Origin of the sequence: Streptomyces mesophilus (assembly GCF_011044995.1) — a bacterium.
GTDB lineage: Bacteria > Actinomycetota > Actinomycetes > Streptomycetales > Streptomycetaceae > Streptomyces > Streptomyces mesophilus.
Window position 1 is genome coordinate 1 of the sequence record NZ_JAAKZW010000019.1, and the last position, 55,694, is coordinate 55,694.

Annotated in this window: 53 protein-coding genes, 1 tRNA gene and 6 pseudogenes; 31 read left to right on the forward strand and 29 right to left on the reverse strand. The window is 67.9% G+C overall.

The features are described from left to right. A pseudogene (locus G6045_RS40840) lies at positions 1-127 on the forward strand (IS5/IS1182 family transposase); the annotation flags it as partial. Here G6045_RS40840 and G6045_RS08420 read toward each other — a convergent pair. The 3 genes from G6045_RS08420 to G6045_RS08430 form a co-directional block, all read right to left on the reverse strand. Next, a complete protein-coding gene (locus G6045_RS08420; protein WP_165331219.1) occupies positions 124-429 on the reverse strand; it encodes a hypothetical protein in 306 nt (101 codons plus the stop codon). The pseudogene G6045_RS40840 and the gene G6045_RS08420 overlap by 4 nt on opposite strands. Positions 430-510: 81 nt before the next feature. Further along, the gene (gene lepB, locus G6045_RS08425) at positions 511-1,173 is read right to left on the reverse strand and encodes a signal peptidase I (protein WP_165331220.1); all 663 of its coding nucleotides are present in this window, start codon (positions 1,171-1,173) and stop codon (positions 511-513) included. Between the two features lie 180 nt (positions 1,174-1,353). After that, positions 1,354-2,922 (reverse strand): pectate lyase family protein, encoded by a 1,569-nt coding sequence (locus G6045_RS08430; RefSeq protein WP_165331221.1) that lies wholly within the window; start codon positions 2,920-2,922, stop codon positions 1,354-1,356. An 815-nt stretch (positions 2,923-3,737) separates the two neighbouring features. On the opposite strand from G6045_RS08430, the pseudogene G6045_RS08435 reads away from it, so the two are divergent. From G6045_RS08435 to G6045_RS08445, 3 genes and pseudogenes are all read left to right on the forward strand, one after another. Further along, positions 3,738-4,281: pseudogene (locus tag G6045_RS08435) on the forward strand (IS607 family transposase). Then, positions 4,278-5,729, forward strand: a complete 1,452-nt coding sequence (gene tnpB / locus G6045_RS08440) for an IS607 family element RNA-guided endonuclease TnpB (protein WP_165331222.1) — start codon at positions 4,278-4,280, stop codon at positions 5,727-5,729. The pseudogene G6045_RS08435 and the gene tnpB overlap by 4 nt, the downstream one beginning before the upstream one ends. Beyond that, positions 5,653-6,063 (forward strand): LysE family translocator, encoded by a 411-nt coding sequence (locus G6045_RS08445; protein WP_328707703.1) that lies wholly within the window; start codon positions 5,653-5,655, stop codon positions 6,061-6,063. Before tnpB ends, G6045_RS08445 begins: the two co-directional genes overlap by 77 nt. A gap of 132 nt (positions 6,064-6,195) precedes the next feature. Here G6045_RS08445 and G6045_RS08450 read toward each other — a convergent pair whose 3' ends face one another. The 4 genes from G6045_RS08450 to G6045_RS08465 all read right to left on the reverse strand — a co-directional run bounded on the left by G6045_RS08450 (position 6,196) and on the right by G6045_RS08465 (position 12,090). Next, a complete protein-coding gene (locus G6045_RS08450; protein WP_206343446.1) occupies positions 6,196-6,777 on the reverse strand; it encodes a hypothetical protein in 582 nt (193 codons plus the stop codon). 176 nt (positions 6,778-6,953) lie between these two features. Next, complete coding sequence (arr, locus tag G6045_RS08455; protein ID WP_165331223.1) at positions 6,954-7,364, reverse strand: NAD(+)--rifampin ADP-ribosyltransferase; 411 nt, start codon at positions 7,362-7,364, stop codon at positions 6,954-6,956. Between the two features lie 87 nt (positions 7,365-7,451). After that, a complete protein-coding gene (locus tag G6045_RS08460; RefSeq protein ID WP_165331224.1) occupies positions 7,452-9,224 on the reverse strand; it encodes a ThuA domain-containing protein in 1,773 nt (590 codons plus the stop codon). A 22-nt stretch (positions 9,225-9,246) separates the two neighbouring features. Further along, positions 9,247-12,090 (reverse strand): PQQ-dependent sugar dehydrogenase, encoded by a 2,844-nt coding sequence (locus tag G6045_RS08465; protein WP_165331265.1) that lies wholly within the window; start codon positions 12,088-12,090, stop codon positions 9,247-9,249. A gap of 370 nt (positions 12,091-12,460) precedes the next feature. Between G6045_RS08465 and G6045_RS08470 the strand changes: the two genes are divergently transcribed. Next, positions 12,461-13,489: a PHP domain-containing protein gene (locus tag G6045_RS08470; RefSeq protein ID WP_165331225.1), complete on the forward strand. Its 1,029-nt coding sequence runs from the start codon at positions 12,461-12,463 to the stop codon at positions 13,487-13,489. Positions 13,490-13,524: 35 nt separating this feature from the next. Here G6045_RS08470 and G6045_RS08475 read toward each other — a convergent pair whose 3' ends face one another. From G6045_RS08475 to G6045_RS08485, 3 genes are all read right to left on the reverse strand, one after another. Next, complete coding sequence (locus tag G6045_RS08475; protein WP_165331226.1) at positions 13,525-15,630, reverse strand: xanthine dehydrogenase family protein molybdopterin-binding subunit; 2,106 nt, start codon at positions 15,628-15,630, stop codon at positions 13,525-13,527. Positions 15,631-15,712: 82 nt separating this feature from the next. Next, positions 15,713-16,714 (reverse strand): FAD binding domain-containing protein, encoded by a 1,002-nt coding sequence (locus tag G6045_RS08480; protein WP_165331227.1) that lies wholly within the window; start codon positions 16,712-16,714, stop codon positions 15,713-15,715. Then, a complete protein-coding gene (locus G6045_RS08485; protein ID WP_165331228.1) occupies positions 16,714-17,322 on the reverse strand; it encodes a 2Fe-2S iron-sulfur cluster-binding protein in 609 nt (202 codons plus the stop codon). Before G6045_RS08485 ends, G6045_RS08480 begins: the two co-directional genes overlap by 1 nt. Before the next feature lie 442 nt (positions 17,323-17,764). On the opposite strand from G6045_RS08485, the gene G6045_RS08490 reads away from it, so the two are divergent. The 4 genes from G6045_RS08490 to G6045_RS08505 all read left to right on the forward strand — a co-directional run bounded on the left by G6045_RS08490 (position 17,765) and on the right by G6045_RS08505 (position 24,527). After that, entirely contained in the window at positions 17,765-18,298 is a 534-nt protein-coding gene (locus G6045_RS08490) for a hypothetical protein (protein ID WP_165331229.1), read from the forward strand. A 101-nt stretch (positions 18,299-18,399) separates the two neighbouring features. After that, entirely contained in the window at positions 18,400-18,855 is a 456-nt protein-coding gene (locus tag G6045_RS08495; protein WP_165331230.1) for a DUF2690 domain-containing protein, read from the forward strand. 204 nt (positions 18,856-19,059) lie between these two features. Beyond that, positions 19,060-20,004, forward strand: coding sequence for a hypothetical protein (locus G6045_RS08500; RefSeq protein ID WP_235967709.1), 945 nt, complete (start codon positions 19,060-19,062; stop codon positions 20,002-20,004). Between the two features lie 17 nt (positions 20,005-20,021). Beyond that, entirely contained in the window at positions 20,022-24,527 is a 4,506-nt protein-coding gene (locus tag G6045_RS08505) for a hypothetical protein (RefSeq protein ID WP_235967710.1), read from the forward strand. A gap of 49 nt (positions 24,528-24,576) precedes the next feature. Here the strand turns inward: G6045_RS08505 and G6045_RS08510 are convergent, their stop codons facing one another. Then, the gene (locus G6045_RS08510) at positions 24,577-25,116 is read right to left on the reverse strand and encodes an SMI1/KNR4 family protein (protein WP_235967713.1); all 540 of its coding nucleotides are present in this window, start codon (positions 25,114-25,116) and stop codon (positions 24,577-24,579) included. Positions 25,117-25,263: 147 nt separating this feature from the next. Then, on the reverse strand, positions 25,264-25,698 hold the full coding sequence (locus G6045_RS08515) for a MarR family winged helix-turn-helix transcriptional regulator (RefSeq protein ID WP_206343458.1): 435 nt from the start codon (positions 25,696-25,698) through the stop codon (positions 25,264-25,266). Between the two features lie 158 nt (positions 25,699-25,856). On the opposite strand from G6045_RS08515, the gene G6045_RS08520 reads away from it, so the two are divergent. The 3 genes and pseudogenes from G6045_RS08520 to G6045_RS08530 all read left to right on the forward strand — a co-directional run bounded on the left by G6045_RS08520 (position 25,857) and on the right by G6045_RS08530 (position 28,993). Further along, positions 25,857-27,374, forward strand: coding sequence for an MFS transporter (locus G6045_RS08520; protein WP_206343448.1), 1,518 nt, complete (start codon positions 25,857-25,859; stop codon positions 27,372-27,374). Between the two features lie 159 nt (positions 27,375-27,533). Then, a pseudogene (locus G6045_RS08525) lies at positions 27,534-28,465 on the forward strand (IS5 family transposase). Between the two features lie 60 nt (positions 28,466-28,525). Beyond that, positions 28,526-28,993: a hypothetical protein gene (locus G6045_RS08530; RefSeq protein ID WP_165331233.1), complete on the forward strand. Its 468-nt coding sequence runs from the start codon at positions 28,526-28,528 to the stop codon at positions 28,991-28,993. Here G6045_RS08530 and G6045_RS08535 read toward each other — a convergent pair. Further along, on the reverse strand, positions 28,990-29,526 hold the full coding sequence (locus tag G6045_RS08535; protein WP_165331234.1) for a hypothetical protein: 537 nt from the start codon (positions 29,524-29,526) through the stop codon (positions 28,990-28,992). The two genes, G6045_RS08530 and G6045_RS08535, sit on opposite strands and share 4 nt — an antisense overlap. 218 nt (positions 29,527-29,744) lie before the next feature. Here G6045_RS08535 and G6045_RS08540 point away from each other — a divergent pair, with 218 nt between their 5' ends. Further along, a complete protein-coding gene (locus G6045_RS08540) occupies positions 29,745-30,125 on the forward strand; it encodes a VOC family protein (protein WP_165331235.1) in 381 nt (126 codons plus the stop codon). A gap of 284 nt (positions 30,126-30,409) precedes the next feature. Here the strand turns inward: G6045_RS08540 and G6045_RS08545 are convergent. From G6045_RS08545 to G6045_RS41305, 6 genes and pseudogenes are all read right to left on the reverse strand, one after another. Next, positions 30,410-30,878 (reverse strand): annotated as a pseudogene (locus G6045_RS08545) (transposase); the annotation flags it as partial. 24 nt (positions 30,879-30,902) lie between these two features. After that, a complete protein-coding gene (locus tag G6045_RS08550; RefSeq protein ID WP_165331236.1) occupies positions 30,903-31,196 on the reverse strand; it encodes a DUF5133 domain-containing protein in 294 nt (97 codons plus the stop codon). A 108-nt stretch (positions 31,197-31,304) separates the two neighbouring features. Next, complete coding sequence (locus G6045_RS08555; RefSeq protein ID WP_408056318.1) at positions 31,305-31,874, reverse strand: DUF6328 family protein; 570 nt, start codon at positions 31,872-31,874, stop codon at positions 31,305-31,307. 188 nt (positions 31,875-32,062) lie between these two features. After that, positions 32,063-34,045: a SpoIIE family protein phosphatase gene (locus G6045_RS08560; protein WP_165331237.1), complete on the reverse strand. Its 1,983-nt coding sequence runs from the start codon at positions 34,043-34,045 to the stop codon at positions 32,063-32,065. A gap of 223 nt (positions 34,046-34,268) precedes the next feature. Then, positions 34,269-35,606 (reverse strand): APC family permease, encoded by a 1,338-nt coding sequence (locus tag G6045_RS08565; protein WP_165331238.1) that lies wholly within the window; start codon positions 35,604-35,606, stop codon positions 34,269-34,271. 30 nt (positions 35,607-35,636) lie between these two features. Next, positions 35,637-35,807 carry a hydrophobic protein gene (locus G6045_RS41305; protein WP_165331239.1) on the reverse strand — a complete coding sequence of 57 codons (171 nt, stop codon included), beginning with the start codon at positions 35,805-35,807 and terminating at the stop codon, positions 35,637-35,639. Positions 35,808-36,057: 250 nt separating this feature from the next. On the opposite strand from G6045_RS41305, the gene G6045_RS08575 reads away from it, so the two are divergent. From G6045_RS08575 to G6045_RS08590, 4 genes are all read left to right on the forward strand, one after another. After that, positions 36,058-36,231, forward strand: coding sequence for a CsbD family protein (locus G6045_RS08575; protein ID WP_165331240.1), 174 nt, complete (start codon positions 36,058-36,060; stop codon positions 36,229-36,231). A gap of 89 nt (positions 36,232-36,320) precedes the next feature. Next, on the forward strand, positions 36,321-36,578 hold the full coding sequence (locus G6045_RS08580; RefSeq protein WP_165331241.1) for a DUF6479 family protein: 258 nt from the start codon (positions 36,321-36,323) through the stop codon (positions 36,576-36,578). A 115-nt stretch (positions 36,579-36,693) separates the two neighbouring features. After that, positions 36,694-36,897 carry a hypothetical protein gene (locus G6045_RS08585; protein ID WP_165331242.1) on the forward strand — a complete coding sequence of 68 codons (204 nt, stop codon included), beginning with the start codon at positions 36,694-36,696 and terminating at the stop codon, positions 36,895-36,897. A gap of 67 nt (positions 36,898-36,964) precedes the next feature. Continuing rightward, on the forward strand, positions 36,965-38,446 hold the full coding sequence (locus G6045_RS08590) for an aminotransferase class I/II-fold pyridoxal phosphate-dependent enzyme (protein WP_165331243.1): 1,482 nt from the start codon (positions 36,965-36,967) through the stop codon (positions 38,444-38,446). A gap of 39 nt (positions 38,447-38,485) precedes the next feature. On the opposite strand, the gene G6045_RS08595 is transcribed toward G6045_RS08590, so the two are convergent. Further along, the gene (locus tag G6045_RS08595; RefSeq protein ID WP_328707705.1) at positions 38,486-39,355 is read right to left on the reverse strand and encodes an alpha/beta fold hydrolase; all 870 of its coding nucleotides are present in this window, start codon (positions 39,353-39,355) and stop codon (positions 38,486-38,488) included. Positions 39,356-39,685: 330 nt separating this feature from the next. Here G6045_RS08595 and G6045_RS08600 point away from each other — a divergent pair, with 330 nt between their 5' ends. The 4 genes from G6045_RS08600 to G6045_RS08615 all read left to right on the forward strand — a co-directional run bounded on the left by G6045_RS08600 (position 39,686) and on the right by G6045_RS08615 (position 41,227). Then, positions 39,686-39,841: a DUF6131 family protein gene (locus G6045_RS08600; protein ID WP_165331245.1), complete on the forward strand. Its 156-nt coding sequence runs from the start codon at positions 39,686-39,688 to the stop codon at positions 39,839-39,841. A 193-nt stretch (positions 39,842-40,034) separates the two neighbouring features. Continuing rightward, entirely contained in the window at positions 40,035-40,187 is a 153-nt protein-coding gene (locus tag G6045_RS08605) for a hypothetical protein (RefSeq protein ID WP_165331246.1), read from the forward strand. Between the two features lie 17 nt (positions 40,188-40,204). Next, positions 40,205-40,573, forward strand: coding sequence for a low affinity iron permease family protein (locus G6045_RS08610; RefSeq protein WP_165331247.1), 369 nt, complete (start codon positions 40,205-40,207; stop codon positions 40,571-40,573). A gap of 216 nt (positions 40,574-40,789) precedes the next feature. Continuing rightward, positions 40,790-41,227, forward strand: coding sequence for a VOC family protein (locus tag G6045_RS08615; protein WP_165331248.1), 438 nt, complete (start codon positions 40,790-40,792; stop codon positions 41,225-41,227). A gap of 9 nt (positions 41,228-41,236) precedes the next feature. Here G6045_RS08615 and G6045_RS08620 read toward each other — a convergent pair. Next, positions 41,237-41,608, reverse strand: a pseudogene (locus tag G6045_RS08620) (transposase); the annotation flags it as partial. 335 nt (positions 41,609-41,943) lie between these two features. On the opposite strand from G6045_RS08620, the pseudogene gvpJ reads away from it, so the two are divergent. The 7 genes and pseudogenes from gvpJ to G6045_RS08655 all read left to right on the forward strand — a co-directional run. Further along, a pseudogene (gene gvpJ, locus G6045_RS08625) lies at positions 41,944-42,234 on the forward strand (gas vesicle protein GvpJ); the annotation flags it as partial. A gap of 205 nt (positions 42,235-42,439) precedes the next feature. Then, positions 42,440-42,964, forward strand: a complete 525-nt coding sequence (locus tag G6045_RS08630; protein ID WP_165331249.1) for a hypothetical protein — start codon at positions 42,440-42,442, stop codon at positions 42,962-42,964. A gap of 102 nt (positions 42,965-43,066) precedes the next feature. Then, positions 43,067-43,906 (forward strand): alpha/beta fold hydrolase, encoded by an 840-nt coding sequence (locus G6045_RS08635; protein WP_165331250.1) that lies wholly within the window; start codon positions 43,067-43,069, stop codon positions 43,904-43,906. A gap of 132 nt (positions 43,907-44,038) precedes the next feature. Further along, entirely contained in the window at positions 44,039-44,434 is a 396-nt protein-coding gene (locus G6045_RS08640; protein WP_165331251.1) for a hypothetical protein, read from the forward strand. A gap of 79 nt (positions 44,435-44,513) precedes the next feature. Next, positions 44,514-44,593, forward strand: a tRNA-Tyr gene (locus G6045_RS08645). 158 nt (positions 44,594-44,751) lie between these two features. Continuing rightward, entirely contained in the window at positions 44,752-45,288 is a 537-nt protein-coding gene (locus G6045_RS08650) for a GNAT family N-acetyltransferase (protein ID WP_165331252.1), read from the forward strand. A 299-nt stretch (positions 45,289-45,587) separates the two neighbouring features. Continuing rightward, positions 45,588-46,802, forward strand: a complete 1,215-nt coding sequence (locus G6045_RS08655; protein ID WP_165331253.1) for a M48 family metalloprotease — start codon at positions 45,588-45,590, stop codon at positions 46,800-46,802. On the opposite strand, the gene G6045_RS08660 is transcribed toward G6045_RS08655, so the two are convergent. After that, entirely contained in the window at positions 46,782-47,048 is a 267-nt protein-coding gene (locus G6045_RS08660) for a hypothetical protein (RefSeq protein WP_165331254.1), read from the reverse strand. The two genes, G6045_RS08655 and G6045_RS08660, sit on opposite strands and share 21 nt — an antisense overlap. A 227-nt stretch (positions 47,049-47,275) precedes the next feature. On the opposite strand from G6045_RS08660, the gene G6045_RS08665 reads away from it, so the two are divergent. Next, entirely contained in the window at positions 47,276-47,578 is a 303-nt protein-coding gene (locus G6045_RS08665; RefSeq protein ID WP_165331255.1) for a hypothetical protein, read from the forward strand. Between the two features lie 435 nt (positions 47,579-48,013). On the opposite strand, the gene G6045_RS08670 is transcribed toward G6045_RS08665, so the two are convergent. Continuing rightward, positions 48,014-48,295, reverse strand: coding sequence for a hypothetical protein (locus G6045_RS08670; RefSeq protein ID WP_165331256.1), 282 nt, complete (start codon positions 48,293-48,295; stop codon positions 48,014-48,016). Between the two features lie 313 nt (positions 48,296-48,608). Between G6045_RS08670 and G6045_RS08680 the strand changes: the two genes are divergently transcribed. Next, positions 48,609-49,304 (forward strand): hypothetical protein, encoded by a 696-nt coding sequence (locus G6045_RS08680; protein ID WP_328707704.1) that lies wholly within the window; start codon positions 48,609-48,611, stop codon positions 49,302-49,304. Between the two features lie 246 nt (positions 49,305-49,550). Here the strand turns inward: G6045_RS08680 and G6045_RS08685 are convergent, their stop codons facing one another. From G6045_RS08685 to G6045_RS08710, 6 genes are all read right to left on the reverse strand, one after another. Continuing rightward, complete coding sequence (locus G6045_RS08685; RefSeq protein WP_165331257.1) at positions 49,551-49,994, reverse strand: DUF4279 domain-containing protein; 444 nt, start codon at positions 49,992-49,994, stop codon at positions 49,551-49,553. Positions 49,995-50,133: 139 nt separating this feature from the next. Next, positions 50,134-50,685 (reverse strand): SMI1/KNR4 family protein, encoded by a 552-nt coding sequence (locus G6045_RS08690; RefSeq protein ID WP_165331258.1) that lies wholly within the window; start codon positions 50,683-50,685, stop codon positions 50,134-50,136. Between the two features lie 231 nt (positions 50,686-50,916). Beyond that, positions 50,917-51,438 carry a hypothetical protein gene (locus tag G6045_RS08695; protein WP_165331259.1) on the reverse strand — a complete coding sequence of 174 codons (522 nt, stop codon included), beginning with the start codon at positions 51,436-51,438 and terminating at the stop codon, positions 50,917-50,919. A gap of 83 nt (positions 51,439-51,521) precedes the next feature. Next, a complete protein-coding gene (locus tag G6045_RS08700; RefSeq protein ID WP_165331260.1) occupies positions 51,522-51,863 on the reverse strand; it encodes a hypothetical protein in 342 nt (113 codons plus the stop codon). Between the two features lie 1,676 nt (positions 51,864-53,539). Then, positions 53,540-53,998, reverse strand: coding sequence for a DUF4267 domain-containing protein (locus G6045_RS08705; protein WP_165331261.1), 459 nt, complete (start codon positions 53,996-53,998; stop codon positions 53,540-53,542). Between the two features lie 72 nt (positions 53,999-54,070). Next, entirely contained in the window at positions 54,071-54,712 is a 642-nt protein-coding gene (locus G6045_RS08710) for a hemerythrin domain-containing protein (protein WP_165331262.1), read from the reverse strand. Positions 54,713-54,890: 178 nt separating this feature from the next. On the opposite strand from G6045_RS08710, the gene G6045_RS08715 reads away from it, so the two are divergent. Continuing rightward, a partial coding sequence (locus G6045_RS08715; protein ID WP_165331263.1) for an AfsR/SARP family transcriptional regulator occupies positions 54,891-55,694 on the forward strand: 804 nt, incomplete at its 3' end.

The following is a 55,694-nucleotide window of genomic DNA, read 5'->3' on the forward strand; positions in this document are numbered from 1 at the left end:
CAGTTCCGTGCGATCGCAACCAGGTTCGACAAGCTCGCAGACCGCTACCGCGCGGGAGTTGTCCTGGCCTCCCTGATCCTCTGGCTCCGTGAAGCGGCCAGGTGATCATTTGTCAGACAGGCTCTAGTACTCCTCGTCGTCGTCCTCGAAGCTCCATCGCAGAGCGAACTGGGCGTCGGGCGCGATCGCGTGCAGCGTCTCCCGCCAGGACTCCTCGAGCTTGTCGGACCAGGCACCGAAGCGCGTCACGATGATGGGGAATTCGGTCCACGCGAAGACGCAGCCCGGATCCGGCTTCGTGTCCACCGACACGTCCCTGTCCAGGTCGTACTTGATGAGGAACTCGGTCAACGCCTGTGTGACACGGGCGGTCTGCTCACCGGGCTGCAGGCCGGAAACATCGAGAGAGAGGCCAACGGATATCGACATGCGGCCACGGTACGTTCCCCGTTCACGCCTCAACCGGCGCCCCCATCACCATGGTCAGCGCGTCCCTCACACGTGCCCGGCTCAGTACATGTGCCACGGAGGCACGGGCACCGCGGGCGCCTGGGCACGTCGGCCCGTCACGTATCCGCCGATCCCCAGCCCGATCCCGACCAGCAGGGCCACCAGCCCGCCGATGCCCGCCGCGACCAACCCGGCGGGCAGGGCGAGACCGTCGGTCACCCGCCCGCGCACGGTGCTGACGGCGACGCTGCCGGACTGCTCGTCGAGGAACTCGCGCGAGTCCCGCGCGTTGCCCCGGTCGTCCCCGAGCAGGAACAGCCGGCCTTGCGGGACCGTGGCCTCGTAGGGCAGCCCCATGCAGGGTTCGCCGAAGTTCACGTACGGCTCGTCGACGGGCTTCCCGTTCCGGACGAGCTGCCCGCCCTCGCGACAGCTCACGTGATCGCCGCCGACGCCGGCCACCCGCTGCAGCGTCAACCCTTGGTATCCGCGCCCGGGAACGTCGATCAGCAGGACATCGCCTCTGCGGATGTCGCCTGGGTCGACCTCCTCGACGACGAGGGTGTCGCCCTGACGGTACGTCGGGTTCATCGCATCGCTGTTGACGGTCACGCCTTCGAACTGCATCCGCGCGTACGCGAGTCCCGCGATCAGCACCAAGCCGACCGGCACCAGCACCCAGGCCGCGACCCGCAGCCCCCGGCCCGCCCTGTGCCCGTACATGACCGCCCCTTGCTGCATCGCTCGTTTCCTTCCTGCGCCGCCCGGCGTCCGGACGGACGGGGCGGCGCAGGATAAGAGATCGAGGGGTGTCGGCGCACGGGCGCGGACATCTCCGGCGAATCACCGGAGAGGTCCGTGCGCGCGTCTCGCTGGTGCTCCCCCGCGCACTTCGGGTCGGAGCTACCCGGCGTACGTCTCGTACTCGGCGATCCGGGGTGTGGCGCTGGAGCCTGTGATCTCGAAGGTGATTTTGCTGAGGGTGGTCTTGGGGACGGTGATGACGCCCGCACCGGTACCGGTGGCCAGCACGGCGCCGGTGTCGGCGTTGAGGACCCGCCAGGAGCCGATGCGTCCGGTCGCTCCGGTGGCCTCGCGGATGTTGAGCTTGGCGACGGCGGTGGGCGAGCCCCACTTGATGGAGATGGAGCCGGTGGCGCCGGCCGGCGACCAGTACGTGCTCACGTTGCCGTCACGGACGTTGCCGTAGCTGGTCCCGTCGGCCTTGCTGGTTCCGTCGGAGCCGGCGCCGATGCTGAGGTTGGTTCCGCTCGGCGGGGTCGTCGGGTCCGGGCTCGGCGGCGGGGTCGTCGGGTCCGGACTGGTCGGCGGCGTCGTCGGGTCCGGGGACGGGGTGGTCGGCGTGCAGCTGCCGTCCGAAACCTGCAGGCCCTTGCCGGCGCCCGCGGTGCGGCTGACGACATCGGGGACGCAGCTCGCGTTGTCGAGGGTGTAGGCGTACGGGATGCTGATGCTGGTGTTGGACTGCGGGTTCGGTCCGGCCGGCTTGTAGTCCGAACTCGCCGGCGACCACGTCACGTTGTCGAAGATGTTGCCGCTGACCTGCCAGTAGCCGGTCGTGGTGGTGTAGAAGGTGCCGAGGACGTCCTTGGAGTCCTCGAAGTAGTTGTTGTCCACCTTGGCCTTGCCGCCGGCCCGGGAGTTGATGCCCGAGTCGTTCACGCCCGCGTAGTGGTTGTTGTAGATGTGCGCGGTGCCGCCGCGGAGCAGGGGGACGCGGGAGTCCAGGTTCTCGTACCGGTTGTGGTGGTACGTGATGTAGCTGTTGGAGACTTCGGTCTCGCTGGACCCGATGAGGCCGCCGCGACCCGAGTTGCGCAGGATGCTGTACGACAGGGTCACGTACTGGGTGTTGTCCTTCATGTCGAACAGGCCGTCGTAGCCCTCGGATTCGCCGCCCGAGGCCTCCAGGGTCGTGTGGTCGACCCAGACGTTGCGTACGTTGGACTCCATGCCGATGGCGTCGCCGCCGTTGGAGGTGGGCGAGCCGGACTTCTTGACGTTCTTGACCGTCACGTTCTGGATGATGATGTTGCTGGACTCGCGGATGTGAATGCCCAGTTGGTCGAAGACGGCTCCGCTGCCGACCCCGACGATCGTGACGTTGCTGATCTGCTTGAGCTCGATCACGCCGTCGGCGGTGTTGCAGCTCGTGCCGGACACCTTGGCGGTGTTGGCGTGGTTGATGGTGCCTTCGACCTGGATCGTGATCGGCGTGCTGCTGCTCGCCCGACCGCACAGCGCCGCGTGGATCTGGGTCCCGGTGGTCGCCCGTACGGTCTGGCCGCCGGCGCCGCCCGTGGTGCCGCCGTTCTGGGTGGCGTATCCGGTGACTCCGCCGGTGGCCGCGGCGGATGCCTGCGGCATCACCGCCAGCGCACCGGCGGCGACGGCCGCGACCGCCGTCGTCGCCCATACCGCTCTGATGCCCCGCGTTCTTGCTCGTGCCATGTCTCTCCCCAATTCGCCGTCGAATGCCGGATGTTGCGGGTCCTGGCTGCGAGGGTCGCCGTTCGGGCACGTGAACACGCAGGAACGCACCGACGGGTCGACCGTGCCCCGCAGCAGCAGGGGAAAGCGCTTACCGTTCGGGAAGCTAAGGGCCTGTCGCGAACGCGTCAAGTGCCGTGACATAAACGCCACTCACATCCTTGAACGCCAACTCGGAAGGGTCAGGGTGAAATCGCGCCACGCAGCGGGGCACCGTGCTGTCGCGCGGTTTGCCGCACTGATCCCACTGATCCCACTGATCCCATGCGCACTCGCGCATGACGCGCTTCACGCAGCGGGCGCCGCGAACTCGCTGACCGCCCTCTCGCGGACCGTTCGCGCCAGTTTCCGCCCGCCCAGGCGACCGGGCCCAGCGGGGTGCAGCCGAAGAAGTGGCTGACGCCGGAGGGTCCGTGTCCTGCACCGGCCCAGTGATCCGACGCGACCGCGTGCAACCCTCGACGAAGTGCTCTGCTCTGGTGAGGAGTTGGCCGGCTGAGGGCTCGCGGAACCCGTTGAGGCCCCCGGGTCACGGAAGGAGCCGGGGGTGCTGGCAAGGCAGCTCGATGCCGATGTGGCGTCGGCGATACTGTGCGCGTGGAGTACGTGTCCAGAGTGCCGCGACCGCCGCTGGACGGGCTGATCGACGACCTCTACTACCTGGAGGGTGGAAAGCCGCTAGAGATTTTCTAGTCATTCATAGTCATCCCTAGTCGTGTGTCTCACTTAACTTGGTCTCGTGAGGCTTTCGGAGTGGGCCGGCCCGTCAGCAGGGCGTGAGCTACCAGACCGCCTGGCGGTGGTTGAAGGACGGGAAGATGCCCGTCCCCGTTCGCCAGGCGCCGTCCGGGACGTGGTTGGTCGACGAGGTCGCCGTCCAGCCGTCCGGGCGTGTAGTGGCGTACTGCCGAGTGTCGTCCGTTGACCAGAAAGCCGATCTTGAGCGGCAGGCCGCCCGGGTCGTGTCCGGCGCGAACGGGCTGGACCTGGCCGTCGCTGAGGTCGTCACCGAGGTGGGATCCGGGTTGAACGGGCGGCGCCGCAAGCTGCACCCGGCTGCTGTCCGACCCGCAGACGGCGGTGATCGTGGTCGAGCACCGCGACCGGCTGGCCCGGTTCGGCGTCGAGCACCTAGAGGCCGCGCTGTCGGCGTCCGGGCGGCGCCTGGTCGTCCTCGACCCCACCAAAACCACCGATGACCTGGTACGCGACATCACCGAGGTACTCACCTCCATGTGCGCCCGCCTGTACGGGCGGCGGGCAGCGAAGAACCGGGCCGCCCGCGCGGTGGCCGTAGCGACCGGCGAGGCCACCGAGTGAAGAAGTTCCAGCCACAGCCCGGGTTCGTGGTGCAGGCCTACCGCTTCGCACTGGACCCGAACGCCACCCAGGAGCATGCCCTGCGCTCGCACTGCGGCGCGGCGCGTGCCGCCTACAACTGGGCCGTCGGCTGGGTGACCGCCTCCTGGTGGCAGCGCCGCGCGGAGGAATCCTACGGCATCGGCGAGGCCGGGCTGACACAGTGGCGGCCGTGGTCGCTGCCCGCGCTACGGAAGGCGTTCAACGAGGCCAAGCACACCGATCCGAGGTTCGCCGCCTGGTGGGAGGAGAACTCCAAGGAGGCGTACTCCACCGGCCTGGCGAACGCGTCGGCCGCGTTCGGCAACTACGCGAAGTCCAAGAACGGCAAGCGTCGCGGCAAGCGGATGGGTGCGCCGCGGTTCAAGTCGAAGCGCAAGGCGCGCCTTGCCTGCCGGTTCACCACCGGCGTGATCCGCGTGGACGCTGACGGCCGTCACGTCACCCTGCCCCGGCTGGGCACGATCCGCACCCACGAGCCCACGGTGAAGCTCCTCGCCCGCGTCCGGGCCGGGACGGCCCGGATCCTGTCCGCGACCGTGCGGCACGAGCGCGGACGCTGGTTCGTCTCGTTCCAGGCCGAGGTCAAGCGCGACCTCAAACGCGTGACGCGGCCGGACGTGGCGGTCGGGATCGGCCTGGGGGTGAAGAACCTCGCGGTCATGGCCGACAGCACCGGCGAGATCCGCACTATCGCGAATCCCGGGCACTACGACCGGGCACGCAAGCAGCTGCGCCGCGCCTCCCGCGTCGTCTCCCGACGACGCGGCCCCGACCGGCGGACCGGTCAGAAGCCGTCGAAGCGGTGGGAGAAGGCCAACGCAGCCCGCAACAAAGTGCATCACCGGGTGGCCGACCTCCGCGCGGACACCCTGCATAAGCTCACCACAGCTGTGGCGGCCGAGTACGGCACGGTCGTGGTCGAAGACCTCAACGTCGCCGGGATGCTCCGCAACCGGCGTCTCGCGCGAAGGATCACCGACGCCGGGTTCGGGGAGATCCGCCGCCAGCTCACCTACAAGACCCGCCAGCGCCACGCCACCCGCACCATCTCGGCGGACCGCTGGTACCCCTCCTCAAAGACCTGTTCCAGGTGCGGCGCGGTGAAAGCCAAACTGCCGCTGCACATGAGGACCTACCAGTGCGACGCCTGCGGTCTGGTCATCGACCGGGACGACAACGCCGCACTCAACCTCGCCGCGCTCGCGGCAGCCGCAACTGGTACCGGAGTGGCCGGAGACCAGGACGCCCCAGCGGTGTCGAAGCCTCGTAGAGCCGACCAGAAGACCCGCACCACCCACCCCCGCCACAAGGCGGAGGCGGGGCGGGCAGGTGGCGCAACCCTGCCGCACCAGCGGCAGACGGAAGCGAGAGACCGTACTCAAGCCGAAGCCCTCACGCCCTGGTAACGAGACGGACCTTCCGGGCCGAAACGTCCGGAATACTGAGACCTCACTACGGTCTCGGCAACAGCTGTGGTCCAACGTCCTCAATCCGAAGGCGGCGTCGGTCTATCTCACCCTCGTGCCACAGTTCCTCACGTCCAGCCGCCCTATCGCGCCGCAGATCGCGACGCTTGCGGTCGTACATGTGGCCATCGTCGTTGTGTGGCTGCTGTTCTGGACGTCTGTGGTCGCCGCAGCGCGCACGATGATCGACACGCCTCGATTCCGGCGCGGGATGAGTCGGCTGGCGGGAGCTGTGCTGATCGGTCTCGGAGTTCGAACCGCAACGGCGAGGTAGCGCACATCTCTTGGGCAGTCCCCGGATCTCCAGTTGGGCAGTCCCCGGATCTCCAGTGGAAGGCTTCCCGGCCGAACTGTCCCAACTGAGCCCGGTGAACGGGGCCATCCAGGACGGCTCGAGTCGTCGGCGTCAGGTGTTGGCGGGCCCATAGTGCAGGATCCCGTCACGTGGCAGCAGGTATCCCATGCCGCGCTCCTTGGGCAACTCGCCTGCCAACGTTGAGGCTTCGGCGAGTCCGGAGACCATCCAGCCGACGACACCCAGGCTGAATGGCGCCTGCCTGAAGGTCTCAGTCGCAATACCGGCGAGCCAGTCGTCGATGACCGCGGACCTGAAGAACGGCCGGCCATCCCAGTACTCGATGCCGGCCTTGTCCAGTGCTCCTGTGGGGACGTAGAAGTCCAGCCAGTCGCTGCTGTCGTCGCCACCGCGTACGGCCATGCACCCGCATACCACCGACTGCCCCGTCGGCAAGCGCACCTGGCCGAGCACCTGGCCGTACTCGGTCAGCGAGGCCACCGTGCACGGCACCTCATCCTGCTCGTCGGGCTCACGGTCGCGCCGTCCGAAGCACCCCCGCACGCCTGCCGCCGACCACAGAGCACTCAGGAGACTCTGCAGCTCGGCGTCACCAGTCGAGCCGGCCTCGATGGCCAGCTCGTAGCCGTCGCCCCAGTTGGACTGGTCACGGAAGGAAGCAGGATTCGACATGTCTCGATCATGCAGCGCGAGGCAGCCCCGAGACACCTCAATATTGTTGGACTGCTGGCCCATCCTCGTCGACCTTGAACGCAGAGGCGTGCGATTCGGGACACTGGACGAGCGACATCTATGGACGAACCCGAGCGTCTGAGCGCCGTCCCTCGACCACAGTTACGGGGCAGCCTTCAGTTGATGATTTCAGCACGGTCATCGACACGAATTGCGGCCAGGCGGTCTCGCCACACCTGAAGAGCTTCGGGTGTCTGTCGCGTCCAGTCCGTGATTTCGCCAAGGATCCGGAGCGGATCCCTGCTGCGGTAGGACCGGGTGGGATTTCCGGGGAACTTCTTGTCGGTGACGTTGGGGTCGTTTTCGAAGTCGCCGGTCGGTTCGACCACATACACGCGCGGAGGCGCATCACCTGCGGCAAGTTCGGCCGCGAGTCCCGCGCCGTCGCGCAGCGCCGTGAAGTAGATGTGGTTCATGACGATCTCGGGCCGGTAGTTGGAACGGAAACCAGCGGTGAGGTGATCTCCGACCCGCAGGTCGGCCTTTGTACCGTGGAAGAAAGGCCCCTCGTCCAGCGCTGCATTCATCACCGCAGGCTATCAAGCGACGCTCAGGCGTAGCGCGCCACAGAGTCCACGACCCTGTGGCGCGCTGGTCACGTTTCATTCCCTTCGTCAGGGCAGGGTCCATTTCTGGTTGGGGCCGGTGTGGCAGGTCCACAGGTGGACCGGTGTGCTGTCGTTCCACGTACCGCCCGACGCGTCCAGGCACTTGGCCGACTGCGGGTTGCGGATCGTGCCGTCGGACTGCGGCGCCCACTTCTGCGCGCCCGAGCCGTTGCACGTCCACAGCTGGATCTTCGTGCCGTCCGCGCTGCCGCCACCCGACACATCAAGGCACTTGCCCAACGCCCGCAGGGTCTGGTCCGCAGCTACGGTCCACTGCTGCGCCGCGGACGTGTTGCAGGTGTAGATCTGGATCTGCGTTCCGTCCGCGCTCGCCGCGCCCCGGACATCCAGGCACTTGCCGTTCACCCCCTTCACCACACCCGTACGCGGCGTCGGATCAGGGGTGCCTGTCTGCTTGATGCGGATGTTGCGGAACGCGACGTCGTCTCCGCTGCCGTGGTTCTGGAGGCCGATGTGGCCTTGCTTGAGGCTGCGGGCGGGATCCGTGTTGGTGAAGTCGTTGATCTTCCGGCCGTTGAGGAAGATCTCCAGACGCTCACCGGTGACGCGGAGTTCGTAGGTGTTCCACTCCCCCGGCGGGTTCAACGCCGCGTCGCGTACCGCGAGGTCGGCCGACTTGAAGCCGTACACCGAACCCGTGGTGCGGTCCGCGGTGTCCGTCGCGTCGATCTGGATCTCGTAGCCGTTGTTCACCGCCGACCAGGGGTCGTCGGAGGCCGGGAAGCCCATGAAGACACCGGAGTTGTCGTCGCCGGCCATGCGCCAGTCGAGCTTGAGCGAGTAGTCGCCGGTGAATTCCTTCGCGTTGTACCAGAGCATGCCGAGGCCGTCGTACGAGGTGAGTGTCCCGTCGGCCAGGGTGAAGCCGCCGGGGCCCGCCTGCTTCCAGCCGGTGGTGGAGGAGCCGTTGAACAGTGAGGTGTACCCGGTCTCCGGCCGGCAGTCCGCCTCGGTCATCCCGGCCGCCCACCGAATGCCGCCAAGGAGGTGCCGGGTGAACGCCGCCTCGGTGAAGGACGCCTCGGTGTGGCCGCCTCCGGTGTAGAAGGCCCGGCCGCCCTGGTAGTCCTTGCACCAGGCGATCGGATGGTCGCCGGACATGCTGCCGCCCGAGTAGCTGGACTCGTCGAGCGAGGCCAGGACGCGGGCCGATGTCCGGGGATTGGAGCGGTAGTTGTACCACTCGTCGGTGCGCTGCCAGGTCGCCGGCAGATGGGCCATGGCGTCGTGCCCACGGTCCTCCACTTTGACCGTCGCCGACTGGATGGCCGGATGCGACTGGAACAGCGCCCCGGCAAGGCCGGCGTAGAAGGGCCAGTCGTACTCGGTGTCGGCGGCCGCGTGGATGCCGACGTATCCGCCGCCGCCCTTGATGTAGCCCTCGAACGCGGTCTGTTGCGCGCCGTCGAGGACGTCGCCCGTCGTGGAGAGGAACACGACGGCCTTGTACTGGCCGAGGTTGGCCGTGGTGAAGGCCGCGGCGTTCTCCGTGGCATCCACGGTGAAGTTGTTCGCCGCGCCGAGTGAGCGCAGCGCCGTGAGGCCCTCATCGATGGAGGAGTGCCTGAAGCCCGCCGTCTTGGAGAAGACGAGCACCTTGTACGCAGGGTCGGCGGCGCTGCGTGCCTGCTGCGCGGCGGCCGGAGCCGTGCGTTCGGCGGTCTGCGCCACGGCCTGTGGGCTCAGCAGCAGGGCCGCGCCCGCGAGGAGGCCGAGCAGTGTTCTGGGGCCTGAGCGTGTGAAGAGTCTTGTACGCATGGTGTGTTGCACCTCCGTCCCTTTACGGCAGGGTCCATTTCTGGTTGGCGCCGGTGTGGCAGGTCCACAGATGGACCACTGTGCTGTCGTTCCACGTACTGCCCGACGCATCGAGGCACTTGGCCGACTGCGGGTTGCGGAGCGTGCCGTCGGACTGCGGAGCCCACTTCTGCGCCCCGGAGGCGTTGCACGTATACAGCTGGATCTTCGTTCCGTCCGCGCTGCCACCGCCGGAGACGTCGAGGCACTTGCCCAGGGCTCGCAGGGTCTGGTCCGCAGCAACGGTCCACTGCTGCGCGGCGGAGGTATTGCAGGTGTAGATCTGGATCTGCGTCCCGTCCGCGCTCGCGCCGCCCCGCACGTCCAGGCACTTGCTGTTCACGCCCTTGACGAGGCCGGTGCGCGCGGTGGGTGTGCCGGTGGTGAAGGAGAACTCGTCCACGTCGAACAGCGAGCCAGTGGCGCCCTTGAAGACGAGGTACAGACTCGTGGATGCGGCCGGCTGGTTGCTCAGATTGGCCGTGACGTCCTGGAAGGTCTCCCAGCCGCCGGTCACCGGCACGGTCGCCGTGCCGAGCAGCGTGCCCGTGGCCGATCCCGCCCGGATCTCGATGGTGCCGCCGGCGCCGCCCGAGGACACTCGCGCCGTGAACTTGGTGGCATTGGCCAGCGCGTACGGCGTGAAGGAGATCCAGTCGCCGTTCTCGATGTAACCGACGGTCTTGCCGCCGTGCGCCGGGGTGTGGCTGACGACCTGGACGCCCGAGGACGACGAGTAGTGCTCGCCCTGGCGGTGGCTGGGCTGGACGACCTGCTGGTCGTGGGTGGTCAGCGCGGGCTGGCCGGCTGCTCCCTTGTCGGTGTACTCGGCGTCGATGACCCCGAAGATGTTGGCGTTCGGGTCGTGCTCACCGTCGGCCAGGGTCTGCAGGGTGCCCGTGCAGCCGGTGGCCGAGGTCTGCGGGTGGCCGTGGCTGTCGTGGCCGACGATGAAGTTGACCTTGACCTTCGAGCAGTCGATCATGCCGTCCTCCGGATCGGTCACCGTCACCTTGAACGGGATCGCCGCGCCAAAGTCGTAGATCGCCCCGTCCAGGGGCAGGTCGACCCGGACCGTGGGCGCCGTGTTGCCGACGGTGATCTGCACCGACGCGGTCGCCGACTTTCCGGTCGTGTCCGTCGCCTTGAGCGTGGCCGTGTACTGGCCGTTGGCGGTGTACGTGTGCGAGGGGTTGGCGGCCGTGGAGGTCGCGCCGTCGCCGAACGTCCATGCGTACGTCAGCGCGTCACCGTCGGCGTCGGACGTACCCGCGGAGGAGAACGCCACCGCGAGCGGCGCCTTGCCCGAAGTCACGTTCGCCTTGGCCTGCGCCACCGGGGCGTGGCCGCCGGTGACGTGCTCGATGCGGTACAGGGCCGAGTTGGCGTCGCCGTTGAAGTAGCCGGTGCCGTAGTCGAGGACGTACAGCGCGCCGTCAGGGCCGAAGGCCATGTCCATCACCTGGGTGCCGGTCCAGGGGAAGGCGTTGATGGACTGCACCGTTCCGTCGGCCGCCTGCTCGATCCGCTTGATCCAGCGGCGGCCGAACTCTCCGGCGAAGAAGTCCCCGTCGTAGCTCTCGGGGAACTTCACGTCCGAGGTCGAGGCGGCGTCGTAGCGGTAGACGGGCCCGCCCATCGGCGACTCGGATCCGGAACCGAACTCGGGTACCGAGCCTCCGTCGTACGGGATCCAGGCGGCCTGCGCCGGCGGCAGGTCGCTCAGGCCGGTGTTGCGCGGTGAGGTGTTCTTCGGCGCGGCGCAGTCGAACTTCGCGCCTGAGGTGCCGGTGGCGAAGTTGTAGTCCACGTAGGCGTCGTTCTTGCCGGTGCAGTACGGCCAGCCGAAGTTGCCGGCCTTGGTGACGCGCGCGAACTCCACCTGGCCGGCGGGGCCGCGGGTCGCCGACGCGGTTCCGGAGTCGGGGCCGTAGTCGCCCACGTAGACGATGCCGGTGGTCTTGTCGACGCTCATCCGGAACGGGTTGCGAAAGCCCATCGCATAGATCTCGGGCCGCGTCTTCGCGGTGCCCGGTGCGAACAGGTTGCCGGCCGGCGCGGCGTACGTACCGTCCGCGTTGACCTTGATACGCAGGATCTTGCCGCGCAGGTCGTTGGTGTTGCCGGCGCTGCGCTGGGCGTCGTAGGCGGGGTTGCGCGAGGCGCGCTCGTCGATCGGCGTGTAGCCGTCGGACGCGAACGGGTTGGTGTCGTCGCCCGTCGACAGGTAGAGGTTGCCGGCCTTGTCGAAGTCGATGTCGCCGCCGACGTGACAGCAGATGCCGCGCGAGGCGGGCACGTCGAGGATTTTCTTCTCGCTGGCCAGGTCGAGCGTGCCGTCCTGCTTGAGGACGAAGCGCGACAGCCGGTTCACGCCGTCGAACGGTGCGAAGTCCGCCGCCGATCCTTCGGCCGGGGCGTCGCCGGCCGGGGTGGTCAACTTCGGGGCGTAGTACAGGAAGACGAACCGGTTCGAGGCGAAGGCGGGGTCGATGCCGACGCCTTGCAGGCCCTCTTCGTCGTGGCTGTACACGTCGAGCTTGCCGGCCACCTTGGTGGTTCCCGCGGCGTCCGTCAGCCGCAGCGTGCCGTCGCGTGAGGTGTGCAGTACCGAGCGGTCCGGCAGTACGGCCATGGTCATGGGTTCGCCGGTTTCGGCGACTCCCTTGGCCAACGTGACCTGCTGGAACTCCTCGGCCGCCGCGGACGGCTCATCCTCTGCGGCTGCCGCGACCGGGCTCAGGGCGCCGGCGGCAAGCAGCGCCGACACGATCAGTGCCGGCAGGCGGCGTCTGCGATGTCTTGGTGCTCTCGTGGATCCAGGCATGCGTGTGCGCACGGGTGCCTCCCGTTGGGGGGTCAAGGCCTGAACAGGACGGGCAAGGGAGAGCTCGGCGCGCGCCGTCGCGCCATGGTCGGCCGGCCCACCAGAGAGTTGACCGGTCCATTTCAGGAAGTTAGCGGCGTTGGTCCGATCCCGGAAGCCCTTCAGCACGCACGCCCGCTACTTTCCCCACGACCAGGACAAAGGAAGGGATCCCATCGGCGTCCCACCCGGGCACGCGGGTCGTGGGCATGACTCTCTGCGGGGCAGTTGCGGTGTCACCGTTCGCCGTGCCGCGAGCCCGCATCTGCGCGACGCTGGAAAGTGCCGGAGCGGCCGTACGCAGTCGCAGTCCCGCAGGCCGGAGGTGCCGATGGAGCCCGTGGAGGCACTGGAGCGGATCGCCTTTCTGCTGGAACGCGGCCGCGCACCCACCTACCGGGTGCGGGCCTTTCGTACCGCGGCCGCCGTCGTCCAGGGCCTCGCCGAGGGCGAGGCCGCGAGCCGTGCCGCCGACGGATCGCTTGAGTCGCTCAAGGGGATCGGGCCCAAGACCGCCGGTGTCATCCGTGAGGCCCTGGCCGGCGACGTACCCGCTTATCTGGAGCGACTGGAGGAGGAGGCGCGCGAACCGATCACCGGGGGTGGCGCCGCACTACGGGCGCTGCTGCGTGGCGACTGTCACCTGCACTCCGACTGGTCCGACGGCGGCAGCCCCATCGAGGAAATGGGCCGGGCCGCACGGGACATCGGGCACGAGTGGGCGGTGCTCACCGACCACTCGCCGCGGCTGACCATCGCCCGCGGCCTGTCCCCGCAACGGCTGCGCGAGCAACTGGACGTCGTCGCCCGGCTCAACGAGAGCTGGGCGCCGTTTCGGCTGCTCACCGGCATCGAGTGCGACATCCTGGACGACGGCTCCCTGGACCAGGAGCCCGAACTGCTCGACCGGCTCGACGTGGTGGTCGTCTCCGTCCACTCCAAGCTGCGCATGGACGCGGCGTCGATGACACGCCGCATGATCCGCGCGGTCAGCGACCCCCGCGCCGACATCCTCGGGCACTGCACCGGCCGGCTCGTCACCGGACGTGGCCGCCCCGAGTCCGAGTTCGACGCGGACCAGGTGTTCGCCGCATGCGCGGAAGCGGGCACGGCGGTGGAGATCAACAGTCGTCCGGAACGGCTCGACCCGCCACGGCGCCTGCTGCGCAAGGCGGTCGAGGCCGGGGTGCTGTTCTCCGTCGACACCGACGCCCACGCGCCCGGTCAGCTGGACTGGCAGATCATCGGCTGCGCGCGGGCCGAGGAGTGCGGCGTGCCCGCCGAGCGTGTCGTGACCACGTGGACGGCCGACGAGCTGCTGGCCTGGACGCGCAAGAGCCGGGCCCGGTCGGCCAGTTGACCTCGGGCGGACCGGCGATCCGGCCGCGCGGGTGGTCAGGCTCCGGCGTCCAGTGCTGTCAGCACCCGGTCCGGTGTGAGGGGCAGTTCCCGCAGCCGCACGCCTGTCGCGTGATAGACCGCGTTGCCGATGGCGGCAGCCGTTCCGACGATGCCGATCTCGCCGATCCCCTTGCTCCCCATGGGATTGAGGTGCGGGTCCTCCTCGTCGATCCAGTGCGCCTCGATCACCGGTACGTCGGCATGCGCGGGCACGTGGTAGCCGGCGAGGTCGGACTCCGTGAAGTCGCCGAAGGCCGGGTCCATCGTGCTGCCCTCCGTCAACGCCATCCCCAGTCCCATGACGATCCCGCCGACGAACTGCGAGCGGGCCGTGCGGGCGTTGAGGATGCGTCCGGCGGCGTAGACCCCCAGGAGGCGGCGCACCCGGACTTCGCCGGTCACCGTATCGACGCCGACCTCGGCGAAGTGGGCGCCGAACGCGTGCCGCGCGTAGTCGCTGTCGGCGTCGGCGGTACCGGCCGTGTCGGCCCTGGCGCTGATCCCCTCCGGCGGCAACTCCTTGCCGCCGGACCTCGTCAGCCGCTCGGCAAGGCGCGCACAGGCCTCGTGCACGGCCCAGCCCCAGGACGCCGTTCCCGAGGATCCGCCGGCCAGCGGCGCGGCCGGCAGGTCGCTGCTGCCGATCTCGGTGCGCACCCGTTCCACCGGCACGCCCAGCGCGTCGGCCGCGACCTGCGCCAGCACCGTACGCGCGCCCGTACCGATGTCGGTGGCGTTGACCCGCACCACGTAACTGCCGTCCGGGAAGGCGTGGGCGACGGCCTGCGACGGTGAGGCGTTCACCGGGTAGGTGGCTGCGGCCACTCCGCTCCCCACCAGGACACTTCCGTGCACGCGGGAGCGGGGGCGCGCATCGCGCTCGGCCCAGCCGAAGCGGCGGGCGCCCTCCTCGAGGCATTCGGCGAGATGACGGCTGCTGAACGGTTTCGCGCTGTCGGGCTCGGTGTCGGTGTCGTTGCGCAGCCGCAGATGCACCGGGTCGACGCCGAGCTCGACGGCCAGTTCGTCCATCGCCGACTCCAGCGCGTACATGCCGGGCGCCTCCCCCGGCGCCCGCATCCAGGAAGGGCTCGGCACATCGAGGGGCACCACGCGGTGGGTGGTGCGCGCGTGCGGCGACGGATACATGACGCGGGTGGCGGCCGCTCCCGTCTCCACGAACTCCTTGATACGGGAGGTGTAACCGGTCACCTCGTGGATCACCGAGAGCAGCGTGGCGTCGTCCTGTGCCGCGAGCCGCAGCCGGTGCACGGTCGGCGAGCGGTGTCCGACGACAGCGGGCAACTGCCGCCGGGGCAGGGCGAGTTTCACGGGCCTGCCGGTGACGTGGGCGGCCATGGCGGCGAGCACCACATGCGGCCGGGGTGTGCCCTTGGAGCCGAAGCCGCCGCCGACGTGCTCGGAGACCACCGTGACCCGGTCCGCGGGCAGGTCGAACAGGGCGGCCAGCACGTCGCGGACGGTGGTCGCCCCCTGGCTGGAGTCGTGCACGGTCAGCTGCCCGTCCTGCCATTGCGCGGTGGCCGCGTGCGGCTCCATCGGGTGGTTGTGCAGGGGCGGCACGTGGTATTCGACGTCGACGTGTACCGGCGCGGACTCGAACGCCGCCTCCGCGTCACCGCGCACATGCTCCCCCGACGTGCCGTCCTTGTCCTCGGGGACGTACGCGTCGGGATGGTCGGTGCGCAGGGTGACGTCGTGGTCTTCCTCTGCGTAGTCGATGCGGACGGCGCCGGCGCCTTCGCGCGCCGCCTCCAGGGTGTCGGCGACGACGAGCGCGACGTACCAGCCTCGGTGCGGGACGCGCTCGTCCTGCAGCACCGCGAGGGTCGCGTCGTCCGGTTCGGCGAGGCGCGGCGCATTCAGGTGGCTGAGGACCTTGATGACGCCGGGCACGGAGAGGGCCGCCGTGTCGTCGACGGCCGTGACCTTGCCGCGCGCAATGCCGGCCGGCACGGGCCAGGCGTAGGCGCAGCCGTCGGGCCGATACTCGGCGGCGTAGCGGGCGGTCCCGGTCACCTTGTCGGGCCCCTCTCGGCGCTCGGTGGGCGCCCCGAGAGCTTTGACGGTGTCCGGCATGAGGTTCTCCCTGGAAGCGGATTCGGACGGTTCAGTTCGTCGTGGCGGAGGGGGCCGCTCAGTACGTCGTGGCGGGGGCCGCTCAGGACGTCGGAGCAGCAGGGGCCGCGGCCAGGTGGCGCAGCAGGTCGCAGGCGATGTTGCGGGCGAGCGGCACCTTGAACGCGTTGTCGCGCAGCGGCTCGGCCTCGGACAGCTCGGTGTCGATGGCTCGCAGGAACGCCTCGTCGGTCGGCTCCTGCCCCACGAGTGCCTCTTCGGCACGCAGGGCGCGCCAGGGCCGGTGCGCCAGCCCGCCGAAGGCGATCCGCACGGTGCGCACGCGAGTGTCCTCGACGCCGAGTACGACGGCGACGGACGCCAGCGCGAAGGCGTACGACGCGCGGTCGCGCACCTTGCGGTAGGCGGAGGGCAGGCCGGCGGCCGAGGACGGCAGCACCACGCCGGTGATGAGTTCGCCATGGTCGAGTTCGGTGTCCCGGTCCGGGCGGTCGCCCGGCAGCCGGTGGAACTCGGCGGCGGGCAGCGTCCGCGGACCCTGCGGCCCGCGCAGCTCGACCTGGGCGTCCAGAGCCGCGAGCGCGACCGCCATGTCGGACGGATGCGTCGCCACGCACTGCGCCGAGTGACCGAGAACGGCATGGTCCCGGCTCACGCCGTCGCGCGCGCCGCAGCCGCTGCCGGGCTCGCGCTTGTTGCAGGGCTTGCCGAGGTCCTGAAAGTAGGGACAGCGCGTGCGCTGGAGCAGGTTGCCGCCCGTGGTGGCGGCGTTGCGCAGCTGGCCCGAGGCCCCGGAGAGCAGGGCCTGGGACAGTACGGGGTAACGGCCGCGGATCAGCGGATGGGCGGCGAGGTCGCTGTTGCGCACGGTGGCGCCGAGGCGCACCGACCCGTCACTGAACTCCTCGACACCGTCCAGGTCGAGCCGGCTCACATCGATCAGGGTCTCGGGCCGTTCGACGCCCAGTTTCATCAGATCGACGAGATTGGTCCCGCCGCCCAGATAGCGGGAGGCGGCCCGGCCTGCGTGGGCGGCGGTCGCCTCCTCGACGCTATGGGCGCGCACGTAGCGGAAAGGTTTCATCAAGCATCGACCTCGTCTTGCGTGCCGTGCGTGCCGTCTGCGTCCTGACCGCTCCGATCCTGGCCGACGGGCTCTGCCCTGGTGACGTCCTCGACCGCTTCGACAATGTGCGGGTACGCGCCGCAGCGGCACAGGTTCCCACTGAGCCGCTCCCGGATCTCTTCCTTGGTCAGCCGTACGGGGGCGTCGGCGGCGGTGTCCGGGCCGGTCACGTGCGAGGGATGGCCCGCCTCGGCCTCCGCCAGCGCACCGACGGCGGAACACAGCTGTCCCGGGGTGCAGTAACCGCACTGGAAGGCGTCCCGCTCGATGAAGGCACGCTGCAGAGGGTGCAAGCCCTCGCCATCTGCATCCCGCAGCCCTTCGACGGTGGTGATGGCGCACCCCTCGAGGGAGACGGCCAGCACCAGGCAGCTGTTGACGCGGCGACCGTCGACGAGGACGGTGCAGGCCCCGCACTGGCCGTGATCGCAGCCCTTCTTGGCGCCCGTCAGGTCCATCTGCTCGCGCAACACGTCCAGCAGGGTCGAGCGGTGATCGACGACGGGACTGTGTCCCGAGCCGTTCACCGTCATGGGCACTTCCGAATGGAACACATCGGTTCCCATGGTGCGCTGCTCCCTCATCCCTGACGTGGTCTGTGCGGTCCTCCTGTAACCAGCCTGAGCCAGCACACACATTCCGGCATGCCGGAATGCGGGCAGGGAGCAGTAGCGGAAGGCCCTGCGACAACCGAGAGGGCGCCAAGGTTGTACGGCTCGCCGCTTCGGAATGCTTTCAACATTTTGTTGATGCTCACTTGTGATGACCCGCCCCGGGCAATGTCCGCTTCCTGCCGATGTCGTGATGATCTAATTCACGAGCCGTCCAGGCGGGGAAGGGTTGCGACTCCAACACCCCTGCCGCTTACGGCCGTTGCGTGGGCAAATCGCCCCGCATCACATCAACTCCGCATGGATGAACGTCCGCTGGGCGTGAGGTTCCCTGATGCAGTCAGGGGCGCCCTCGCGCGCGGACCGTCGGCCACGCGGCACCTGAGGGGGAACGGCAATGTTTGCCATCACCAAGAAGAACTCCGTCCGCGCCGCAGCCGCCGTGGTGGCTCTCGCAGCCTTCGGCATGAGTGCGCCGCAGGCCTCGGCCGGGGAAGTTCCCGCGAAGACGGAGCTGAAGATCTCCGCGAAGGCGGATGACACCACGCGGGCCATCGCCGAGGAGGAGACCGCGGCGGTCCTGGCGACGGGCAACCTCTGCGGCAGCAGCTACCAGCTCTACTACGCCGAGCGCCTGCCCGACGCGACACGCCTGGGCACCCTGTTCGTCTACAACCAGACCTCGGGTGACGGCGTCTGCGCCATCTTCGACAACAACACGGGCACCGCCAAGTACATGAAGGTGAAGGTCTGCGACTACAAGACGACCCCCACCTGTGTGACGGACGAGGGAACCTTCAGCCAGTACGCCGGCCCCGTCCGTATGAACGTGACCACGTACTGCGCCACGGTCATCGCGGTCATGAAGACGTCGAAGTCCGCCACCACGGCGCTCATCGACCGCAAGGCGAACGCCCGCCCCTGCAACTAGAAGCAGCGCATCGCCCGCGGTCAGCCATGTCCGATCGGGCGCTGCTCATCGATGTCCGTTCATCGGTGTCCGTCATCACGCGATCTCACCTCGGAGTATTCATGAAGAAAGCACTGGCCCGCACGGCGACCGTCTCGGCGGCCATCGTCGGGATGAGCCTGGTGCCCCTGGCCGGCACCTCCTACGCCGCGAGCTGCAGCGGCGCGGGCTGCGACAACCAGGGCCCGCGGGCCACGGGCTGCGAGACCGCGAGCGTCACCACCCAGAAAACCATCGACAACAACAGCCGCAAGGCCGAACTGCGTTGGTCGGCGGGGTGCAGCGCGGCCTGGGTCCGGGTCACGAACAATTCCTCGAACTCGCTCTACAACTCGTACGGCTACATCGAGAAGTACGACTCGGCCGGCAAGCTGATCCGCTCGCTCAGCATCCGGGTCCCCGACAACACGGGCGGCTCGGACTGGTCGAACATGCTGGGCGGCGCCAGCTACTACTACCGCGTCTGCATCGCCTTTGTCGGCAACGAATACCCGATGAAGTGCAGCACGAAGTTCTGAGCCATCGACCGAGGATGACGCGGAAGTAACCCCCGCAAGAAGCCAGACCGGCCCCGCCTGCCGCCGTGCGAACTCGTGAGAGATCCAGGCGCGGGCCGGCCGGCACACCGCAAGCCGGCGATGCCGCGTGGTGGTGTTGCTCCACGTAGACAAGGAAAGTTTGTGCACATCCCCCAGCGAACGACGAGCGTCGCGATATCTGTCATGTTCGCGACAATCCTTCTCGGTGCGTGCTCGTCGTCCGGATCGCCGTCCGACCCGGCGAAGGGCCAGGCACCTGTCGACCGCAGCAACTGGCCGGCAAAAACGCCTACGTCCGGACTGGCCAAGGGCTTGGCACTGCCGCTCGAGGCCTACATGTCCACGTATGCGGATCAGGTCACGGTCGACACGGCCCTGCGCACCCTGCAGACGCGCTGCATGTCCGAGTACGGCTTCGCCGTCGACCTGCCACGCCCCGGAGTGAACCCGCCGGCCGGCAACAACTCAGCCCATATCGAGCGTCGTTACGGCATCACCGACCGCGCCCAGGCGAAGAAGTACGGCTACCTGCTGCCGCCCGAACAGCGCAAGCACACCGAGCCGGAGCTGCCCGACCTGCCTGATGTCCAGGTCGAGGTCCTCACCGGTCACACCAAGCCGGAGCCGGTCGCCGCGCCCACGGGCGGTGACGGTTCCTACTTCGGCTCATCCGAGAAGACCGAGCCCGCTCGGGCCGAGCACAACGGCAAGAAGCTGCACAAGGGCGGCTGCATCGGCTGGTCGCAACAGCAGCTCCAGCTCAACGAGTTGGATGCGGGCTTCGTCTCCCAGCTCGCCTCCAGGAGCCTGTCCGAGTCCCGGCCGGGCAAGCCGGTCGGCAAGGCCATCACGGACTGGGCGGCCTGCATGAAGACCAAGGGCCACAAGTCCGCCGACCCGTTCCGGGCCATGGAGCAGGGTCTCGCCGACGGTGACGGCGCCACCAAGAACGCGATCGCACTCGCCCTGGACGACCTCGACTGCAAGAAGCAGACCCGTCTGATCGAGGTCTGGTTCAAGGAGGAGTCGGCCATCCAGAAGCGGCTGATCAACGACAACAAGGACCAGCTCGCCACCGTCAAAGCGCGCATGAGCGAAGTCCTCGCAGCCGCCAAGGCTGTCAAGTAACCAGAGAAGGAAGAACGTTGAGACACAGACGTATCCGTCTGCGCGTCCCGGTCACCCTCGCGGTGGCCACCGCGCTGGCGATACCCCTGGGCCTGCCCGCGCAGGCCGAGGAATCAAAGCCGCCCCAGGGCGCGGCTCAGGGGTGGAGCAACTCCCCCCAGCAGCAGGGCAAGGTCACCTTGAAGCCCTCCGCCATCCCTGCGAAGGATCGCGCCGGCCTGCTCGGCAAGGACTACCAGGACTCCGCCGACACCGCGGTCACCGCGACCGGCGACGGCACCGGCTTCCACCTCCTTGCGGGCAAGGAGAGGGACGGCTACCAACTGCGCACGATAGCCAGCCTGTTCGAGGACGGGTTCGCCTCGGACACCTGGATCGGCAACCACTGCGTCACCGGTTCCGGCAAGTTCGCAGCCGTCTCCTACGCGCCGCGTATGTTCACCAACAAACCCCAGCTGATGGTGCGCGGTGCCTTCACCGCGGTCGTCGACCTGACCTCGGGCAAGGTCACCAAGCTGCCGTTCCAGTCGTCGCTCGCCTACTTCTCGCCCGGCTGCGGCCAAGGCGACCAGGCGGTGTTCACCCAGCTCACGCACGACGGTGACAAGAAGCAGCAGACCCGCCTGCTCACCATCGACGCGGCGAGTGGCAAGGAGTCCGAACCCGTCACGCTCGGCGGGCAGATCACCTCCGCCATCCCCACGGCCGAGGGCATCGTCGCCGCGCACGGCAACAAGCTGGTACGGATCAACGGCACGGCCGAGAAGACCCTGGCCGCCACGACGACGGTGCCGTTCCAGATCACCGCCGACGCCGACGGCAGCATCACCTTCATCGACCGCGAGCTCGACACGACCACGTCCAAGACACCGGCCAGCTGGGCCAAGCACCTGGACCACACCAAGGTCGCGCAGGGCAAGAAGACCACGCCCGTCACCGTCGCCTCCGGCACGCTGCACGCATGGGACCTGGCCCGCTCTGCACGCGGCGACGTGTTCGTCACCGGTGACGCCACGTCGAAGACGCTCCCCCAGCGGGTGCACAACCCCGGCAGGCTCCCCAAGGGCGCGGCGATCTCCAGCCACGCCCGGGCGGCTCTGACCACCACCTGGTCCGACGGCAAGACCACCCTGGTCAACCCGGAGGACGCCGCGGCCCCCCGCCCCGCGCGTACCGCGCTGCGCCTGCTGGAGTCCGGCAAGTCCGTGACGCTTGACCTGCGTCCCGGCGCCCACCGCATGGGCAACGCGGCACAGGGGCACGCCCTGTCCCCCGCCCTGCCCACCGGCGGCCCCGTCGACTCCGGCCCCGACAAGGCGAGCAAGGCCGACAAGACCGGTGACGGCCTGTCCACGCAGACCGTCAGCACCCAGGCCCTCGGCGCACAGGCCGACGACCCCAGCGAAGGCAGCGGGGAACGGTACTGCTCGGTGGCCCGCAACGACGTGAAGAAGCAGGCGTTCCAGCCCACACCGCGCCAAGTCGAGTGGGCCGTGGACCAAGCCGTCGTCGGCGAGCTGAACTTCTACCGCGACAGCAACTGGAAGAACACCGGCATCGCCGGCGGCTACCAGCCCCAGGGTCTGTTCCCGCCGATCGTCCTGGCAGGTGACCCCAACGGCACCCTCGACAACGAGGACCCCGACGTCACCGACAAGTGGCACATTCCCGCGCAGGTGATGCTCGGCATCACCGCGCAGGAATCCAACATGTGGCAGGCCACCCGCTTCGCCGTCCCCGGTGTCACCTCCAACTCGCTGATCGGCAACTACTACGGCGTCGACTACGCCGCCTCCGGCGAACAGGTCGACCCGTGGCGTATCAACTGGGCCGACGCCGACTGCGGTTACGGCATCACGCAGGCCACCGACGGCATGCGCCTGGCGGGCAAGACCAAGCCGGGCGAGACCGCCCTGTCCACGGTGGCGCAGGAAGCGGTCGCGCTGGACTACACCGCCAACGTCGCGGCCGGCGTGCGGATCCTGTCGGACAAGTGGAACCAGACCTACAACGCCGGCATGAAGATCAACGGCGGTCACCCCAAGTGGATCGAGAACTGGTTCTTCGCCCTGTGGGCGTACAACTCCGGCTTCTACGACACCGCCGACTCCCAGGGCCACTCGGGCGTGGGCTGGACGAACAACCCGGCCAACCCGCTGTGGAAGGCCAACCGGGTGCCGTTCCTGCAGCACGCCACGGACTCCTCCAAGGACGACTACAGCCACGCCGCGCACCCGCAGGACTGGCCGTATCAGGAGAAGGTGATCGGCTGGGCGGCCCGCCCGATCTCGGCGATGTTCGCTCCGGGTGACTTCCAGGCGGGCTACCGCCCCGCATGGTGGACCACCAACGCGGACCGCGCGAGCGCCAAGCCTCCGGTCGACCTGTTCTGCAACGCGACGAACAACTGCAACCCGACCAAGATCGGCGACAACGACTCCAACGACCCGGGCCTGGGCGCCTGCACCCTCGACGCGGGCAACAGCGACACCAACGCACACTGGCTGCACTGCTGGTGGAACCAGGAGGTCACCGCGGCGCAGTGGAAGAACTGTGACACGGGGGCCAAGTGCGGCAACGGCGTGCACCGCTTCACCACGTCCTACGGCGAGCAGCCGGATGCCGGCTCATACCCGCCGAACTGCTCCACCACGCCGCTGCCCGCCAACGCCCTGGTGGTCGACGACTTGGCGAACGGCACCACACCCGCAGGCGTTGACTCCAAGCGCGGATGCGGGGCGGTGCAATCCAGCGGCACGTTCAACTTCACGTACGTGCCGTGGGACACCCCGATGGATCTCACCCACGACGGGACGGACAACCCGACCACCGTCACCACGTATCCCGGCAAGATCGACACGCACCAGATCGGCGCGGGCTACGGCAACCACTTCTGGTTCACGCACACCCGCACCCTGGATCCCCACCCGGCCAACGCCAACCGGATGAAGGTCACCGGCACCTGGAAGCTCAACAGCGCACTGACCAACACCAGCCGCCAGGCCAAGGTCTTCGCGCACATCCCCGACCACGGGGCGCAGACCTCCAACGCCGTCTACCGGATCCAGACCCCGGAAGGGGAAGAGGAAGCGTCCATCTCGCAGACGGCGAACGAGTCCAACAAGTGGGTCGACCTGGGCGCCTACTACTTCGGTGACCAGATCCCCGAGGTGCAGCTCGACAACTTCAACGGCGGCAACGGTTCCGCCGACATCGCCTTCGACGCGCTGGCCTTCGTACCCGGCACGTACGACGGTCAGAAGATCACCGGCAATATGACGGCCAACCCGACCGCGCCGGAACCGGCCCCGGTCGAGCCCGGCGAGGACATCACCGAAGAGCTCTTCCCGAAGGTCGCCGGTACCTCGAAGGCTGATACCTCGGCCGGCCGCACCGCGACGGCTCCGATCACGACCAGAGGCACCTCGTCGTGCTCGACCGCGTCGGTGTCCATCACCCGCCAGCGCACCAATAGCTGCCTCCACGACGAGCTGTCCGTGACGCACTTCGAGAACAACGCACCGGACGGGGGCGCGACGTTCGACTACTACAACACGGTCTACCTCGACCCCAAGAGTGCGGAGTTCTCCCAGGTCACCAATATCCGGTTGAAGTCGATGAGCGGTGCGATGCACACCGTCGACTTGAACTACGAGGCCAAGTGCCGCGGGTACTGCGAAATCACCAGCGTCAACTGGGACGGATCCAAGGTCTTCAAGAAGGGCGACACCCTGGAGAGGACCATCACCACACGGATGAAGTGGACGCCCAGCGGTGCGTCCATGAACTCGATCACGCCGTACTGGTCCTTCGGCGGGGCGACCAACGGGGACGCGATCCGCAACCCGCTCGAAGTCGAGAAGTCCAAGCTGGACATCCGCTGCGACACGGCCGTCTCCGGAGCCGGTACCGGCTGTGTGTTCTCCGGCTACGACCCGACGTACGTCATGAACTCCAAGAAGTTCCCCGGGGCCGCCGCGCATATCGACATGATGTGGCGCAAGACCACGCTCGACTGGGGCAACCGCAACGGCGGCAAGCCGCTCACCTATCTGGGCAACAAGATGGCCGTCGACGAACCGACCAAGACCCAGCAGGACCGCAACCGTCAGCTCATTTGCGGCAGGCAGTGGAAGACCTACAGGGACACCGGTCTGTTCAGTGACCTGTGGACCCTGGAGGCCGGGGAACCGCGTACCGACGCGAAGAGCTGCGACGAGTTCGCCTTCGCCAATGCCTTCCAGAGCGCCGGAAACTCCAGGGGCCCCAACCCTGTCGGCTACAGCGGCAAGGAATGCGTGCAGACCTACGTCAAGCGCAACCCCGACGACACCATGACGCTCCACCTGCGTCCGGATGCCCCGGCACCGACCTGGAACGAGCCCTGCGGCCGGTCCTCGATGTCGAACTGGCAGAACACCCAGTCGATGCGCCCGTTCGGCGACTTCATCAAGGAACAACGTCTGATGGAGGACGACGACTACTGGCTCGACCTCGACGGATTCACCCCGCCCACCCCGTAACCGCACCATGAAAAATGCCCCCCGATTTTCGTCGGGGGGCATTCGTGCTTCACAACCACACGAGTCGTCCGTCGACGGCTGAACAGACGGGATGGTTTCCCTCGCCGATCCTCGTCAGCGTCTCTGCCACCGAGTCGAAATAGTCGGCCAATGAGGCGTACTCCCCCGTGGTCGTGATCTCACCCACGAACCACCTGCCGATACGTCCGTCCCGCACGTCGATGAACTTTCCCGTCCAGCCGTCCTGATCCGACAGGAACGGGATCCACTCGTTGCGCCAGAACGGGTTGTCCGGCTGATCGGGAGGGTTGACCCCGCCGGAAACCCGGTGGTTCGCATAGAGCTTTTCCATCGCCCAGATCCCGAGAAAGAAGCTGGTCTCGTCCGGGAACCCGGCGAAACCGCAACAGGCCACATCGTCGTCCACCTCTTCCTCAGGAAGATCCAGATTGTTCTGCAGCAGCCATGCCCGCAGATCCGGAGGAAGAGAGATACCCATCCGCCCCTCAGCGGCCGTGAGCATCTGCTCCGTGGCCGGCCCGGGCAATTCCGCGTGATCGGCCGGAGCCTGCTCCCGCAGAAGCTCCATCACCCGAGACCAACTCTCCACCGCACTCATCCCCACTGCACTCATCCCCACTGCCCTTCTGCACCGACGGAACCGACTCGAGCTCGCGCCTTGTCCAACCTCCTGTGGAGGCTTGCGAGTTGCCTGCTCAGCAGGCCGGTCACGGTGTCATCGGGTCCGCTCGGCGAGGTGGGCGCCCATGGTGGTGTTCAGATCTGTCATGAATTGCTCGAACTGTTCCAGGAGTTGCGGCGGGTAGGGGGACATCGCGGCATCGAGGCGGCCGGCGAGCGGCCCGAAGAATTCGTCCGCCCGCTGTTGTACGTGCGGGCCGCCGCGCAGGGTGACGATGCGACGGTCGGAGTGCTCGCGGGTGCGGGTGATGTGCCCGGCCGCTTCGAGGCGGTTCAGGAGTGCGGTGGTGGCGCCCGTGGACAGGGAGATGCGCTCACTCAACCGGGCCGGGGACAGCGGGGTCCCGCGTTCTTCGGCGGCGGCGATCTCCAGCATCGCGGTCGCGTCGGTGGAGTGCAGGCCCAGCCATGCCGCGAAACGCCGACTGAGCTCGGCGTAGTGACCGCCGTAGATCCTCAGCACCTCCATCAGCCGCTCACGCTGCTCCGCGACACCGTCCCGCACGGCTTCCTCCACGCCTGACCCTCCGCCCTTCTCCCGCCGCACAGTCCGCGACAGTCCGCACGGTCACTCCGCTTTGACAACCTACCGTCACCACTTTACCTTCATGATGGAATTACTTCACCATGGAGGTATCTGTAGTGCGTGACCCGTCCCCCACCCCCGACAAGACGACCGGGCCCTACCGATGGCGATGGCTGATCCTGGCCGTGATGATCGTCGCCGAGATCATGGATCTCCTGGACGCCTCGATCGTCAATGTCGCCGGACCGGACCTCGAGACATCGCTCGGCGCCGGTTCCGTCGGACTGCAATGGGTGATCGGCGGGTACGCGCTCACCCTGGGCGCCGGGCTCGTGCTCGGCGGCCGGCTCGGCGACCGCTACGGCCGGCGCAGCATGTTCCTGATCGGCCTGGCCGCCTTCACCGCGACCTCCCTGCTGTGCGCGATCGCACCGAACATCGAGTCACTGATCACCTTCCGACTGCTGCAGGGCACCGCCGGAGCGATGCTGCTGCCCCAAGGCCTGGGCCTGCTGCGCGAGAACTTCTCCGGCCCCGAACTCACCAAGGTCTTCGCCATCTTCGGACCCGTTCTCGGCTTGGGCGGCATCATCGGCCCGGTCCTGGGCGGCTTCCTCATCGAGGGCGACTTCTTCGGCCTGGGCTGGCGGTCGGTCTTCCTGATCAACCTGCCCATCGGCATCGCCGCATTCCTCGTCGCCGCGAAGTTCGTACCCAAGAAGCCGGGCGATCGCACGGTACGGGTCGACATGACCGGCGCCACACTGATCGTGATCTCCTGCGCCCTGCTTGTACTGCCGCTCAACCAGGGACAGGAGGAGGGCTGGCCACTGTGGACATGGCTGTCCATGGCCGCCTCGGCGACCGGGTTCGCTCTCTTCGCCCTTCAGCAACGCCGCATGGCCGCCACGGGCCGCGCACCGCTGGTGACCCCGGGCCTGCTGCGCAAGCCGGCCTTCACCGTCGGCCTCGGCGGCATCGCCCTGTTCTTCGCCGGACTGATCGGCACCCAGCTCGTCCTGACCCTGTTCCTCCAGATCGGCCGGCACTTCAGCGCCGGTGACGCGGGCCTGGGCAACCTGCCCCTCGCCGTGGGAACCGCGATCGGCGGCGCCATCAGCGGCGCGTTCCTCGCCGACAGGATCGGCCGCAAGGTGCTCCAGATCGGACCGCTGATCCAGCTGGCCGGTGCGGCCGTGCTGTGGTTCGAGCTCGACGGCCTCGACACCGCCTCGTTCTCGATCTGGGACATCGTGCCCGGCGTGACAGTGGCGGGCATCGGCGCCGGCATGGTGATCGCCGCCCTGTTCAGCTTCATCCTGGCCGCAGTTGACGACAACGAGATCGGATCCGCCTCCGGAGTCCTGTCCGCGGTCCAGGCGATCGGCGGCTCCATCGGCGTCGCGGTCTTCGGCTCGGTGTTCTTCGCCCAGGCCAAAACGGGTGACTTCACCGGCGGCTTCCACCGCGCGCTGATCGTCCAGGCATGTCTGCTGCTGGTCTTCCTCACGATCACCTTCTTGCTGCCCAAGAAGGGCCGCCCCGAAGAGGAGCAGCACGGCATCACCCCCGAGGCGGCTGCCGACGACTCCGACACCAGGCAACACCTCACCGTGTGAGCGCCGGCCTCAACGGGCGCCGCAGCGCCAGTAGTTGGCTTCTCTGAGCGGTCAGAACCGCCATCCGGGAAGGTGCGGCGCACACTCGCCGCAAGCGTGCACCTAGGACCTGTCCGGCCGATCATGTGACTGCACCGCATCTGGGTCGTTGATGTGGGCATGGGGCGGGGTGATCTGAGTGATGTTGAGTGGGAACGGCTGCGGCCGTTCCTGCCGGTCAGCAACAGGCGTTGTGGCAGGTGGCGGGACCACCGGCAGGTGATCGACGGGATTCTGCACCGAGTGCGGACCGGCGTGCAGTGGCGTGACCTGCCCGAACGGTTCGGGCCGTGGAAGACCGTCTATGAACGCCACCGGCTGTGGTAGGCCGACGGGACGTGGGAGCGTCTGCTCCAGCAGGTCCAGGCCGCAGCCGACGCGGCAGGTGAGATCGACTGGGACATCTCGGTCGACTCAACCATCGTTCGCGCGCATCAGCATGCGGCGGGCGCCCGCACCGCCCCACCGCCGGCGCCCGGCTCAAAGGGGGCCGAAAGGCCAGAACGCCAGGACGAAACACCGTGGCAGAGCCTGCACGCCCGCCTGGTGGAGGTGGTGCTGGAGGTGAGGGCCTGGGCCGTTCGCGCGGCGGGTTCACCACCAAGCTCCACCTGAGCGCGGACGGCCGCTGCCGACCGCTGTCCCTGATCGTCACACCAGGTCAGCGGGCGGACTGCACCCAGTTCAAGCCGGTCCTGGAGAAGATCCGCGTCCCGAAGCTCGGGCCGGGCAGGCCCCGCAAGAAGCCCGACAGCGTCGCCGCCGACAAGGCGTACAGCAACGGGCCCGTCCGGAACTACCTGCGACTCCGGGGCATCCGGCACGCGATCGCGGAGAAGTCCGACAGTCAGGCCGCCCGCCAGCGCAGAGGCTCACGCGGCGGGCGGCCACCAGGCTTCAACGAAGAGCGGTACAAGAAGCGCAACACCGTTGAACGGGCAATCAACAAGCTCAAGCACGCCAGAGCCGTCGCCACCAGATATGACAAACGTCGCTACATCTACCTCGGCACAGCAACCGCGGCGGTGCTGGCCATCTGGCTCAGGGCGTGAACCACCGCAAGGCCAGACAGTAGAGTGACCTGCCGAGATCACCACTTCGAAAGAAGAGTCATGCCCCGCAAGACGGCGGCTGCTCTACGTCTGGACGCTGTCTGCCGGTCCCATCTTCAGGACTACCGGCGCCGGTCCTCACAGTTCTCACCCCATACGCGTCGCCAGGCGGCCCGGTTCGAGGCCGAACGCGGCCTTCCTGCCCAAGCGCTCGAACACGCCGTCCAATGCTGGCGGGGCTTCGTGCACCGTCCAGGATGGCCGCTCTACCTGCCCAAACCGCATCTGCCCGGCTACGACATCTGGGACGACCGCCTCCTGATAGAGCAAGCCATCGGCGCTCTCGACAGACGAGCAGCCCGGGAAATCGCGTCGGCCGTCAAAGAAACCGACGCCGACTTCCTGGCACGTACTCTGCCCGACCCTCACGCTCCAAATGCCTGGCCGTGGTGGCGTCGCAGATGCCAGGACCTGGGCGACATCATGCACGTTCCATCACAGGCGCATGATCGGCCGGACAGCTCCTAGTCGATACGCCGAGTCCCCATCAGCTGCCGGGTGAAGTCGCCTTGGTCGTCGCGGTCGACGTTGTACACCACCTTGCCGTCAGTGCTCCACGTGCCTGTCCGGCTGTGCCCGAGAGCAACCGCACACGAGTACCACTGTGTACCCGTGCCCGGCCACTCCTGGGTGTTGATCAGACCGCGGTAGTCGCAGGTCTCGGACGCCCGAGTGACGTCGGAGTCGCCGGTGTATTGCTCCAGGCGCACCTGCAACTTGAATCCGTCGAAGACGCGGGAACCGTCACGGTCGCCGCCCCCGCCCCCGGTCCACGTGATCCATGCGCCGGCGTAATAGGTGCCGTCGTCGTACGTGATGCACGTGTACATGGAGACTTGCGTATACCTGGAGTTGCCGTCCGGCCTGACCGTGATGTCGGACTGAGTCTTGCAGTCGCTGTCCACTGCATGCGCGGGTGCTGCGGCTAGCGCGGTGATGGCGAACATGGCGGTGAACAGCGCGAACAGCGCTCTTACGGCGTGTCGCAGTTGGCGTACCACAGGATCCCCCTCTGTCCTCAGGCTTGAACTGCAGAATTGCAGTCGTGTGCTGGGGCGACAGCTGTTTGCGCTACAACGCAAAGCCGGGTGTTTGACGTCGGGTACCGAAGGAGTGCGGCGCACTACGGGTTCCGACTTCAACAACATGTTTACGTTGTGCTGTTGGGGCATCCGAGAGAACGTACACACGTTGAGATCGAAGAGCAGCGAGGGGAAAGATGGCTGTCGCCGAGTTCTACTCCACAGTTCTGGACACCACCGACCCGAAAGGTCTCGCAGCGTTCTACGCGGACCTGCTCGGCGGCACGGTCGACGACTCGGGCGAGTGGGTGGCTGTGCAGCTTCCCGGGGGACAACGTCTGGGATTCCAGCACGTAGAGGCACACGAGCCGCCCGTGTGGCCGCACTGGCCGGGCGCCGAAGGCGACCCGCAACAGTCCCATCTGGACCTGAAGCTGACCGGCACACACGAAGAGGCCGAGCAGCGGGTGCGATCCTTGGGCGGACGCGTACTGGACGCGGACGACGACGGCGGTAAGCGCCCCTTCCGCGTCTACGCGGACCCGGCCGGGCACCCGTTCTGCCTGGGTCGGTTCTGACCTCACCCAGCACACCAACGGCCACCGTCCCTGCCATCCCCATGCGCCGGAGGACGGCCCCTCCTAGTCGGTGGACATGGACAGAACGCCACGCGCCTCCGAGTCCCCCAGCAGCGGGCGGAGCATGTCCACTTGGACTACCCACTGCTCGTCCGCTAGTTCGCTCGGATACGGCTCTCGTCCCATGCCGCGCATCTCTGCATAGACATGCTGAGAGGGTGGCCGGTGCGGCGATCAGTACCACGATCGAGCGATCACGAACCGAGGAAGATCGGACTTAACGCCCTCTCAAAGCCGGTGGGTCGGCCGTCTTTGCTGCCTCGGGCTTGGCGGTTGGCCCGCTGGTTCTGCGGTTCGGGGATGGTGTGCTTGATCTGGCGTCGTCGCAGGTAGCGGCGGTTGCGGCAGGAGGAAAGGGCCCTGTCGCCACCAATATGGTCGGGTCGAGTCCGGGGCCGCCCACCGTCCAGGCGGGCGACACGGACGCGCTCCATGACCGGGATGAACTGCGGGGCGTCGCCCCACTGGACCGGGGTGGTCACCAGGGCCAGCGGGCGACGTCCGCCCTCACCAGCGAGGTGATATTGCAGTTCAGGCGACCGGCGGATCCCGCCACGGCACGCCGGTCCGGTCCCGGTACATCCCGTTGATGATCCGGCGGTGACTGCCCCAACGGCCGCCACGCTGCCCCGACTTCGGCAGGTGCGGCTTCAGCCGGGCCCATTCTTCACTGGTGAGATCTCCCCGCCCCATGAACAAGCCTGCGGGTCAATACGCCTAGGCCGCCGGCGCGACCGCACCCGGGTCGTCGGACACCGCCTGGCCAATCAGTGCGATGTCCGCAGTGGTGGCTGCGTATCCGCCGACGGAGACGTCCTTGCCCGCGAGCCACGCGTCTGTCCTTGCGACGGCTTCACGAGGGTCGCGGGTGCCCGTCATCACGCACAGCGTGAACGTGGCGTCCTCGCGTGCCCGAGCGCTGGCCGGCGTGGGGCAGCGCTCGTCCCTGATCACCGCGTCCGCGTACGCAGCAAGAGCAATCCGTAGATCCCTGGCAGCAGGTACGAGCACCGCAACACTCCTCACACGTCATGGCCCCGGACATGTCCTCCGGAGCGCTTTCCACGCTCTCGCTTGCCCCGGTCCTCCCCTGTCACACCAAGTCGGCAGAAAACGCATCTACGCTCCGGGCGCTTCGCCTCGTCGGGCGGCGCGGCGTCGCAGGCGCACTGGCAGTGCGTACCAGCAGAAGCCGAACCACAGCATGACGCCGCCGACCAGCGCTTCGGCGAGCACGCCGGGGACCACGAGGCGAAGGATGAGCAGGAGGGTGCACGCGATGGTCAAGGCCAAGAGCACCATGCCGCAGATCATCAACCGGCTTGCCGCTTCGACCACTTCGTCCTTCATACGTTGGCCGGACAGGAAGCGGTGGATGGAGACGGGCGCTATGAGCGAGCCGGTGGCCGACGCGCCGAGGACGACCGTGACGACGTAGACGACCCGGTCGAACGTGGCCAGCTCCCGGAACAGCGGGGTGAAGGCCACGCTGAGCAGGAAGCCGAAGAGGATCTGCACACCGGTCTGGGCGACTCGGGTCTCCTGGAGTATCTCGTTCCAGCGGCGATTGACCCGCTCGCGTGCCGACTCCGGTACCTCGACGTCCGGTTCCGCACTCGCCCGGTCCTGGCAGTCACGGCACGACAGATCCTCTGTCGTGGCCGCAACGGACTCCTGTGTCATGGCCATTGTTTTCCTCCCGCGTCAGAGAAACCGAATTCCCCATCCCGGCTTCTCCATGCAGGTCAGCGATGCGTGTCAAGTCACGTGCACAGGTGCGCATGATGTGCGGCGAACGTCGGCCGCATGATGAACCTCCGCACAACGCAGCGCAGTTCACCGGCCTGGAACCGGCTGATCGGCGTGGCTGCGGGACCCTATGACCTGCGGATCACCAGCGCCGCGCAGTCGTCCGTGTGGCCCGTCGCGTCGGCCAGGGCCATGATCTCGTCCGCCAGAGTGCTCAACGGCCGGGTGTGGTCCGTCGCCGCCCGCGCCACCAGGCGAAGGCCCTCGTCCAGCGGCCGGGAGGGTCCTTCGACGAGTCCGTCGGTGACCAGGGCCAGGGTGCCGCCCGTCGGCAGGGTGAACTCCGTGATCGGGTACGAGGCATCGTCGAAGATCCCCAGCGGCAGACCGCCCGGGATCTCCCTGATCTCTGACCGCATCCGCCCCGCCTGGACGAAGGGCACGTGGCCCGCACGCGAGGCAACGATCCGGCCGTCGGGTTCGATCAGCAGATACAGGCAGGTGGCGAAGCCCCGCGCGCCCATCTGCTGCATCAGCGCATTGGTCCGCTCGAGAACCCGCTGCGGCGCCGGATCCTCCCAGGCGTACGCGTGCATGGCGGTGCGGACCTGACCCATCAGCGCCGCGGCCTTGATGCTGTGGCCCTGCACATCGCCGATGATGCAGGCGGCGCCGCCGTGCGGCAGGGCGATCACGTCGAACCAGTCGCCGCCGACGTCGAGTTCGGTGTGGGCGGAGGCGTAGCGGGCCTCGATCTCGTAGCCTGCCACCTCGGGCAGGCTGCGCGGGAGCATGTCCCGTTGGAGGGCGCCGGCGAGTTCCAGGCGGGCCGCCTGCAGCCGGATGCGCTCCCACGCCTGGCCCGCGAGGGTCGCGATCACTCGTACGAGGGTGCGTTCCTGCTCGGACGGGTGGTGCGGTTCGGCGAACGTGATGACCCAGCCGCCGAGCAGCTGATGGCTCGCCGCGAGCAGCGGCACCATCACAAACGACTCGGCACGGGTGGCCGACAGGAAGTCATGTGCGTGCGGCCACTGTTGCCGGTAGTGCGCGCGGTCGACGATGAACTCCGGGCGGCCCGAGACGATGGCCTGCGTCAAAGGCTTGGGAGCGTTCAGCGGCACACCGTGCAGATTGCGGGCGAGGGCCGGGGCGATGCCCGCGCCGAAGGTCACCCGTAGCCGTCCTTCCTCCACGAAGGCCACGAGCGTTCCCTCCCCACCGAAGGCAGGGGCCACATGGTCGAGGATCGCCGCGGTGAGCTCGTGCTCGGTGGTGGCCGAGACGAACTCCGCCGCAAGGTGCTCCACCAGTTCGCCGCGCCTGCGCGCCAGGGCGTGCGCCTCGGTCAGCGCCTGATGGCGTTCGACGGTGGCCGTGGTGTCGTTGGTCGAGCCGATGATCCAACGCCGCTGTCCGAAGCCGAAGCGCATGACGCGCGACCGCGTGCGCAGCCAGTGGTAGTGGCCGTCACGCCCGGTCATCCGGTAGTCGACCGTCACCTGCTTACACCTGTCTTCGCGCAGGTCCCAGAACGCCTTCTCGACCCGTGGGCGGTCCTCGGGGTGCAACTGGTCCAAGAGCTGTACGAGGGGGATGGATTCGTCGGTGCTGACGTTGCCGTGGAAGTGCTCGCCGTCCAGCCAACCGAAGAGGTCGGCCTCCTCGTCGTACGCCCACAGCGCGTCCTCCGACAGGACCGCCAAGGCCCGCAGTACCGCCCAGTGCCGGAGGCGGGCTCCGTCCTCGATCTCGACGAGCAGCGCGTCGCGGGCCTGCGGGGCCCTGTGCACCGACAGCATGCACACGACCGGCTCGGCGGGCTCGAGTTCGAGTTCCACCGGCTGACGATTGGCCGGTACGCCCACGCCGTCGCCGGTGCCGCGCCAGGCTTCCTCGAGCATGCGCTCGGTCATGAGCCTGCTGGCGTCGCCGACGAACGCCATGAAGTCCGCGCCGCGCAGCACACTGCGCGGGCGGCCGAGCCAGGCGCAGGCCGTGGCACACGCGTCGGCGACGACGAACGTGCCGTCGCCGCCGTCCTGACGTGTCAAAAGCAGTCGCGCGCGGCCCGGCGCCACCTGCGCGACGTTATGTGTCGAAGAGTTCATGCCCACCCGGTCCAGCGCAGTCCCCGTACCGGCACCCCATGGCCCGCTGCCCGCTGCCTGCTGCAGCAGCTGCGTCCGGGGTGACGGCTCGCCAGGCTATTCGCCATGCGCGTACGCGGGGCCGGGACGAAAGGGCCGTCATGACCAGCCGAAAGTCCCTCGCCCCGCGCCCCTTTCGTTCTGCGCTCATCACCAGCCCTCAAGACCGTATGAAGGCATCCCCCTAGGAAACGGCCGGTGCCTGCGGGTGCGTGGCGCTGCGCCGGCGGTGCCATGCTGCGAAGGCTCCCAGCAGCACGCCGCCTGCGAGCACGATGAGCCCGCGCCACCACACGGCTGCCTCGACCTGGGTGGCCAGCACGACGCACGAGACTGCGCCCAAGACGGGAATGATGGTGGGGGCACGGAAGTGCTTTCTGTCCGTGCCGTCCCGGCGCAGCACGAGAACGGCGGTGTTGACCAGGAAAAAGACCACAAGGAGCAGAAGAACGAGAGTGGAGGCAAGACTCTCCACGTCTCCGGTCAGCGCCAGCAGGAAGGCCAGCACGGTGGTGGCCGCGATGGCCACCCAGGGCGTGCGGCGACCGGGCAGAATGCGGGTCAGCCCGCTCGGGAGCAAACCCTCGCGAGCCATGCCGTAGGCCAGGCGCGAACTCATGATGCCCGTCAGCAGCGCCCCATTGGCGACCGCGACCAACGCGATGACGCTGAACAGTTCCGGCGGTACCCCGCCGGCTGCTTCGACCACTTCGAGCAGAGGTCCGCTGGAACGTGCCAGGGTCTGCGTGGGCACCGCGGCCGAAGCCACCACGCCGACCAGCGCGTACACGGCTCCGGCAGTGAGCAGGGCACCGAACAGGGCCCGCGGGTAGGAGCGACGCGGGTCGTGGGTTTCCTCGGCGACGTTGACGGAGGTCTCGAAGCCGACGAAGGAGTAGTACGCGAGCACAGTGGCGCTCAGGACGCCGGCGGTCGCCCCCTGGTGCGCGGTGCCGAACTGCACGAGGCGCCCGGCATCCCCGTCTCCGCGCACCAGCAACCACACCCCGAGTCCGGCCACCAGCAGGAGGCCGCCCACCTCGATGACGGTGGCGGCCACGTTGGCGCGGGTGGACTCGCTGATACCGCGCGCGTTCAACAAGGCCAACGCACCCAGGAACACCGCCGCGACCAGGACGACGGGAAGGGTCACGAACTCCGCCAGATATTCGCCGGCAAACCCTCGGGCCAGCGCGGCCACCGAGACGATGCCCGCCGCGAGCATGCAAAACCCGGCGAGGAACCCGGCGAACGGCCCATAGGCGCGCCTCGCGTAGTGGGAGGCTCCGCCGGCTCGCGGGTATTTCGTGGCGAGTTCCGCGTAGGAGGCGGCGGTCAGCAGCGACAGAAGCAGAGCCAGCACCAAGGGCAGCCACACCGCACCGCCCGACTTCGCCGCGACCTCACCGACGAGGACATAGACGCCGGCTCCCAGCACGTCACCGAGGATGAAGAAGTACAGCAGCCGTGTCGTCAGCGTCTTCTTCAGCCCTGACGTGGCGGGCCCACCGGGCTGGGTCATCGTGGATTCCTCTCGCGATACGACGCCGGATCACCAGCGATACCAGCGGCCCCTACGGCCGCCGCTCGCGGTGGGACGTATCACGAAGCCGAGCAGCCACACCACCAGCAGGATGATCGCGACCCACCAGAGGGCCTTCAAGGCGAAACCCGCGCCGAAAAGGATAAGAGCCAGAAGAAGAACGAGAAGCAGGGGACCCATTGTTATTACCTCCTGTTGTTATTGCCTCCTGGCGATCATGTGCTCTGAACTCACATCGACAAACACAAGAAGAGGCCGTTTCCGTCCCAGGTTTCGGGGCATCCGAGCACGCTCGCGCAATGCCCCGCCTTAACGAGTTCATGCAGATGAGCTGGATGAAATCACTGCGCATCGATCATGTTTGGCGTGCGCGACGGAGGCCAGACGGAGGGAAGTACCTGTTGTCGACGCCAAGAAAGTGTGAGTGAACATGAGCGCCAATGAGAAGGCCAAGGCGAAGACCGACCAGGCCGTCGGTGCCGCGAAGAAGAACGCCGGCCGCGTGGTGGGAAATGACCGTCTCGCCGATGAAGGCCGCGCCCAGCAGGTGAAGGGTGACGCGCGCGAGGCCAAGGAGAAGACCAAGGACGTCGGCAAGCACTGACCCGCACCCGTCGTCCCATGTGTGTGGCCGGCCTCCTCAGCGGAGGCCGGCCACACACATGGGCAGGTCAGAAGGGATACACGACGATCATGCAGACACACAGCACCACCACCGTCCTGGCCGCATCCAGCACCGCTCCGCTGACACTGATCATCGTGGGCGTCGTCCTGGTCCTGAGCCTGATCGCCCTGTTCATCGTCGGCCAACGCCGTTCCGTCCGGCGCACCGCCAGCCAGCCGCCCACCACGCCGGGCCACAGCCCTGGCCCCAGCGGTGACCAGGCGCGACGCGGTACCGGATGGCAGACGCCGGACGACGACCCGGAACAAGGCAACCCGCACCGCTGACCCGCGGCCCGCCCCGCATGCAGCGCCGTTTCGTGCGGGCCACCATGAAAGTGCACCTGCGCCACGCATCGGATTCACCCGTATCGACTGAACCCGCTTCTCAGGAGTGATCACCGTGACCAGCCCTCAGCACCAGTCCGACCAGGACGCCTCGGCCGCCGTCGATCCGGACACGGCCCTTGGTGAGGTCCTCAAGGAAGTCGAGGAGGCCGAGACCCGCGACCCCGGCCGCGACGGCCTGAGCGACGAACACGACGGCGAGGCCGGCGATGCGCTGACGCCCAACGAGGAAGCACAGGAAGACGCGGCAGACAGCTGACCGGCAGGCGGCGCACGGCCGCGAAGCCCGCCCACACCCCTCGCAAGCCAGCCTGGGAAGGAGAGAAATGTCGGCCGATCACACTCAAGCCCCTGTGCTCGAGGCCCTCGCCGCGTACCACGAACGCGACGAGCTGGGCTTCACGCCGCCGGGGCACAAGCAGGCGCGTGGTGCGGATCCGCAGGTGCGGGCCGTACTGGGCGACGCCGTCTTCTACGGCGACGTCCTGGCCAACGGCGGTCTGGACGACCGGCGCAGCCGCGGCCGAGTCCTGGAGCGAGCCGAGCAGCTGATGGCCGACGCCGTCCACGCGGAGCACACCTACTTCTCCACCTGCGGCAGTTCACTGTCGGTCAAGGCCGCCATGCTGACCGTGGCAGCCCCGCACGAAAAACTTCTGGTGAGCCGCGACGCGCACAAGTCCGTCGTCGCGGGCCTGATCCTCTGCGGCATCGAGCCGGTCTGGATCGAACCGCAGTGGGACCGCGAACGCCACCTCGCGCACCCGCCGTCGCCGCAGGCGTACGAGGCGGCCTTCGCCGCGCACCCCGACGCCAAGGGCGCCCTCATCACCAGCCCCACTCCCTACGGAGCCGCCGCCGACGTCCGAGCCGTCGCCGAGGCGTGCCATCAGCGCTCCCGCCCGCTCATCGTCGACGAGGCCTGGGGCGCGCACCTGCCCTTCCATTCCGATCTGCCCTCCTGGGCCATGGACGCGGGCGCCGACATCTGTGTCACCAGCATCCACAAGATGGGCAGCGGCCTGGAGCAGGGTTCCGTCTTCCACCTCCAAGGCGACCTGGTCGACCCCGACGCCCTCGCGCTGCGCGCCGACCTGCTCGGCACCACCAGCCCCTCCGTACTCCTGTACGCGGGCATCGACGGCTGGCGTCGCCAAATGGCCCTGCACGGACACCGGTTGATGTCCCACGCCCTCGAACTCGCCGCCACCGCCCGAGAGTCGATCGAGGCCATCGACGGGATGCATGTCAACGACCGTGACGACTTCTGCGGGCCGGACGCAGCTGCCGACTTCGACCCGCTGCCCGTCGTCATCGACCTCGGTGAACTCGGTGTCTGCGGTTACCGCGCCGCCGACTGGCTGCGCGAGCACCACCACATCGACCTGCACCTCTTCGACCACCGCCGGATCAGCGCGCAGATCACCCACGCCGACGACGCGACCACCATCGGCCGCCTTCTGGACGCGCTGCGCGACCTCACCCGCCACCGCGGCGAACTGCACGGCGGCACCACGGTGGCCGTTCCCTCCCCTGGCGAACTGCGCATGGAGCAGGCGCTGCAGCCCCGGGACGCCTTCTTCGCCACCACCCGGGACATCCCGATCGACGAAGCGGACGGGCAGATCGCGGCGGAGATGATGACGCCCTACCCGCCCGGCATCCCCGTTGTACTGCCCGGCGAACGCCTCACCGAGCCAGTGCTCGCCTACCTTCGCAGCGGCATCGACGCCGGCATGAACGTGCCCGACGCCACCGACTCCCAGCTGCGCACCGTCCGCGTCGTCCACAACACCCCCAACGCATAGACCTGTGGGCGTCAGCGCGCCCCACGCCACGGCCGCTGCTCAAGTCAGCTCAGATCGAAGGAAGTCGGTAAGCGCGCGGGCCAGCGCATCGGGCGCCAGTTCGGCAACGTGGTGGCCGGAGTCGATCCCGTATCCACGGACTTCGTCGGCCCATCGGCGCCAGATGGCGAGAGGATCGCCGTACAGGTCCTCAAGATCGTCCTGCAGTGACCAGAGGATCAGTGCCGGGCAGGTCACGCGTGTGCCGGCGGCCCGGTCGCGCTCCTCGTGCCGTCGGTCGATCGTGAGGCCGGCGCGGTAGTCCTCCAGCATGGCCCGCACCACGTCGGGATTGCGGGTGGCCTGACGCCATTCGTCGTAGTTCTCCGGCCCCATGGTGGCGGGATCGCCGTGGTACCAGCTGTCGGGGTCGGCGTTGATGACCCGCTCGGGGATGTTCGGCTGCGCGAAGAAGAACCAGTGCCACCACTGGGTGGCGAACTCGGGCGTGATCCGCGACAGGTGTTCCGTCAACGGCAGACAGTCGAGGAACGCCACCCGGGACACGGTCTGGGGGTGATCGAGGGTGAGACGCAGCGCGACGCTGCCCCCGCGGTCGTGTCCGACGAGGGCGAAGCGGCGATGTCCGAGGTGACGCATGACGGCCACCACGTCCGCCGCGACGGCTCGTTTGGAATAGCCCGCGTGATCCGCCGTGAACTGCGGCCCTCTGGAGCGCCCGTACCCGCGTAGGTCCGGGCAGATCACCGTGTGGCCGGCTCCGACGAGTTGCGGGGCCACGCGGTGCCACGTCGCCGATGTGCGCGGATGGCCGTGCAGCAGCACCACGGGCGGCCCCTGTCCCCCGAAGCGGACGAACACAGAGGCCTCACCGACGTCCACTTGCGTCTCTTCGAACCCCTCGAACACGTACGCCTCCTCCTCCACAGACTCGGCTCCGGCACCAGCAGCGGACTGGCGCCAACTCTTCCTCATGCCCCGGTCGACGCGTCTCTCACCTCGAAGCCGGAGGGCCGAGCAGACAGCGTCCGAGCGCACACACAGGTTCTGGACTGGCACGCATGGACTGCACATTGCCGGGCACCTGGAGTTGGCACACAACGTTCCGACAGCGGCCGATCGTGTGGTCGACCCCGCTGTCACCCGGTCCGCGTTGTCCAGCGGACAGGGAGAGGGCGGTGTGGGTACTCGCGACGCGAGTGTCCGCACGCGCCGAAGAGCCTCGAGATCGGAAACGACATGATCGTTATTGGTGCCATCCTTCTCATCCTCGGAATGCTGCTCGGTATTTCCCTGCTGACGACTGTCGGCGCCGTGCTCCTGGTCGTCGGGGCGGTCCTGTGGGTCCTCGGCACGACCGGACGCATGGTCGGCGGGCGCAAGCACTACTACTGAGCGGTGTCGCCCCTGCGGGTTCGTGGCGATCCACAGCTGCCATCGGTTCAGCGCGGGCCCGGCGGAGATTCCCTCCGCCGGGCCCTTCGGCGTCGCAAGTTCCCCGCCCAGGTCTCGTACATGCGGCTCACAACCGCGTCAGCCCGATGTACGCGGCACGCGCTCCCCCGACGCGTACCAGAGAGGTCATGTCGTGAGTGAAAACAGTGCCGTTCTTCCGGCAGCCGACGCCCATCCGGAGATGGCGCAGTTCGCGCATCTCGTCCGGCCCTCCCTGCGGCGCGGGAGGCTCTCCGACGAGTCCGGCTGCTCCCTGGGGACGCCTACCGACGGGCCGGTGTCGTGAACTCGGCCGGTGACCGCATGGCGCCTCAACACCCCGCGGACCGCGACGGCGCCCGGCAGGGGCGCTTCACGCGCCTCGCGGAACACGCGTCGAACTTCACCAGCTCGCCGGCCTTCTTCGGCGTGTGCCTCGTCCTGGTCGCCGGCGCGATCACCGCACACACGCTGAAGTTGCCCACCCCGTGGCTGCTGATGGTGGGCGAAGCCATGTCCGCGGTGGCTCTGCTGCTCCTTGCGTTGCTGAAGAACTCCGAACGGCGCGCCGAGCACGCCATCCAGCGCAAACTCGATGCCATCGCCGCCGCGCTCCTGGAGATCCAGCGCGAGGAATCGGGAGCCGCGACCGATCAACTCCGGGACGCTATAAGCATGGAAGAGCAGAGCTAGCGCCCACGAGGGCTTCCACAGCTGGCTTTGTTCACGCGATCGAGCAGGAGATGTTCACCAGTTCGCGAGGCGCCGCGGGTTGTGGCTGTTCGATTCTCGCGGGTCAGGACGCGCTTCCCCAGACAAGGTCACCCTGTGTCATCGATCCTTGGCCGTAGCGGGCAGGAGGTGTCGGAGGTGCGCGGTACAGTCCGTTCATCCGACTGGGGAGGGCTCATGGGCACCAAGTGGAGCTTGACGATCGACTGCGCGTACCCGGGGAAACTGGCCGCTTTCTGGGCGCTGGCGTTGGGCTACGAGGAGAAGCCCGCGCCCGCAGGGTTCGGGAGCTGGGAGGAGTGGTTCTCGCATCATGAGGTTCCGGAGGACGAGTGGGATGACGGGGCGTACCTCTCAGATCCGGACGGCGTGGGCCCCACCTTGTCCTTCCTGAAGGTGCCGGAGCCGAAGGTGGCGAAGAACCGGCTGCATGTCGACGTGCGAGTTGGTGGCGGCCGTGAAACCCCGTGGGAGGTGCGCTGGCCGCGCGTGGTCGAGGCGGTGGAGCGGTTGACCGCTGCGGGCGCGACCGTGGTCCGCGAGTACGAGTTGCAGGGCAGGCCGGATCACGTGGTGATGGCAGACCCGGAAGGTAACGAGTTTTGCCTGGTCTGACGGGGTCGGTCAGACCAACTGGCCGCGCGCAGCGTGTCGCGTCCCTTCCTCTGCGGCAGCCCTTGCCGGCGGAGCTGGCGCGTAGCGCCGTCCGTCGCGCAGATGGGCCCAGCGGACGTTGACGCGGCGGCGAGCGAGAGCCAGGACTGCCTGGGTATGGCGCTTGCCTTCGGCACGTTTGCGATCGTAGAAGCGCCGGGGTTCCTCGCAGGGGCGGATGCTGAATAACGCCGAGGTGTAGAAGACGCGTTGGAGGCGGCGGCTGTATCGCTGCGGGCGGTGCAGGTTCCCGCTCAGTTTCCCGGAATCGCGGGGCTCCGGGGCGACGCCGCCGAAGCCGGCGAGGCGGTCGGCGGTGCCGAACACAGAGTCCCCGCCCCCCACAGGGAGCGGGGACAGTCGGAGACACCGTGGCCTGTTCGATTCAGCGAGCCGCGTGGGCGCCTCTCGAACCGGTGAACATTCGCTGCTCGTCCTCGTGGACAAAGCCACACGGCCATCGTCAGGGGCAGCACGCCAAGCAGGCTGCGCAGAGGAACGACACACCTGCGTTTGCCTGCCGCAAGTGCGGTCACCCGACGGCTCAGGCCGAACACGCCCGGCGCGCGCGGGGCAGCTTGCTGTTGAGTCGCGCGCGCCTGGCGTCTGACACAAACGAACCGCGTAGGGCTGGCCCGACCTGCGTCACGAACGACTGATCAGGAGGGCCGACAGGGATGACTGTGGCGCAGCAAGGCGGTGGATCGGGCGGCACCAGCGGCCTCTACGACGTTCTGGAACTCATCCTCGACCGGGGCATCGTCATCGACGCGTTCATCCGCGTCTCCCTGGTCGGCATCGAGATCCTCAAGATCGACATCCGGATCGTCGTCGCCAGTGTCGACACGTATCTGCGCTTCGCCGAGGCCTGCAACCGCCTCGACCTGGAAGCCGGCCCCCATCGGAGTCCGGGCCTGCCCGACCTGATCAGCGGCATCAATGAGCCCAGCCGTAGCCGGAAGGCCGAGTCGCTGGAGTGAGCCAACTCCCCTGTCGCGTCGGCCCAGTCGGCAGGAAGCTGGGCCGTTCCGACGCTGGTCGATGGATACTGCCGGCATGCCGAGACGAACTGTGTGCGCGCCGCGTGCCCTAGCGGTTGCCGCCCTGGTGGCGGGGGCTTTCGGGGTCAGCGCCTGTGGGGATCAGGTCGCGGGCGGACGAGGCGGGGATTCAATGGTGGCAGCGGGGCCCGCTGCCGGTGAGTCCGAGGCGGCCCCAACTGCTGCCGCATCTCCGGCCAAGCCTGAACTTCCGGGCGCCCTGCAGGACATCCAGGACCAGTGCGCGGACAAGTCCACTGTGCGGCCCTCTGCCGAGAAGTCGCAGGCTGCGGGCGACGGGTCGATGCCGGAGAACCCCAAGTGGGCGGAGAATCACGGCTATTTGCAGACGCTCCGGTTGTCACCGCGTGGCGCGTGCGAAGGTGCGGCGCATCGCGAGCGCCTGCAAGGAGCGTTGTCGCAGCAGAAGGTCCCGAGTGCGGCGGGGGTTCAGGACACGCTTCGGGCACTCGACTATCCGCAGTCCCGGGTGCTCGGCCTCTACGAGTCCGGTGGGCTTGTGCTCTTCACACTGGACCTGTCCCATGCCACATCAGGGGTCTGCCTGGACGGCAGCGTCCGTCCCCAGGGAGTCCAGCTCGAGGAACACGGCGTGTACCTGGAAGGCGGGTGCGAGCGCCCGAAGGGCGGGCACTGAGCAGGCACCTCACATTCCGCAGTACGGGCGCTTTCCCAGCGGACGGGAACGTTCCTCAGCGAGACTGCCGACCGTCGGACAATCCCGGTGAGAGGGCAACAGGTGGCTGACAGCAAGGCGTTCTTCGCGGCGTACGACGCGGTCCTCGGGCAGTGGCCCGTAAAGGTCGAGGCAGTCGACATCCCCACCCCCTACGGCCGCACGCGTACGCACGTCAGCGGGCCGGAAGGCGGCACCCCGCTCGTCCTCCTGCCGGGCGGCGGCACCACTTCGGTCTCCTGGTTCGCCAACGCCGAGGCGCTCGCCGAAAACCATCGCATATACGCCGTCGACCTGCTCGGCGACTTGGGGCACAGCCCAAACGACGGGCTGGCGCTGCGGAGTGGCAAAGATCTGACAGCGTGGCTCGACGCGCTGCTCGACGGACTGGGGTTGGACAGCGTCCAGCTGTGCGGCCACTCGTACGGCGCCTGGACAGCTCTCAACTACGCGCTACACGCCCCGGAGCGGGTCAGCCGGCTCGCGCTCCTTGACCCGACGGGCTGCTTCGCCGGGCTGCGCAGCGGTTACGTGCTGCGCGCGCTGCCGATGCTCGCGCGTCCCACCGCTCGGCGCATGCTCGCCTTCCACCGCTGGGAGACCGGGAGCCTTCCCGAAAACCCGCTCTGGCAGGAGTTCCTCGCCGCCACGGCCGACGCCCCGCGCCCCAAGGCCATCCGCATGCGGCGCCCGCGCACGGAAGACCTCAAGGCCTCCTCGGTCGAGACGCTGGTGCTCCTCGCCGGCCGCAGCAAAGCCCACGACACGCTCCAAGTAGCCGCGACGGCCCGCAAGCTGCTGCCGCACGCCACCGTGACCGTGCTCGAGCAGGCGTCCCATCATTCCTTGCCCACCGAGCAACCGGCCGAGGTCAACCGCCTGTTGAAGGACTTCCTGTCCTGAGACGCCGCGTTCAGCGGGCGCTTCCGGCCGCACGTGCCGAACGCCGCCTGAGCCGATGAAAGCCGGGCTGCGGTCGGCACCTTCCAGGGTTCTGCAAGGTCTGTACAGGGTTTCTGCGTCAGGGTCACCCACATGTACGCCATCCGCAGGTCTGCCGTTGTCCTCGGGGCCGCTGCGCTCGCCGCCGCCTCACTCACCTTCGCGCCTTCGGCCACGGCCGCTGAATCGCCCACCCGGGGTTGCGCCTACCCCCGCGTCTGCTTCTACCTCACCATGTCGGACTGGAACGCGAAGGACCCGAACGCCGGGTTCCAGGACCTCACCAGCAGCTGGCAGAACCTCGGCTCCGCGAGCAAGGGCGCCGACATGGTCCTCAACACCCGCAACGACGACGTGGCTCACCTGCGCGTGCAGACCAATTCCACCGGAGCAGTCTGGAACATGTGCCTGCCGCCGAACTCGGCCCATCAATTCGGCTCTGCCTACACGGTGACCGGCATCTGTATCAGCACCTCCTCCAGCTGCTGACACTCTGGCCGGCCACCGTGCGTGCGGCGAAGGCGCGGGGCCCGAAACTCGGGTGCCATATGGGCGGTATCCGGCTACCGTTGGCGTCGTTCAGGTGCGCAGGTTGCGGCTACTTCTCCTGTAAAGAGAGCAACGCGGGTTCGAATCCCGTCGCCGGCCCCGGCCGGTGTCGTCTAGCGGCCCAAGACGCTTACGTTGCCGTCACCGCCTTTGATCTCTGGACACCTTGCTGACGCGAGCCGTCCGCCACGGGGGAACTCCGGCGGGCGGCTCGATCGCGTTTGGCCCAGGGCCGTCGGCGCGATCAAGATGTGGTCATGCCTGCGAACCGCTCCCCTCACCCACCGGCCGTGGTGCGCCTCGCCGCGTACACGAAAACGGACCTGGAGGAGATCCTCGGCACCGGCGACGACCCCTTCGGGGTCGCCTCGACCGGACTGACCTGGCTGCCCAAGCAGGACCACTTCGGCATCAGACTCGAAGGCCGGCTCGTGGCGCACGCCGGCCTGTTGCGGCTTCCCGTCGCGATCAGCGGTGCACGAACAGAGGTGGTGGGCGTCGGCGGGGTGGCCGTCGCGCCCGACATGCAAGGCAAGGGCCTGGCGCGGCTCGTCGTCACCGCCGCCCTGGAGCACGCCCGCACCATGGGGCCCGAGCACGCGCTCCTGTTCTGCCGGCCTCCCCTCGTGCCGCTCTACCAGCGCCTCGGATGGCACCCGCTCAACGAGGACGTACGCGTCGAGCAACCCGAGGGCCGACGGGTGATCATGCCGCTGCGGACGATGGTGACGCCGCTGCGGGATGACGCTCGCTGGCCTGCAGGTCCCGTACAGCTGCTGTCGCTCCCCATGTGACTGAGAAACCGGGCGGCGGGCCGCTACCGTTCACCCGAGAAACCGGGCGGCGCCCCGCTCGCGTTCGACAGGAAAACCGCCGGCGGCCCGCTCGCGCCCACTCGACAACACCCGACCCCCACCAGCCGTAATACGGCAGCAGATCGCCGTCCGGACACAGGCGCTGTCCGATCAGGTCGCAACACGCGTGAACCGCTCGGGTCCCCAACGCGTCGTTGTCCTGGGGAGCTTGAGAGCGGGGGCCGACGATGGAGACCAGGCGCGTCGAGAGCGAGCCGTGTCCGCAGTGCGGGGCCGGCATGCCGGTGCATGAGGACCATGTGGTCTGGTGCCGCGCCTGCGATTGGAACGTGGCGCCCGAGCTGTTCGTGTTCGGCCTCGACCGCACCGCCGAGCGGCGCGCCGAGGTCGCCGGTCAGCGGGCCGAGGAGGTCTACCAGGAGCTGGTCAGGACCGGTGACTTCGGGCGCCGCTCGCGCTGGACGGCTGCGCGGATCGCTGCGTACGCCCTGTCCTGTGGCGTCGTCGGAGCGTCCGTGGGGCTCGCGGGTGGGGCGGTGGCGCTGCTCGTCACCGGCTGGTGGAACCCGCTCAGTCTTTCGCTCGGCCTCGCGCTGCTGTTCTTCTCGGCGGTGCTGCGCCCCTGGGTGCCGCCGCTGCACCCGGAGTTGCCAACCCTCGACCGGCAGGCCGCCCCTCGTCTGTTCGCGCTGCTCGACAAGGTGGCGCGGGAGGTGGGCACGCGTGGCGTGGACCTCGTCGTCCTCGAGCCCGGCTTCAATGCGTACGTGACCTCGCGCCGGCCCCGGCAGCGGTTGCTGTGTGTCGGGCTCACCCTCTGGGAGACGCTCACGCCACAGCAACGGGTCGCCCTGCTCGGCCACGAGCTGGGTCACTTCACCAACGGCGACACCCGCCACGGCCTGGTCGTCGGCAACGCCCTCGGCACCTTGGCCTGGTGGCGGCACTGGCTCGATCCGGGCCGGTGGCGCGGCGGGCGGCTGCGGTACTGGTTCGGGCACGGTGTGCTGCGCTGGCCGTGGTACGCAGCCGACGGCCTGCTCCGCCTGATCGATCGGCTCAGCCTGCGCGACGCGACCCGCGCGGAGTTCCTCGCCGACGAACTCGCCGCCCGCACCGCCTCCAGCGAAGCCGCGCACGGTCTGACCGAGCGGCTGCTGCACGCCGACCGGGCCGTGGAGGCGCTCGACGCCCTACTCATGGACGGCCTGCTCGACTGGCGCCGCAAGCCCTGGCGCGAGGCGGCCCGCGCAGCCCTCGACCTGCCCGACCACGAACGCGAACGACTGCTGCGGGTCAGCCAGTTGAAGTGGCACTACGAGGACGACACCCACCCACCGACCCATCTGCGCCTGGCCCTGGCCGAACAACGCGCCTACGACGAGCCGCGCGTCACGTGCACCCGGCAGCAAGCCGAAGCCATCGACCGCGAACTGGCCCGCGCTATCGCGGCGGTCGCGGCCCGGGGGCCGTTACGGATGCGGCGGAAGTAAGAGCGCCTGCTCCGCTCTACATTCCCACTGGAGGCGGAGGTTGGCGCCTCGGAGCGGGAAGCAGTTTTCGTCCCACTCCTGGAGCTCGTCGGTCAGCGCATCGTGAGGGATGATGCCGTCCGCGAACTCGAACGGGAGCGCCACGTGTGCAGTAGCCGTCCGCAGCAGGCCCCACCAAGGCAGTTCCTGCACGTTCTCCCAGCGCCTGCGCCAGAAGGGGCCGGACTGCTCCCACCAAACGACCACCCGGAGTCCTAGGTGACCCGCCATTTCGTCGCCGTCGAAGACCATGGCGGCTGCGTGGCGATAGGGATCGAGTCTCGGGTCAGGCGCTGGGTCTGGCAGTCTGCGCGTGGCAACGTGACGCATTCATCGCTCCCGGCGCCAGTGGCGGCTTGTTCCTGCACTATCGAGACTCCGTCGACCCGATACGCCGAGTCAAGACGCACAAGTCGTAGTCGTCCAGGTTCCCCATGTACACCCAGAGCTGGGGAGATCTCGAAGTTCCTCCGGTTTCGTACTGCGAGGACACCGCCGAGTTGGAGAATCGGATCGTTATTTCAGTTCTGGCGACGGACGCGCCGGAAGGCGTCCAGGTCTCCCACAACCCCTTTCCGGTTCTCGACTTGCTCGCGGGCTCGGAGGAGTCGCCCGTCCAGTCCGCGAAGTCGCCGCAGACCTTCGTGGCGGCAAAGGTGCCGTTCGCAGCGAACGTGATGGTGCCGCCCGTCTCGTCCTGCCAGGTGCCGACGAGGTGGTCGTCGGCGATGGCCTGAGGTGTGCCCGGAGGCTGCGGCGGATCGTGGATAGCGACGGCAAGGCTGTAGCAACTGGAGAGCAGTGCGCACAGCACGCCGCTCGCTAGTGAGGCACCCAACACTCTGCCAAGGCGAGCAATCCCCATCTCGGTTCCCCCAGTCCCTCGCCGCGTGCTGCGCCACCCTGCCACGCAAATTGAACGCGTTCAAGACCTGGTTAGGCGTCAAGCCCTGGCATCTGTTTCGGATCAGGCTATGCACAGCCTTCGCTGGAGGTCCGTACCCCTCGCGTGCCCGTACGAGCGGGGAACCACGGGAACACCGGTCAGCCACGGGGAGCGGACACAGCGACGACCCCGGACCGTGTCACCTGATCAGAGGCCGTTCACCTGCGCGGTGGGTGTGGGATTTGAACCCATGGTGACTTGCGCCACGACGGTTTTCACGACCGCTTCATGCGCCGTCAAGCAGGTCCAGTTCGGCCTTCCGTCGGCGCACGTAGCCTTCCAGATCCCGCTTGATGGTCATGACTTCCTCGACCGGGATACGGATCGGGGAGCAGTACCGGGCGTCGCACGAACGCGGAAAGCTCCCGTCGATGAGCGAAATGCCGCTCAGAACCGCGTCGCCGTCATCGTCTATCTCGGTGCACAGAACAGGGTGAAAGGAGCAGTCTTCGTAGACGTCTCCCGCTCGGATACCGGCCGGGTTGCGCAGGTCTATCGCCTCATTCATGGCCCTCAACATGCCATGCCGCCGGCAGGCACTCCTGGTCGGCTGACGCTTCGGTACAGCAGGGCTGGACAGCAACCGTGCCGGCCAGAATCGACCGCAACTGCCCCTCACGAGCTGCCTGAGCAGCCCAGGATGCCTCAGCGACCACTGCGCCCAAGATTCGGGCTCTAGTGCTCGCTTCAATTCTCTTGCTGACCTGACGGCGACCAGCAATTCTGGGCGGATGCCAGGTCAGGGAAAGAGGAAGCGGCGCCAAGAGGCCCTGAATCAGCGGCTGGCTGCGCGCACTACACCGGACAAGGGTCGGTGGCAGGTGGTCATTGAGACTGGCGACAAAGCAGAGTTGCGAGCGCACCTGCGCCGCCTTCAGGAAGCACGAGTCGACGAGTCAATGATCCGAATCGACACGCTCTGTCGCCGTCCGGTACAGCAGAGCACCTATCAGCTGAGTCGGTTCGTGCCGAACCCCTCGCACGAGTCAGGCAACGAACAGCGGCGAACGGGCTATCGCTACGTTGGCCCTGCCGACTTGAAGACCCTGATCCGGCCGGGAGGCGAGGGCCACAGCGTGCGCTCGCCAACCGACTTCGACGAGTGGGCATCACTCCGGGAAGCGGAAGAGTGGGCTGAGCCCTTCACCTTTGTAGTCGATGGCACTGGGACCCTACGACTCGCGTCACGCCGCAGCGAGCATGTCACATGCGCTGGCGGCAAGAAGGTCCTGAGCGCTGGCGAGATCAGCTTCCAGCATGAGTCAGGCAAGTGGACGGTCGCGGAGGTCAGTAACCAGTCGACTGGCTACTGCCCGGACGGCAGCTCGTGGCCGGCCGTTGCTGAAGCTCTGGACCGGGTTGGTGTCAGCCGACCGTCCGGCTTCACGCACGAGGTGGTATTCCGCCGCTGTTCATCGTGCCAGCAGATCAACATCGTGCGTGAGGCGGACTTCGTCTGCGCCTTCTGCAACGAAGTCCTGCCGCAGGACTGGAATGTGGACAGGCTTGGACCCTAGAGAACGTCAGCCCATCTCAGTTTCCGTCTCATTCAGCCACGGCCAGGACCGTTCACGGAGGTTCGCTGCACCGCGCCAAGTACTTCGGAGGACTGGGAAGTACGCAGACGAACGACCCCTACCACCCCACCAATACAATTGGGAAGCATGTTGGGGACAACCCCTCACGCATTCGAATCTCGTATCCTCCGTCTGATCAGAGAGCCGGGCCGGATCCCGCCGCGAACGCCTCAAGCCTGCTCACTCTCAGGTCATGTCGTATTCGTCGACGTCCAGCGTCGCCCCGGTAGCAGCGAGGAAGGCCAACACTTCAGGATCCAGATGCCAACCGAACAGGTTGGGATGATCCGATGTGAGAGTGGCGGGTTCCTCAGCAGTGAAATAGCGAACAACCTGCAGCACAGCGGAAGTCCCGCCCTCTTCCTCAGCATTCAGCCGAACAAGTAGCTCGGCGATACGGCCGGTACGCTGGCGGAGGCGGTCCACGACTCGGTCAATCTGCTCGTCGACCCGCAGGCCCGGCTTGCGGCACACAATCTTCCAGCGATGGCTGGCAGGGAGCGGAATCGAGGGATCGCGGAGCCCGCGCGCAACGATCTCATCCGGCTCGATGCCGAGCCAATCTGTCATCTCTTGCGCCGTGGTGCGCGCGCTGACCAGCGCGAAGTAAACGTACTGGTGAAGCGGCATTGCGGCAGAGTAACCCGGCGGCCCCGTTCATGACCGCGCAATTTCCAGGGATCGGACAAGGCCCAAGGCTGGGCCCGTTACAGGTTTCTCTACCTCCCAAAGGCGCTACGCCGACCTCAGCTCGAACCTCGGCGACGTATCACTCCATGATCCGGAAAGCAGCGTGCTCCCACCGAGGCAGTTCCTGGTCAGGCAGGTCGTCCTCATCAGCGTCCTCCCGGTACCAGCCGGTTCCAGAGAGCCACGTTTCGAGCCAGTCCGCCAGAGACTCGGCATCCATGAACCAGGCGGCTACCCCGTCATCCTCTGCACCGTTCGGCTCGAAGAGCAGGACCCTACCGGCTTCGCTGTTGCAGTCGACAGCGGCGTACATGGCGCAACCCCAGTCCAGGATCGGCAGCACACGAGCCGGCCAATATGGGCTCTCCTCTTCGGCCGAGGCCGATCGTTCGGCGTGGTACTCGCTCAGCACGGTGCGTTCGGCGCCAACCAGAGGCAAGAGCTGATAGTCGGGGCCGTAACCGCCGTTGGCTATCTCCCGATACAGGCTCGCCAGCAGAGGCGGGAGCTGGAAGCCGAGTTCAGCCTCTACCGTGGCCAGCTGTTCGGCGCTGACCGGGGCAGGCAAGGCAGTACGAGGGGTCTTCGCCTTCGCTGCTACCCGATGAATGAGGTCTTGGATGTCAGGCACGGGCGTGATCCTGCCAGGCACCTCTGACAGAGACGGGCTTGCCCCCGCGTGCCCTACCTGGCGGGGAACCACGGGGAATACCGGTCGCTCACGGGGAGCCGATACGGAGACGACCGCCAACGTGTCACCTGATCAGAGGCCGTTCACCTGCGCGGTGGGTGTGGGATTTGAACCCACGGTCTGACTCGCGCCACGACGGGATTCAAGACCGTTGTCCAGCATCGAAGGCGCTTACGGGGTCCGGCCGATGGCACGCCGGAATCGTGCCCATAGAGAGGTCGACAAAGTGACGTCCGTGACTTCAACAGGAGGGCCCGTGCCCTGCGTCGTGGGGGTCCGCCCTTCTGGGACCTCGTGAGCGTCTCCACGGAGCACGACGGAGCTCTCCCCTATCCCGACCACCTCCAGAAGGGTGTCAAGGGCCTTGTCAGCCTGCTCGTGCGGCTCGGTGAGCCAGACATACGAGACTCCAGCCGGATTGCCGTCGTGCTTGCTGATCGCGAAGCTGAATCCCCTCAGCCGGAACAGCACGACGTCGAGCTCGTCCAGCCCGTCCCACGACCGCTCCACTTCCAGACGAAGCCGCTTGGCCACGGGCTGCACTGGCAGCGCCAGCACTCCGATCATCTGGAACAGCGGGGCAGAGTGCTCCCAGACGCTGTACTGATGGGCTGGATTCCTGCCGGTGTAGTAAGGCGGCTGTGTAGCCGGCTGCCAGTCGGGCTCAGGCCCCGGGACCTCGACCTCCGTCACAGCAGCTCCTCCCACTGCCTCAGCCAACCGGTGATCAACCTACCTCCGCCAGGGAAGCTGACGATATGCGCCGCTGGTCGGGCTCAGTGTTCGGTCTCGACCTCACGGAAGACGCACGTGTAGTCGCCGCTCCGAACCAGGTCGTCGATGACCTCGATCATCCCGGGGAGGCCTCTGTCACGGACGATCAGTCCGTCCCAGTCATAGAAGTACCTGCCGCCGAGGCATTCGCCGGTCTGTTGCCAACGGTCCATGGCGCGGCGGACGACATCCAGGGTGCAGATGGTCCCCGACCAGCGCTGCCCGTCATCGAAGGTCACCCACATGTCGACGTCATCGATCTCGTCGAGGGGTACTCCAGCGTCAGGAACGAAGCACATCCCGTAGCCGTCACGTTGGACGCGGTAGAACGCCCCGTCCCACATTGGATTACTCCCGATCGTTCGACGGCTCAATGCGGATGTCAGCCCACCTCACCCGGCTCGAACGGGCTGGTCCCCTCCACAACGGGCCGGTAGCTGCGGGTCTACTGCGCGCCGGCCGACGCAGGCAGGTAGACCGTAGAACAGCCCTCGCACTGTCGACCAGGGATTTATCGCGCCCGAGATCGAGAGGACGCCTCCGTCTCAGTTTCCGTCTCATTCATCTGCGGCCAGGAGCGTCACGGGGCCCACAGCGGCGCGTTGAGCGCTTCAGCGTCCCAAGGAGTACGCAGGTGAACGCCGATGAACGACCCCCAACAACCAACCAACACAACTGGAAAGCGGGCAATCAACAAATCGATGGCCGACTAAACGAGGTTCTCTCTACGCTGTGGGCATGTGTCGGTACGCGACCACCTACAAGCGCCACTTCGTGTGCTTGGCCTGCCGGTTGTCGTTCAAGCAGAGTCTGAACCCGGATAGTGAACACCTCTGCCCTCACTGCCGCACACCGATGATCAATGCCGGTTTCGACATAGCGATACCGCCGCGTCGGGACAAGCGGGCCTGGCGTGCCTTGGATGCCACACTGCGAGCCGGGATCACCTTCCACTCGTGCGGCTGCAACGGCCCGGGCTACCGACCCAGGACTTGGTCCGAAGTTCGAGAACGGCGGACCGCTGCAAGCAGGCTCGGGCTGAGCGAGGCTGATGCCCTTCAGCGATGGGATCCCTGGGCAGCCGAGCCAACCGAACAGTGAGTGTCCAACGGCGTGACAACGCCGACGCACAGCGGCGAACCAACGCGGACCCCGACGGATCATCGCAGCAGGTGAGACGCCCGGACAGGGCTGGGAGGTGAAGTAATGAGGGACCGCACTAAGTGCTGGGAGTTCCGAGGCGACTGCTTCTGCGTTCTCGTTGGGCCGAGGACTGGATACCGGACCACCCCCAAGCAGACCAGGGATGCCGCTGCAGAACTGGATACCCCGGGTGCCGACCACGCGCCGCCGAGAGTAGTCGTCCGCGCTGACAGTCGATTCCATGCCTTGGCGGTACAGCAGAGAAGTACAGCAACCGCGTCGACCGTCTCCGACGGCAGTTGATCATGACAGCCTGGTTGACCAGGCCAGGAGACCTCAGCGACTGGATCGTCGGCGTACGGATCGAGGGGCTTCCCTTGGCCATTGAGACGGGCGGCTGAGCCCAGGTATCGTCACTCTCAGCTGCAATCCCGGTGCTGCACAGACGGGCGATCGGGCAACGGATAACCGGGAGTTCCCGTTGCGTGCGCCCGTACCAATCGCCTGAGGTGCCTCGTGCCGGCAGGACGGTCAGGCTCTCCAGCCATTCATCTCGCTGCCCTCACGCAGCCAGCGAGCGGCGCCTCACCAGACTGCTCCCTCGCTCTCGGCGTCGCGAACTGAACTGCCCATCAACGTACGGGCGCTGAGCCATGCGTGCCCTCCGCGTGCCCGATCGGTTGGCGAACGACGGGTAGCCACGGGGAAAGTCAGGGAGACGGCCGGGAACGCACCGGTCAGCGAGGTGCCAGCTCAGGTGCTCCCCACGTACGCGATCTTCCAAAGCAGTTCTTCCGACCGGCGGATCTACCCGGGCCGACAAGAGAACGCCCCGACCGAGTAGGTCGAGGCGTTCAGCAGGTTTCGCGTCCTACATTCACCGCATCGCGGGGACCGGAGTCGTCGCCCCGACGGACGCCGGAGCCGGGGCCGGGGCCGGGACCGGAGTGGTCTTGCGGGTCTCGCGCAGGAGCAGGAGGCCGAGGATGACCATCGTCACCGCGGTCAGGCCGTGGACGCCGAACGCCGCGGCTGTAGAGCCCTGGTGGGCGAGGATGTTGCTCATGTCGCCGAAGGGGATGAGGGACTCGGTCAGCAGGGCCCAGGCCATGGCGCGGCGGTGACCGGTCAGGAGCAGGACGCCGATGACCAGGCCGCTCCCGACGTCGCGGATGCCCTTCAGGATCAGGAAACCGCCGCCGTCGCCGGAGGGCCAGCTCGGCAGGCCGAAGGTCGGCGCAACCGTCTCGGGGGTCAGGATGAACTGTCCGCCGAACCAGAAGGTGAAGAGGACGAGGGCAGCGGTCACGGCGGTGTTGACGGTCTTGAGCTTCATAGTGGTCTCCTTGCGAAGTTCGGGCGGGAGGAAGTAGCGGGAGGGAACAAGTACCAAGGGGAATGGGCCGGTTCAGGCCGCGCGGACCCGGCGGATGTGGCGGGCGTAGCGGGGGCGGCCGATCACGTGCCAGATGCCGCGTACCGGTGCGGGGAGGGCCGACAGGAGAGTTGCGCGCTCGGCCTGGTTCGCGTCCTCCAGAACGAGGCCGAAGAGCGTGAGCAGCGTGAGCTTGGGCGTGTGGGCCACCAAGTGGTCCCCCAGGGAGGCCCATTCCTGCTCGGTGAGGTGCTTGGCCGCGAGCGGGAGAAGCGTGGCCTCCTCGTCGTCGAGGTGCTCGAGCAGGACCGCACGGTGATCGGCGAGAGCCGCCACGAGAGTGTCTCGCTCGCCGGCTCCGGCCTCGGCCTCCCACGCCGGGAACGCGGCGTCGAGGCGGGACAATGTGGCCTCGACGCGCTCATGCTGGGCCTCCATGCGCAGGACGATGTCCGCCTCCAGATCGACCCGGGCCAGGAGCAGCGGCCACAGCAGCTCGTCCTCGCCCTCGTGGTGGTTCTTCAACCCCAGCCGGTAGTCGCGGAAGTGATCGGCGATCACCTTGGCGCGGGCGGTGTCGCCGGGGGTGACTGCCGCGACGAGCTCCATCAGCAGCCGCGTCTCACGGCGGAAGGCGCGGTGGACGATCTCCATGTCCTGCGTGTTGACGCTCATCTGCTCTTGCCCCTCATCCGTCTGGTGCGGCCCTTTGTCGGTGTGCTCCGGGCCGTCTTTCGTTCGATGTGATGAAGACTGCTCCCGGGGTCTTGGAGGGCTCTTGGAGTCGACTTGGAACGCGTGCGAACCTGTGCAGTGAACGCGTGCAGCGAACGCGCGTACGATGGATCACCTCATGGTCTTGGTACGGGTGTTGGGGTCGTTCGCCGCCGAGGCCGGCGGTGGGTCAGTGCCGCTCGGGGGCCCCCGGCAGCGCGGTGTTCTGGCCCTGCTCGTGGCGGCGCGCGGGCAGGTCGTGCCGGTCGACCGGCTGGTCGAGGACCTGTGGAGAGGCGAACCGCCGTCGCGCGCCCTGGCCTCGTTGCAGGCGTATGTGTCGAATCTGCGCCGCCTCCTGGAACCCGGCCGCCCGCCGCGGACACCGGCACGCCTGCTGGTGAGCGCCTCACCCGGCTACGCACTGCGGCTGCCGCCCGAGGCGGTGGACGCCTGGCGCTTCGAGGACCTACTCGACGAGGCCCGTACGTGCGCCGATCCCCGTGTCGCATACGCCCGTCTCGACGAGGCCCTTGCACTGTGGCGGGGCCCGGCGTTCGCCGAGGTCGCCGATGAGCCCTGGGCCGCCGCCGAGACCGCACGGCTGGACGAACTCCGTCTGGTGGCCCGGGAATTGCGGACCGCGGCGGGACTGCGGCTCGGCGACCCCGCGGCGGTGGTGCCCGAGGCGCAGGGCCTGACCCGAGACGCACCCTTGCGCGAGGAGGGCTGGCGCCTGCACGCCCTCGCGTTGTGGAGCAGCGGCCGCCAGGCCGACGCCCTGGCCACGCTCCGTCGCGCCCGCGCCGTGTTCGCCGACGAGCTCGGCCTCGATCCCGGCCCGGACCTGATGGCCTTGGAACAGGCGATCCTCACCCAGCGCACGGACATCCTGCGCGCAGCCGTCCCTCCTCCGCCCGCACCCCAGGCCGAGCCCCTACCC

Excerpts from the sequence above, each read along its gene's own strand:
- G6045_RS08430 (WP_165331221.1), bottom strand. The coding sequence starts at position 2,922 with ATGGCACGAGCAAGAACGCGGGGCATCAGAGCGGTATGGGCGACGACG.
- arr (WP_165331223.1), bottom strand. The coding sequence starts at position 7,364 with ATGAATGCAGCGCTGGACGAGGGGCCTTTCTTCCACGGTACAAAGGCC.
- G6045_RS08655 (WP_165331253.1), top strand. The coding sequence starts at position 45,588 with ATGCCGGTGCATGAGGACCATGTGGTCTGGTGCCGCGCCTGCGATTGG.
- G6045_RS08580 (WP_165331241.1), top strand. The coding sequence starts at position 36,321 with ATGCAGACACACAGCACCACCACCGTCCTGGCCGCATCCAGCACCGCT.
- G6045_RS08555 (WP_408056318.1), bottom strand. The coding sequence starts at position 31,874 with ATGGCCATGACACAGGAGTCCGTTGCGGCCACGACAGAGGATCTGTCG.
- G6045_RS08480 (WP_165331227.1), bottom strand. The coding sequence starts at position 16,714 with ATGAAACCTTTCCGCTACGTGCGCGCCCATAGCGTCGAGGAGGCGACC.
- G6045_RS08590 (WP_165331243.1), top strand. The coding sequence starts at position 36,965 with ATGTCGGCCGATCACACTCAAGCCCCTGTGCTCGAGGCCCTCGCCGCG.
- G6045_RS08650 (WP_165331252.1), top strand. The coding sequence starts at position 44,752 with ATGCCTGCGAACCGCTCCCCTCACCCACCGGCCGTGGTGCGCCTCGCC.
- G6045_RS08495 (WP_165331230.1), top strand. The coding sequence starts at position 18,400 with ATGAAGAAAGCACTGGCCCGCACGGCGACCGTCTCGGCGGCCATCGTC.
- G6045_RS08670 (WP_165331256.1), bottom strand. The coding sequence starts at position 48,295 with ATGAATGAGGCGATAGACCTGCGCAACCCGGCCGGTATCCGAGCGGGA.
- G6045_RS08520 (WP_206343448.1), top strand. The coding sequence starts at position 25,857 with ATGGAGGTATCTGTAGTGCGTGACCCGTCCCCCACCCCCGACAAGACG.
- G6045_RS08460 (WP_165331224.1), bottom strand. The coding sequence starts at position 9,224 with ATGCGTACAAGACTCTTCACACGCTCAGGCCCCAGAACACTGCTCGGC.
- G6045_RS08600 (WP_165331245.1), top strand. The coding sequence starts at position 39,686 with ATGATCGTTATTGGTGCCATCCTTCTCATCCTCGGAATGCTGCTCGGT.
- G6045_RS08515 (WP_206343458.1), bottom strand. The coding sequence starts at position 25,698 with ATGGAGGTGCTGAGGATCTACGGCGGTCACTACGCCGAGCTCAGTCGG.
- G6045_RS08530 (WP_165331233.1), top strand. The coding sequence starts at position 28,526 with ATGCCCCGCAAGACGGCGGCTGCTCTACGTCTGGACGCTGTCTGCCGG.
- G6045_RS08615 (WP_165331248.1), top strand. The coding sequence starts at position 40,790 with ATGGGCACCAAGTGGAGCTTGACGATCGACTGCGCGTACCCGGGGAAA.
- G6045_RS08510 (WP_235967713.1), bottom strand. The coding sequence starts at position 25,116 with ATGGAGCTTCTGCGGGAGCAGGCTCCGGCCGATCACGCGGAATTGCCC.
- G6045_RS08420 (WP_165331219.1), bottom strand. The coding sequence starts at position 429 with ATGTCGATATCCGTTGGCCTCTCTCTCGATGTTTCCGGCCTGCAGCCC.
- lepB (WP_165331220.1), bottom strand. The coding sequence starts at position 1,173 with ATGTACGGGCACAGGGCGGGCCGGGGGCTGCGGGTCGCGGCCTGGGTG.
- G6045_RS08700 (WP_165331260.1), bottom strand. The coding sequence starts at position 51,863 with ATGTGGGACGGGGCGTTCTACCGCGTCCAACGTGACGGCTACGGGATG.
- G6045_RS08640 (WP_165331251.1), top strand. The coding sequence starts at position 44,039 with ATGTACGCCATCCGCAGGTCTGCCGTTGTCCTCGGGGCCGCTGCGCTC.
- G6045_RS08630 (WP_165331249.1), top strand. The coding sequence starts at position 42,440 with ATGGTGGCAGCGGGGCCCGCTGCCGGTGAGTCCGAGGCGGCCCCAACT.
- G6045_RS08470 (WP_165331225.1), top strand. The coding sequence starts at position 12,461 with ATGGAGCCCGTGGAGGCACTGGAGCGGATCGCCTTTCTGCTGGAACGC.
- G6045_RS08485 (WP_165331228.1), bottom strand. The coding sequence starts at position 17,322 with ATGGGAACCGATGTGTTCCATTCGGAAGTGCCCATGACGGTGAACGGC.
- G6045_RS08710 (WP_165331262.1), bottom strand. The coding sequence starts at position 54,712 with ATGAGCGTCAACACGCAGGACATGGAGATCGTCCACCGCGCCTTCCGC.
- G6045_RS08685 (WP_165331257.1), bottom strand. The coding sequence starts at position 49,994 with ATGCCGCTTCACCAGTACGTTTACTTCGCGCTGGTCAGCGCGCGCACC.
- G6045_RS08500 (WP_235967709.1), top strand. The coding sequence starts at position 19,060 with ATGTTCGCGACAATCCTTCTCGGTGCGTGCTCGTCGTCCGGATCGCCG.
- G6045_RS08565 (WP_165331238.1), bottom strand. The coding sequence starts at position 35,606 with ATGACCCAGCCCGGTGGGCCCGCCACGTCAGGGCTGAAGAAGACGCTG.
- G6045_RS08560 (WP_165331237.1), bottom strand. The coding sequence starts at position 34,045 with ATGAACTCTTCGACACATAACGTCGCGCAGGTGGCGCCGGGCCGCGCG.
- G6045_RS08610 (WP_165331247.1), top strand. The coding sequence starts at position 40,205 with ATGGCGCCTCAACACCCCGCGGACCGCGACGGCGCCCGGCAGGGGCGC.
- G6045_RS41305 (WP_165331239.1), bottom strand. The coding sequence starts at position 35,807 with ATGGGTCCCCTGCTTCTCGTTCTTCTTCTGGCTCTTATCCTTTTCGGC.
- G6045_RS08665 (WP_165331255.1), top strand. The coding sequence starts at position 47,276 with ATGTACACCCAGAGCTGGGGAGATCTCGAAGTTCCTCCGGTTTCGTAC.
- G6045_RS08475 (WP_165331226.1), bottom strand. The coding sequence starts at position 15,630 with ATGCCGGACACCGTCAAAGCTCTCGGGGCGCCCACCGAGCGCCGAGAG.
- G6045_RS08540 (WP_165331235.1), top strand. The coding sequence starts at position 29,745 with ATGGCTGTCGCCGAGTTCTACTCCACAGTTCTGGACACCACCGACCCG.
- G6045_RS08450 (WP_206343446.1), bottom strand. The coding sequence starts at position 6,777 with ATGTCGAATCCTGCTTCCTTCCGTGACCAGTCCAACTGGGGCGACGGC.
- G6045_RS08575 (WP_165331240.1), top strand. The coding sequence starts at position 36,058 with ATGAGCGCCAATGAGAAGGCCAAGGCGAAGACCGACCAGGCCGTCGGT.
- G6045_RS08465 (WP_165331265.1), bottom strand. The coding sequence starts at position 12,090 with ATGCCTGGATCCACGAGAGCACCAAGACATCGCAGACGCCGCCTGCCG.
- G6045_RS08705 (WP_165331261.1), bottom strand. The coding sequence starts at position 53,998 with ATGAAGCTCAAGACCGTCAACACCGCCGTGACCGCTGCCCTCGTCCTC.
- G6045_RS08490 (WP_165331229.1), top strand. The coding sequence starts at position 17,765 with ATGTTTGCCATCACCAAGAAGAACTCCGTCCGCGCCGCAGCCGCCGTG.